56 protein-coding genes (1 of these 56 only partly in view) are annotated in these 55,347 nt (G+C 72.7%); 35 read left to right on the forward strand and 21 right to left on the reverse strand.

Annotation, left to right across the window (positions count from 1 at the left end; genetic code table 11):
• Positions 1-129: 129 nt before the first annotated feature.
• Positions 130-1,152, forward strand: coding sequence for a WD40/YVTN/BNR-like repeat-containing protein (locus tag ACWED2_RS12895; RefSeq protein WP_449690627.1), 1,023 nt, complete (start codon positions 130-132; stop codon positions 1,150-1,152).
• Here ACWED2_RS12895 and ACWED2_RS12900 read toward each other — a convergent pair.
• Together ACWED2_RS12900 and ACWED2_RS12905 are read right to left on the reverse strand one after the other, a co-directional pair.
• Positions 1,149-1,847 (reverse strand): SDR family oxidoreductase, encoded by a 699-nt coding sequence (locus ACWED2_RS12900; RefSeq protein ID WP_449690628.1) that lies wholly within the window; start codon positions 1,845-1,847, stop codon positions 1,149-1,151. The two genes, ACWED2_RS12895 and ACWED2_RS12900, sit on opposite strands and share 4 nt — an antisense overlap.
• 10 nt (positions 1,848-1,857) lie before the next feature.
• Complete coding sequence (locus ACWED2_RS12905) at positions 1,858-2,808, reverse strand: NADP-dependent oxidoreductase (protein WP_449690629.1); 951 nt, start codon at positions 2,806-2,808, stop codon at positions 1,858-1,860.
• Between the two features lie 91 nt (positions 2,809-2,899).
• On the opposite strand from ACWED2_RS12905, the gene ACWED2_RS12910 reads away from it, so the two are divergent.
• The 7 genes from ACWED2_RS12910 (at position 2,900) to ACWED2_RS12940 (ending at position 7,801) form a co-directional block, all read left to right on the forward strand.
• Complete coding sequence (locus tag ACWED2_RS12910) at positions 2,900-3,331, forward strand: winged helix-turn-helix transcriptional regulator (protein ID WP_449690630.1); 432 nt, start codon at positions 2,900-2,902, stop codon at positions 3,329-3,331.
• 10 nt (positions 3,332-3,341) lie between these two features.
• Complete coding sequence (locus ACWED2_RS12915) at positions 3,342-4,325, forward strand: helix-turn-helix transcriptional regulator (protein ID WP_449690631.1); 984 nt, start codon at positions 3,342-3,344, stop codon at positions 4,323-4,325.
• Positions 4,322-5,302 carry a helix-turn-helix transcriptional regulator gene (locus ACWED2_RS12920; protein WP_449690632.1) on the forward strand — a complete coding sequence of 327 codons (981 nt, stop codon included), beginning with the start codon at positions 4,322-4,324 and terminating at the stop codon, positions 5,300-5,302. Before ACWED2_RS12915 ends, ACWED2_RS12920 begins: the two co-directional genes overlap by 4 nt.
• 9 nt (positions 5,303-5,311) lie before the next feature.
• Complete coding sequence (locus tag ACWED2_RS12925) at positions 5,312-5,524, forward strand: bacteriophage holin (RefSeq protein ID WP_449690633.1); 213 nt, start codon at positions 5,312-5,314, stop codon at positions 5,522-5,524.
• 31 nt (positions 5,525-5,555) lie between these two features.
• Positions 5,556-5,861, forward strand: coding sequence for a Sec-independent protein translocase subunit TatA (tatA, locus tag ACWED2_RS12930; protein ID WP_449690634.1), 306 nt, complete (start codon positions 5,556-5,558; stop codon positions 5,859-5,861).
• An 87-nt stretch (positions 5,862-5,948) separates the two neighbouring features.
• A complete protein-coding gene (gene tatC, locus ACWED2_RS12935) occupies positions 5,949-6,920 on the forward strand; it encodes a twin-arginine translocase subunit TatC (RefSeq protein WP_449690635.1) in 972 nt (323 codons plus the stop codon).
• Positions 6,920-7,801 carry a diacylglycerol/lipid kinase family protein gene (locus tag ACWED2_RS12940; RefSeq protein ID WP_449690636.1) on the forward strand — a complete coding sequence of 294 codons (882 nt, stop codon included), beginning with the start codon at positions 6,920-6,922 and terminating at the stop codon, positions 7,799-7,801. The genes tatC and ACWED2_RS12940 overlap by 1 nt, the downstream gene beginning before the upstream one ends.
• On the opposite strand, the gene ACWED2_RS12945 is transcribed toward ACWED2_RS12940, so the two are convergent.
• A complete protein-coding gene (locus ACWED2_RS12945) occupies positions 7,798-8,373 on the reverse strand; it encodes a hypothetical protein (protein ID WP_449690637.1) in 576 nt (191 codons plus the stop codon). The two genes, ACWED2_RS12940 and ACWED2_RS12945, sit on opposite strands and share 4 nt — an antisense overlap.
• Positions 8,374-8,495: 122 nt before the next feature.
• Here ACWED2_RS12945 and ACWED2_RS12950 point away from each other — a divergent pair, with 122 nt between their 5' ends.
• The 4 genes from ACWED2_RS12950 to ACWED2_RS12965 all read left to right on the forward strand — a co-directional run bounded on the left by ACWED2_RS12950 (position 8,496) and on the right by ACWED2_RS12965 (position 14,740).
• Complete coding sequence (locus ACWED2_RS12950) at positions 8,496-11,327, forward strand: DEAD/DEAH box helicase (RefSeq protein ID WP_449690638.1); 2,832 nt, start codon at positions 8,496-8,498, stop codon at positions 11,325-11,327.
• 159 nt (positions 11,328-11,486) lie between these two features.
• On the forward strand, positions 11,487-12,188 hold the full coding sequence (locus ACWED2_RS12955) for a DUF4333 domain-containing protein (protein WP_449690639.1): 702 nt from the start codon (positions 11,487-11,489) through the stop codon (positions 12,186-12,188).
• 69 nt (positions 12,189-12,257) lie between these two features.
• The gene (locus ACWED2_RS12960; RefSeq protein ID WP_449690640.1) at positions 12,258-13,460 is read left to right on the forward strand and encodes a GNAT family N-acetyltransferase; all 1,203 of its coding nucleotides are present in this window, start codon (positions 12,258-12,260) and stop codon (positions 13,458-13,460) included.
• A gap of 65 nt (positions 13,461-13,525) precedes the next feature.
• Complete coding sequence (locus ACWED2_RS12965) at positions 13,526-14,740, forward strand: GNAT family N-acetyltransferase (protein WP_449690641.1); 1,215 nt, start codon at positions 13,526-13,528, stop codon at positions 14,738-14,740.
• Here the strand turns inward: ACWED2_RS12965 and ACWED2_RS12970 are convergent.
• Positions 14,737-15,681, reverse strand: a complete 945-nt coding sequence (locus ACWED2_RS12970; protein WP_449690642.1) for a 5'-3' exonuclease — start codon at positions 15,679-15,681, stop codon at positions 14,737-14,739. The genes ACWED2_RS12965 and ACWED2_RS12970 overlap by 4 nt on opposite strands.
• A gap of 598 nt (positions 15,682-16,279) precedes the next feature.
• On the opposite strand from ACWED2_RS12970, the gene ACWED2_RS12975 reads away from it, so the two are divergent.
• Genes ACWED2_RS12975 through ACWED2_RS12990 form a run of 4 tightly spaced genes read left to right on the forward strand, consistent with a single transcriptional unit; the run spans position 16,280 to position 18,435 of the window.
• Positions 16,280-17,422, forward strand: a complete 1,143-nt coding sequence (locus tag ACWED2_RS12975; protein ID WP_449690643.1) for a M24 family metallopeptidase — start codon at positions 16,280-16,282, stop codon at positions 17,420-17,422.
• Positions 17,419-17,874 carry an Lrp/AsnC family transcriptional regulator gene (locus ACWED2_RS12980; RefSeq protein WP_043786019.1) on the forward strand — a complete coding sequence of 152 codons (456 nt, stop codon included), beginning with the start codon at positions 17,419-17,421 and terminating at the stop codon, positions 17,872-17,874. Before ACWED2_RS12975 ends, ACWED2_RS12980 begins: the two co-directional genes overlap by 4 nt.
• A 50-nt stretch (positions 17,875-17,924) precedes the next feature.
• Positions 17,925-18,149, forward strand: a complete 225-nt coding sequence (locus ACWED2_RS12985) for a hypothetical protein (RefSeq protein WP_091311498.1) — start codon at positions 17,925-17,927, stop codon at positions 18,147-18,149.
• The gene (locus tag ACWED2_RS12990) at positions 18,136-18,435 is read left to right on the forward strand and encodes a hypothetical protein (protein WP_449690644.1); all 300 of its coding nucleotides are present in this window, start codon (positions 18,136-18,138) and stop codon (positions 18,433-18,435) included. Before ACWED2_RS12985 ends, ACWED2_RS12990 begins: the two co-directional genes overlap by 14 nt.
• A gap of 136 nt (positions 18,436-18,571) precedes the next feature.
• On the opposite strand, the gene ACWED2_RS12995 is transcribed toward ACWED2_RS12990, so the two are convergent.
• Both ACWED2_RS12995 and ACWED2_RS13000 read right to left on the reverse strand, forming a co-directional pair.
• Positions 18,572-19,651, reverse strand: a complete 1,080-nt coding sequence (locus ACWED2_RS12995) for a GDSL-type esterase/lipase family protein (RefSeq protein ID WP_449690645.1) — start codon at positions 19,649-19,651, stop codon at positions 18,572-18,574.
• A 43-nt stretch (positions 19,652-19,694) separates the two neighbouring features.
• Positions 19,695-20,327: a TetR/AcrR family transcriptional regulator gene (locus tag ACWED2_RS13000; RefSeq protein WP_449690646.1), complete on the reverse strand. Its 633-nt coding sequence runs from the start codon at positions 20,325-20,327 to the stop codon at positions 19,695-19,697.
• 62 nt (positions 20,328-20,389) lie between these two features.
• Between ACWED2_RS13000 and ACWED2_RS13005 the strand changes: the two genes are divergently transcribed.
• Positions 20,390-21,019, forward strand: a complete 630-nt coding sequence (locus ACWED2_RS13005) for an FMN-dependent NADH-azoreductase (RefSeq protein WP_449690647.1) — start codon at positions 20,390-20,392, stop codon at positions 21,017-21,019.
• Between the two features lie 79 nt (positions 21,020-21,098).
• Here ACWED2_RS13005 and ACWED2_RS13010 read toward each other — a convergent pair whose 3' ends face one another.
• The gene (locus tag ACWED2_RS13010) at positions 21,099-22,001 is read right to left on the reverse strand and encodes a LysR substrate-binding domain-containing protein (RefSeq protein ID WP_449690648.1); all 903 of its coding nucleotides are present in this window, start codon (positions 21,999-22,001) and stop codon (positions 21,099-21,101) included.
• A 99-nt stretch (positions 22,002-22,100) separates the two neighbouring features.
• Here ACWED2_RS13010 and ACWED2_RS13015 point away from each other — a divergent pair, with 99 nt between their 5' ends.
• On the forward strand, positions 22,101-22,946 hold the full coding sequence (locus ACWED2_RS13015) for an oxidoreductase (RefSeq protein WP_449690649.1): 846 nt from the start codon (positions 22,101-22,103) through the stop codon (positions 22,944-22,946).
• On the opposite strand, the gene ACWED2_RS13020 is transcribed toward ACWED2_RS13015, so the two are convergent.
• Complete coding sequence (locus ACWED2_RS13020) at positions 22,943-23,290, reverse strand: VOC family protein (protein WP_449690650.1); 348 nt, start codon at positions 23,288-23,290, stop codon at positions 22,943-22,945. The genes ACWED2_RS13015 and ACWED2_RS13020 overlap by 4 nt on opposite strands.
• Before the next feature lie 148 nt (positions 23,291-23,438).
• On the opposite strand from ACWED2_RS13020, the gene ACWED2_RS13025 reads away from it, so the two are divergent.
• The gene (locus ACWED2_RS13025) at positions 23,439-24,617 is read left to right on the forward strand and encodes an FAD-dependent monooxygenase (protein ID WP_449690651.1); all 1,179 of its coding nucleotides are present in this window, start codon (positions 23,439-23,441) and stop codon (positions 24,615-24,617) included.
• Here the strand turns inward: ACWED2_RS13025 and ACWED2_RS13030 are convergent.
• From ACWED2_RS13030 to ACWED2_RS13040, 3 genes are read right to left on the reverse strand one after another with little or no spacing between them, the layout of a single operon-like run.
• On the reverse strand, positions 24,598-25,266 hold the full coding sequence (locus tag ACWED2_RS13030; protein WP_449690652.1) for an ABC transporter ATP-binding protein: 669 nt from the start codon (positions 25,264-25,266) through the stop codon (positions 24,598-24,600). The genes ACWED2_RS13025 and ACWED2_RS13030 overlap by 20 nt on opposite strands.
• Positions 25,263-25,955: an ABC transporter ATP-binding protein gene (locus ACWED2_RS13035; protein WP_449690653.1), complete on the reverse strand. Its 693-nt coding sequence runs from the start codon at positions 25,953-25,955 to the stop codon at positions 25,263-25,265. Before ACWED2_RS13035 ends, ACWED2_RS13030 begins: the two co-directional genes overlap by 4 nt.
• Positions 25,948-28,533: an FtsX-like permease family protein gene (locus ACWED2_RS13040; protein ID WP_449690654.1), complete on the reverse strand. Its 2,586-nt coding sequence runs from the start codon at positions 28,531-28,533 to the stop codon at positions 25,948-25,950. The genes ACWED2_RS13035 and ACWED2_RS13040 overlap by 8 nt, the downstream gene beginning before the upstream one ends.
• Before the next feature lie 282 nt (positions 28,534-28,815).
• Here ACWED2_RS13040 and ACWED2_RS13045 point away from each other — a divergent pair, with 282 nt between their 5' ends.
• Both ACWED2_RS13045 and ACWED2_RS13050 read left to right on the forward strand, forming a co-directional pair.
• A complete protein-coding gene (locus ACWED2_RS13045; protein ID WP_449690655.1) occupies positions 28,816-29,349 on the forward strand; it encodes a carboxymuconolactone decarboxylase family protein in 534 nt (177 codons plus the stop codon).
• Between the two features lie 292 nt (positions 29,350-29,641).
• Positions 29,642-29,797, forward strand: coding sequence for a hypothetical protein (locus ACWED2_RS13050; RefSeq protein ID WP_449690656.1), 156 nt, complete (start codon positions 29,642-29,644; stop codon positions 29,795-29,797).
• A gap of 28 nt (positions 29,798-29,825) precedes the next feature.
• On the opposite strand, the gene ACWED2_RS13055 is transcribed toward ACWED2_RS13050, so the two are convergent.
• The 5 genes from ACWED2_RS13055 to ACWED2_RS13075 all read right to left on the reverse strand — a co-directional run bounded on the left by ACWED2_RS13055 (position 29,826) and on the right by ACWED2_RS13075 (position 34,461).
• Entirely contained in the window at positions 29,826-30,761 is a 936-nt protein-coding gene (locus ACWED2_RS13055; protein WP_449690657.1) for a quinone oxidoreductase family protein, read from the reverse strand.
• Positions 30,762-30,767: 6 nt separating this feature from the next.
• Positions 30,768-31,628, reverse strand: coding sequence for a dioxygenase family protein (locus tag ACWED2_RS13060; protein WP_449690658.1), 861 nt, complete (start codon positions 31,626-31,628; stop codon positions 30,768-30,770).
• An 11-nt stretch (positions 31,629-31,639) separates the two neighbouring features.
• Positions 31,640-32,434, reverse strand: a complete 795-nt coding sequence (locus ACWED2_RS13065) for a citryl-CoA lyase (protein WP_449690659.1) — start codon at positions 32,432-32,434, stop codon at positions 31,640-31,642.
• Complete coding sequence (locus tag ACWED2_RS13070; RefSeq protein WP_449690660.1) at positions 32,427-33,584, reverse strand: CaiB/BaiF CoA transferase family protein; 1,158 nt, start codon at positions 33,582-33,584, stop codon at positions 32,427-32,429. Before ACWED2_RS13070 ends, ACWED2_RS13065 begins: the two co-directional genes overlap by 8 nt.
• A 67-nt stretch (positions 33,585-33,651) precedes the next feature.
• Positions 33,652-34,461 (reverse strand): IclR family transcriptional regulator domain-containing protein, encoded by an 810-nt coding sequence (locus ACWED2_RS13075; RefSeq protein ID WP_449690661.1) that lies wholly within the window; start codon positions 34,459-34,461, stop codon positions 33,652-33,654.
• A gap of 140 nt (positions 34,462-34,601) precedes the next feature.
• On the opposite strand from ACWED2_RS13075, the gene ACWED2_RS13080 reads away from it, so the two are divergent.
• Both ACWED2_RS13080 and ACWED2_RS13085 read left to right on the forward strand, forming a co-directional pair.
• Positions 34,602-36,020 (forward strand): amidohydrolase family protein, encoded by a 1,419-nt coding sequence (locus tag ACWED2_RS13080; protein WP_449690662.1) that lies wholly within the window; start codon positions 34,602-34,604, stop codon positions 36,018-36,020.
• A gap of 16 nt (positions 36,021-36,036) precedes the next feature.
• The gene (locus ACWED2_RS13085) at positions 36,037-36,540 is read left to right on the forward strand and encodes a hypothetical protein (protein WP_449690663.1); all 504 of its coding nucleotides are present in this window, start codon (positions 36,037-36,039) and stop codon (positions 36,538-36,540) included.
• A 10-nt stretch (positions 36,541-36,550) separates the two neighbouring features.
• On the opposite strand, the gene ACWED2_RS13090 is transcribed toward ACWED2_RS13085, so the two are convergent.
• The gene (locus tag ACWED2_RS13090; protein WP_449690664.1) at positions 36,551-38,038 is read right to left on the reverse strand and encodes a right-handed parallel beta-helix repeat-containing protein; all 1,488 of its coding nucleotides are present in this window, start codon (positions 38,036-38,038) and stop codon (positions 36,551-36,553) included.
• Positions 38,039-38,628: 590 nt separating this feature from the next.
• Between ACWED2_RS13090 and ACWED2_RS13095 the strand changes: the two genes are divergently transcribed.
• Entirely contained in the window at positions 38,629-39,450 is an 822-nt protein-coding gene (locus ACWED2_RS13095) for a hypothetical protein (RefSeq protein WP_449690665.1), read from the forward strand.
• A gap of 60 nt (positions 39,451-39,510) precedes the next feature.
• On the opposite strand, the gene ACWED2_RS13100 is transcribed toward ACWED2_RS13095, so the two are convergent.
• On the reverse strand, positions 39,511-39,969 hold the full coding sequence (locus tag ACWED2_RS13100; RefSeq protein WP_449690666.1) for a hypothetical protein: 459 nt from the start codon (positions 39,967-39,969) through the stop codon (positions 39,511-39,513).
• A gap of 73 nt (positions 39,970-40,042) precedes the next feature.
• Positions 40,043-40,486, reverse strand: a complete 444-nt coding sequence (locus tag ACWED2_RS13105) for an N-acetyltransferase family protein (protein ID WP_449690667.1) — start codon at positions 40,484-40,486, stop codon at positions 40,043-40,045.
• 119 nt (positions 40,487-40,605) lie between these two features.
• Here ACWED2_RS13105 and ACWED2_RS13110 point away from each other — a divergent pair, with 119 nt between their 5' ends.
• The 3 genes from ACWED2_RS13110 (at position 40,606) to ACWED2_RS13120 (ending at position 44,103) form a co-directional block, all read left to right on the forward strand.
• On the forward strand, positions 40,606-41,265 hold the full coding sequence (locus ACWED2_RS13110; protein ID WP_449690668.1) for a DUF4255 domain-containing protein: 660 nt from the start codon (positions 40,606-40,608) through the stop codon (positions 41,263-41,265).
• The gene (locus ACWED2_RS13115) at positions 41,262-43,247 is read left to right on the forward strand and encodes an ATP-binding protein (RefSeq protein WP_449690669.1); all 1,986 of its coding nucleotides are present in this window, start codon (positions 41,262-41,264) and stop codon (positions 43,245-43,247) included. Before ACWED2_RS13110 ends, ACWED2_RS13115 begins: the two co-directional genes overlap by 4 nt.
• Before the next feature lie 103 nt (positions 43,248-43,350).
• Positions 43,351-44,103, forward strand: coding sequence for an eCIS core domain-containing protein (locus ACWED2_RS13120; RefSeq protein WP_449690670.1), 753 nt, complete (start codon positions 43,351-43,353; stop codon positions 44,101-44,103).
• A gap of 35 nt (positions 44,104-44,138) precedes the next feature.
• Here ACWED2_RS13120 and ACWED2_RS13125 read toward each other — a convergent pair whose 3' ends face one another.
• Both ACWED2_RS13125 and ACWED2_RS13130 read right to left on the reverse strand, forming a co-directional pair.
• Positions 44,139-44,558 carry a hypothetical protein gene (locus ACWED2_RS13125; protein WP_449690671.1) on the reverse strand — a complete coding sequence of 140 codons (420 nt, stop codon included), beginning with the start codon at positions 44,556-44,558 and terminating at the stop codon, positions 44,139-44,141.
• 91 nt (positions 44,559-44,649) lie between these two features.
• Entirely contained in the window at positions 44,650-48,084 is a 3,435-nt protein-coding gene (locus ACWED2_RS13130) for a phage tail protein (RefSeq protein ID WP_449690672.1), read from the reverse strand.
• A 191-nt stretch (positions 48,085-48,275) separates the two neighbouring features.
• Between ACWED2_RS13130 and ACWED2_RS13135 the strand changes: the two genes are divergently transcribed.
• The 8 genes in view from ACWED2_RS13135 to ACWED2_RS13170 are tightly spaced (at most 19 nt apart) and all read left to right on the forward strand, a layout consistent with a single transcriptional unit that may run on beyond the window.
• A complete protein-coding gene (locus tag ACWED2_RS13135) occupies positions 48,276-49,829 on the forward strand; it encodes a phage tail sheath family protein (RefSeq protein ID WP_449690673.1) in 1,554 nt (517 codons plus the stop codon).
• Positions 49,830-49,848: 19 nt separating this feature from the next.
• Positions 49,849-50,292 (forward strand): phage tail protein, encoded by a 444-nt coding sequence (locus ACWED2_RS13140; protein WP_091311556.1) that lies wholly within the window; start codon positions 49,849-49,851, stop codon positions 50,290-50,292.
• Between the two features lie 4 nt (positions 50,293-50,296).
• On the forward strand, positions 50,297-50,746 hold the full coding sequence (locus ACWED2_RS13145; RefSeq protein ID WP_449690674.1) for a hypothetical protein: 450 nt from the start codon (positions 50,297-50,299) through the stop codon (positions 50,744-50,746).
• The gene (locus ACWED2_RS13150) at positions 50,743-50,901 is read left to right on the forward strand and encodes a DUF6760 family protein (RefSeq protein WP_003098516.1); all 159 of its coding nucleotides are present in this window, start codon (positions 50,743-50,745) and stop codon (positions 50,899-50,901) included. The genes ACWED2_RS13145 and ACWED2_RS13150 overlap by 4 nt, the downstream gene beginning before the upstream one ends.
• 6 nt (positions 50,902-50,907) lie before the next feature.
• Positions 50,908-54,036, forward strand: coding sequence for a hypothetical protein (locus ACWED2_RS13155; protein WP_449690675.1), 3,129 nt, complete (start codon positions 50,908-50,910; stop codon positions 54,034-54,036).
• Positions 54,037-54,047: 11 nt separating this feature from the next.
• Positions 54,048-54,494 (forward strand): phage tail protein, encoded by a 447-nt coding sequence (locus ACWED2_RS13160; RefSeq protein WP_003098522.1) that lies wholly within the window; start codon positions 54,048-54,050, stop codon positions 54,492-54,494.
• A 3-nt stretch (positions 54,495-54,497) separates the two neighbouring features.
• A complete protein-coding gene (locus tag ACWED2_RS13165) occupies positions 54,498-55,262 on the forward strand; it encodes a CIS tube protein (protein WP_449690676.1) in 765 nt (254 codons plus the stop codon).
• On the forward strand, positions 55,255-55,347 hold the beginning of the coding sequence (locus ACWED2_RS13170) for a VgrG-related protein (RefSeq protein ID WP_449690677.1). The gene runs 1,731 nt beyond the window's last position; the window shows 93 of its 1,824 coding nt (coding positions 1-93); it begins with the start codon at positions 55,255-55,257; its stop codon lies beyond the right edge, outside the window. Before ACWED2_RS13165 ends, ACWED2_RS13170 begins: the two co-directional genes overlap by 8 nt.

A 55,347-nucleotide genomic window follows, 5' to 3' on the forward strand; every position in this document is an offset into this window, starting at 1 on the left:
GTGCCTCGAGCGTGTGAAAACCATAATCAGATCCCTGACCCCCGCCCCGCGGGGGGCCAGGCCCGCGCCGGACGTCCCCCGCGGCGTTCCCGACGAAAGTCGCGCGGCGGGTGCGGCAAGATCGCGGGCATGCGTGTCGTGCTGCTGGTGCTCGCCCTGCTGGTTTCGCTCGCGGTCCCGGCTTCGGCGGGGGAGCGCCCGCTCGCGTGGAAGCTGAAACCCACCGGCGTCACCGCGCAGTTCCGCGGCCTGTCCGCGGTCAGCGCCCGGGTCGCGTGGGTGAGCGGCACGCAGGGCACCGTCCTGCGCACGGTCGACGGCGGGGCCACCTGGAAGCCCGTGGGCCCGCCGGGGACCGAGACGCTGCAGTTCCGCGACATCGAGGCCTTCGACGCCGAGCACGCCGTGACCCTTTCCATCGGGCCAGGCGCGGACTCCCGCGTCTACCGGACCGACGACGGCGGCGCGCACTGGCGCCAGACGTTCCAGAACACCGACGCGGCCGCGTTCTACGACTGCCTCGCCTTCTTCGACCCCTGGCGCGGCCTGGCGATGAGCGACCCGGTCGACGGCCGGTTCCGGGTGCAGGCCACCTTCGACGGCGGCCGCAGCTGGCGGCCGGTGCCCGACAGCGGCTTCCCGCCCGCGCTGCCCGGCGAGGCCGGGTTCGCGGCCAGCGGCCAGTGCATCACCACGGCGGGGCCGTTCGACGCCTGGCTCGCGACGGGTGGCGGCGCGACCGCCCGCGTCCTGCACTCCGGCGACGGCGGCCGGCATTGGACGGCGTCGGACACGCCGTTGCCGAGCAGCCCGTCGGCGGGCGTGTTCGCGCTGGCCTTCCGCTCGCCGTCCCAGGGCGTCGCGATCGGCGGCGACTTCGCGAACCCGACGGCGCCCGGCCCGGCCGTGGCGCTCACCCGCGACCGCGGCCGCACCTGGACGACCCCGGCGCAGTACCCGGCCGGCTACCGCTCCGGCCTGGCCTGGCGCGGTGGCACGGTGCTGGCGGTCGGCCCGGGCGGCAGCGACTACAGCCCGGACGGCGGACGGCACTGGACCTCGTTCGACACGGGCAGCTTCGACAGCGTGGACTGCGCCGGGGCCGCCTGCTGGGCCAGCGGCGCCCAAGGCCGGGTGGCGCGCCTGGGCTAGAGGACCTGGCCGGTGGGCCGGACCAGGATCTCGTTGACGTCGACCGTGGGCGGCTGCTGCAGGGCGTAGAGCACCGCGCGGGCGATGTCGTCCGGCTCCAGCTTCGGCTTCGTGCGCTGCTCGTCGCTGAGGATGTCGGTGTCGGTGATGCCCGGGTTGATCAGCGTGACCCGCACCCCGGTGCCGACGGCCTCCTCGCGGATCGCGCCCGCCATGCCGGTGACGGCCCACTTCGTCGCGGAGTAGAGGCTCGCGTTGCGGATGTAGCGGCCGGCCACCGAGCCGGTGATGAGCAGGTGGCCGGAGGTGTCCTTGAGCGCGGGGAGGACGGCCCGGGCAGTGTAGGCGGCGCCCAGGACGTTCGTGCGGACCATGGGCTCCCACGCCGTGGGGTCGGGGTCGTCGTCGCCGAAGAACGAGGTCCCGACCCCGATCCCGGCGTTGGCGAAGGCGGCGTCGAGCCGTCCGAACTTCTCGACGGTCTCGGCAACGGCCCCGGAGATGCCCGGCCAGTCGGCGACATCGGCGGCGAGGGCGATGGCCCGGTCTTCGCCGAGTTCGGCGGCCAGGGCGGCGACGGACTCGGCCTTGCGGGCGACGAGGGCGACCTTGAACCCGGAGGCGGCGGCCAGGCGTGCGGTGGCGGCGCCCAGACCGCGGGAGGCGCCGGTGACGAGGAGAACGCGATCATCCATGCCCTCCAGGCTAGGGAGTCAGCACGAGCCGGCCACGCAGCCCGCCCGCGGCGAGCCGCTCGTGCGCGTCGGCCGCGCGGGCGAGGGGCAGCACGCCGGCCACGCGCGGCGGGAGGCTCCGGGCCAGCTCGGCGAGCCGCTCGCCGTCCGCGCGGATCCAGACGTGCCGCACGCGGATCCCGCGCAGGGGGATCGGGGCGGCGCCCGCGGCGAAGGCCACGAACTCGCCGCCGCCGCGAACCGCGTCGAGGGCGTCCAGGCCGAGGAGGGCGGTGTCGAGCGCCGCGTCCACCCCGCCCGGGACCACCGCGCGCACCCGGTCGCCCAGCGCCGGGCCGCGGGGCACGAACTCGTCCGCGCCGAACGCCCGGACCTGCGCTTCGTCGGCTTCGGAGGCCGCCGCCACGACCCGCAGCTTCCGGGCGTGCGCCAGGGCCACGGCGTACCCGCCGACCGCGCCCGCCGCCCCGGTCACCAGCACGGTGCCCGCGGTCTCCACCGGATCCAGGGCCTGGGCGGCGGTCAGCGCGTTCAACGGCAGGGTGGCGGCTTCGACCGGCGACACGCCCGGCGGCGCCGGGGCTATGGCCGAGGCGTCCAGCACGATCTGCTCGGCATAGGCGCCGAGCGGCGTGGCGATCCGGTCGCGCAGACCGATCACTGCATCGCCCACCCGGAACCGGGCGCGCTCGCCGGCTCCGGCCGGCGCCTCCGCGCGGCCCGCGTCCTCGCCGATCGCCTCGATCTCGCCGGCGACGTCCCAGCCCAGGCCGAGCACCTCCCGCGGCGGGATCACCCCGGCCTCGGTCAGCGCGCCACTGCGGGTCGCCAGGTCCACCGGGTTCACCGCGGCCGCCGCCACCCGGATCCGCACCTGCCCCGGACCCGGTTCCGGCACCGGGACCTCGGCGAACTCCAGCACTTCCGGTCCGCCGAACCGGCGGATCACCATCGCACGCATCCGAACCTCCTTCCCCGCGAACGTAGGGGGAGTTACTCTCCATCGGGAAGTACGCACTCGCAGGTGCCTACCCGACGAGGAGGTTCGCCCGGTGTCCACGCGCACGGCGGAACAGCGGCGGCACGCCGAAAAGGCCGCCTACGACGCCTACCTGGCCGCGTGCCCGACCCGGAAGCTGCTCGACGAGATCGCCGGCAAGTGGGTCAGCCTGATCCTGGTCGCTCTCGGTGACGGGCCGCAGCGCTACAGCGACCTTTCGCGGCGCATCGCCGGGGTCAGCCAGAAGATGCTCACCCAGACCCTGCGGGTGCTCGAGCGGGACGGTCTCGTCACCCGCGAGGTCACCCCGGCGGTCCCCGTCCGCGTCGACTATTCCCTTACGCCGCTGGGGGAATCGCTGCGGGCGCTGATGGCCGGGTTCAAGGACTGGGCCGAGGCCAACTTCGAAGCCGTCGACGCGGCCCGTGCCGATTACGACGCGCGCACCCCGGACCTCACGATCGGGCCGGGCGGCGCGGGCTAGGCTCTACCGGGTGTCCACCGCACGCGCCGAACGGCTGGTCAATCTGGTGCTGGCCCTGTTGTCCACCCGGCAGTACCTCACTGCCGAGAAGATCCGCGGCATCGTGCCCGGGTACGGCGACGCGACCAGCGACGACGCCTACTTCCGGATGTTCGAACGGGACAAGACCGAGCTGCGCGAACTCGGCATCCCCCTGGAGACCGGCCGCAACGGCGCGTTCGACGCCATCGAGGGCTACCGCATCGCCCGCCGCGACTACGAACTCGGCGAGATCGACCTCGCCCCCGACGAAGCCGCCGCCGTCGCGCTGGCCTCGCGGCTGTGGGACTCCCCGGAGCTGACCGGCCAGGCGCAGGGCGCGCTCGTGAAGCTGCGCGCCGCCGGCCTCGAGGTCGACGACCAGGCGCCCACCGTGGTCGAGCCGCGTGTGCGCGCCGAACCGGCGTTCGGGCCGCTGCTGGCCGCGGTCCAGAACGGCCAGGCCGTGCGCTTCGAATACCGCCGCAGCGGCTCCCCGGAACGGATCATGCGCACCCTGGAACCCTGGGGCGTGGTGTCGTGGCGGGCCCGCTGGTACGTCGTCGGGCACGACCGCGACCGCGGCGCCACCCGCTGCTTCCGGCTCTCCCGCGTCACCGGGCAGGTCCGCACCGCCGGCAAGCCCGGCGAGGTCCGCCGCCCCGAGGGGGTCAACCTGCTCAAGCTCGTCACGGCCACGGTCGACAGCGAGCCGGCGCCGGTCACCACCGCCCGGGTCTGGGTCGCCGACGGCCGCGCGGCCGGGGTCCGCCGCCGCGGCACCGTGGTCGGCCGTGCCACGGTCGACGGCGAAGAGGGCGACCTCGTGGAGATCGGCCTGCTCTACCCGGAGTCCGCCGCCGACTGGATCAGCGCGCAGGGCCCGGACGTCGTCGTGTTCGAACCCGACGTGCTGGCCAAGAGCGTCCAGGACCGGCTGGAAGCCGTCGTCGCCCGGCAGGGGAGCGCGCGGTGAGCGGGTCCACCGACCGGATGCCGCGGCTGCTCGCGCTCGTGCCGTACCTGCTGGCGCGCCCGGGCATCCGCATCGACGACGCGGCGCAGGACTTCGACGTCAGCCCGAAGCAGCTGCGCAAGGACCTCGAGCTGCTCTGGATGTGCGGGCTGCCCGGCTACGGCCCCGGCGACCTGATCGACCTGTCCTTCGAGGGCAACACGATCGTGGTCACCCACGACGCCGGGATGAGCCGCCCGCTGCGCCTGACCGGCGGCGAGGCGACCGCGCTGCTGGTGGCGCTGCGGGCGCTGGCCGAGACGCCGGGCGTGGTCGACGGCGACGCCGTCCGCCGCTCCATCGCCAAGATCGAGGCCGCCGCCGGGCAGGCCCAGCCGGCCGGCGTGGTCGTCGGCGGGGGAGTGCGCGAGGGCAAGAAGACCGCGCGGACCCGCGAGGAGGTCGCCCGGGCGCTGCAGGGCGGGCGCGCGCTGCGGATCCGCTACTACACCGCCTCGAAGGACCAGATCACCGAGCGCACGGTCGACCCGATGCGGCTGCTGATCGTCCAGGCGGTCGGCTACCTCGAGGCCTGGTGCCGCCGCGCCGAGGGCGTCCGGCTGTTCCGGCTCGACCGGATCGACGAGCTGACCGTCCTCGACGAGCCGTCGCGGCCACCCGCGCACGCCCACCCCACCGACATCTCCGACGGTGTCTTTCGCGAGCGTCCCGACCAACGGGAGGCCGTCCTGGTCCTCGACCCGGACGCACGCTGGGTAGCCGAGTACTACCCGTGCGAGGAGCTCGACGAGCTCGACGGCGGCCGGCTGCGGATCCGGATGCGCTACGCCGACCAGTCGTGGATGGTGCGCCTCGTGCTGGGCCTGGGCGGGGAAGCGCTGGTGGAGAGCCCGGCCGACCTCGCGTCCGACGTCGGTCGCCGGGCCGCCGACGCCGTGGCCCGAGCCCGTCACCTTCCGTCAACCTGCGACCACTAGGCTGACGGCGTGCCGTACCTGCCCACCGCCGTGCTCATCGCACTCGGCCTCGTCGTCCTCGTGGTCCTGCTGGTGCGGACCGTCAAGGTCTTGCGTGCCTTCCGGCAAACCACAAGCATGGTGGTGACGAACACCCAGGACCGGGCGGGGCTCGTCCGTGCCCGGGCGGCGGGGTTGCGCGTCGCGTTCGCGCAGCGCCGCCACAAAGCGGAAAACCAGTAACATCCCTACCAGACGCAGATAGGAGGCCACCATGCTGAACGGATTGCAGCCGTGGCATTTGATCATCTTGGTGCTCGTCGTCGTGCTGCTGTTCGGGGCCAAGAGGCTTCCCGACGCGGCCCGGTCCATCGGCAAGTCCATGAAGATCTTCAAGGCCGAGACCAAGGACCTCACCGGCGAGAAGGCCGCGGCGCACGAAGACGCCGAGCCCGCCGAGACGAAGCAGCTCCCGGCCACGCCCGCTTCGACCGACCAGCAGGTCGCCGACCTGCAGCGTCAGCTCGACGAGCTGAAGAAGCAGCAGGCGGCCGAGCAGCCGCAGAAGAACGTCAGCTGAGCCGCTCCGGCCCCACCCGGTCCCCCGTCCACGGAGCGCGCCGAACCCGGCGCGCTCCGGCGGACTCCGACGAGAACGGAACAACCCGTGGCGGAATCCGCCTCCGGAAACGGTGACAGCCGCCGGTCGAAGCGGCGCAAGCGCAGCCGTCGCACCAACCCCGACGGCACGATGACGCTCATCGAGCACATCTACGAGTTCCGCCGCCGCCTCGGCTTCGCCCTGCTCGCGGTGGTGGTCGGCGGGATCTTCGGGTTCATCTGGTTCGGCACCAACATCGGGCCGATCCCGTCGCTCGGCGACCTCGTCAAGGACCCGTACTGCGCCATCCCGCCGAGCCGGCGGCTCGACAGCGCCGAAGGGTGCCGGCTGCTGCAGACCGTGCCGTTCGAAGCGTTCATGACGCAGCTGAAGGTCGGCATCGCGGCCGGGGCCGTGCTGCTCTCGCCGGCCTGGCTGTACCAGCTCTGGGCGTTCATCGCGCCCGGCCTGTACAGCAAGGAGCGCAAGTACGCGCTGACCTTCGTCGCGTTCGCGTCGGTGCTGTTCGCCGCGGGCGCCGTGCTCGCCTACATCCTCTTCCCGCACGCCCTGCAGCTGCTGATGGGCTTCGGGCAGGACGCGTTCGTCACCGCGCTGACCGCGGACAAGTACATCTCGTTCCTGCTGTCGCTGCTGATCATCTTCGGCATCAGCTTCGAGCTCCCGCTGCTGGTGGTGATGCTCAACCGCGTCGGCGTGGTCAAGTACGTGCAGCTGAAGAAGTGGCGCCGCGGCATCGTGTTCGCGCTGTTCGTCTTCGCCGCCTTCGCCACCCCGGGCTCCGACCCGTTCTCCATGCTCGGCCTCGCCGGCGCGCTCACCGTGCTGTTCGAGATCGCCGTGCAGATGGCCCGCTTCCACGACCGCAAGCTCGAGAAGGCCCGCGGGGACGAGGGCTGGGATCAGCTCGCCGACGACGAAGCCGCGCCGTTCGACTACACGCCGAGCACCATCGACGACGAGCCGTCCGCCCCGACCGCCTCCGGTGGCCGCTCGAGCACCGACGACGTCACCTAGTGGGGCTCCACGCCGCGCTCGCCGTGCACCCGGCCTCGGGGCACGGCGCCGCCGCCCGGATCGCGGACACCGTCGCCGAGCGGCTGCGCGCCGCCGTGGACCGGCTCGACGTCCTGGTCGCCAACTCCGTCGAGGAGTCCCGCGCGCTGATGCGGTCGTCGCACGCGGCCGGGCTGGACGTCCTGATCGTGCTCGGCGGCGACGGCGCCGCGCACCAGGGTGTCCAGTTCTGCGCGAACAACGACGTCGCGCTCGGCCTGGTCCCGGCCGGCACCGGCAACGACTTCGCCCGCGCCCTCGGCGTTCCCGGCGAGCCGCTCCCGGCGGTCGACGCGCTGGTCGCGGCCCTGGGCTCGGGCGCCCGCCGCCGGATCGACCTCGGCCGCGCGGGCGACGCCTGGTTCGCCACGGTGCTGTGCGCGGGCTTCGACGCGAGCGTCAACGAACGAGCCAACCGGATGCGCTGGCCATCCGGCCCGCGCCGCTACGACCTGGCGATCCTGGCCGAGCTGGCCTCGTTCCGGTCCCGCCCGGTGGTCGTCGACACCGGCACGGGCCGCCTGGAGCTCGAAGCGACCCTGGTGGCGATCGGCAACACCCGCTTCTACGGCGGCGGCGTCCCGATCTGCCCGACGGCCGATCCCGAGGACGGCGTCTTCGACGTCACGATCATCGGCCACACCACCCGCCGCGGCCTGATCCGCATGCTCCCGGGCCTGCGCACGGGCAACCACGTGACCCACCCGGCGGTCCGCACGCTGCGCGCCCGCGCGGTGACCTTGGCCGGCAACACCTGGCCGGCCTACGCGGACGGGGAACCGCAGGGCACGGTCCCGATGACGGCCACCTGCGTTCCCGGTGCCCTCACCGTCCTGGCCTAACGGTCGTAGCCGCCCGCTCGGGCCACCAGGTGCCGGAAGTGCGCCGGCGTCAGCAAGCGGCCCGAGTCGGTGAAGTAGACGCCGCCGCAGCGGTGGCAGAACCAGCCCTGCTCCCACACCTGCCGCGCCGCCGGGACCCCGCGCCGCTGCCTCCGGTGCGCCCGCACCCGGCGCACGTACAGCCAGACCAGCACCCCGGCCGCGACGTAGACGCACACCGACGGCAGCGAGATCAACGCGACACCCAGCACCTTCGACGCCACCCCGCCCGGCGGCGGATCGCCCACCGCCGAGAACGGCAGCAGGAGGAAACAGCTGCCCACCACGGCCAGCACGATCGCGGCCGCCAGCAGGCCGCCGCCCCGGCGTGGGGGAGGGAAGGGGTCGAGCGCGCGGGCGACCGCGGTCACCGACACGCCGCTCACCTGGCTGCTCGTGACGACGACGCCGGCACCGGCCGGCACCGCGACCACCGGCCCCTGGCCGCGGTGGAACGAGTGGCCGCCCTGGTACGCCGCGGGCACGTGCTGCACCTGGTCCAGCAGGCCACAGCTCGGGCACGGTCCGGTCATGCCCGCTCCGACGCGCCCGGAGCCGCACCGGTTCCGCGGTCCCTCCCGGTGTATAACGACCTATACCGCGGGTCGATGCACGCAACGTGCGGACTGTCGGTGGGGTGTGAAACCCTGACGAGGTGGCCAGTAGCCCTTCTCCGTCCCCGGCCGAGGCCTATGCGGCCTCCGCGCGCCGCGGGAAGTACGCCCAGCTGACGCGCTTCGCCGCGGAGGTGTCCTTCGAGTTCGACCAGTTTCAGATCCGGGGGTGCGAGGCCCTCGAAGACGGCCACGGCGTGCTGGTCTGCGCGCCCACCGGCGCGGGCAAGACCGTGGTCGGCGAGTTCGCCGTGCACCTGGCGCTCGCCGAGGGCCGCAAGTGCTTCTACACGACGCCCATCAAGGCGCTGTCGAACCAGAAGTACGCCGACCTCGTCGCCCGCTACGGCACCGACGCCGTCGGCCTGCTGACCGGGGACACTTCGATCAACGGCAACGCGCAGGTGGTGGTGATGACCACCGAGGTGCTGCGCAACATGCTCTACGCCGGCTCGTCCACGATCACCGACCTCGGTTACGTCGTGATGGACGAGGTCCACTACCTCGCCGACCGGTTCCGGGGCGCGGTGTGGGAAGAGGTGATCCTGCACCTGCCGGAGTACGTCCGCGTGGTGGGGCTGTCGGCGACGGTCAGCAACGCCGAGGAGTTCGGCGAGTGGCTGGTGGAGGTCCGGGGCGACACGACGGTCGTCGTCGACGAGCACCGGCCGGTGCCGCTCTGGCAGCACATGCTGGTGGGGAACCGGCTGCTCGACCTGTTCGCCGGCGACGACGTGCACGCGCCGAACGCCGAGCTGCGGATCAACCCGACCCTGCTGCGGCGGACCGAGGAGATCGGCCGCCAGTACGCGCCGGCCGGGTTCCGGGGGCCGCGGGGCCGGCGGGGCGCGCCGCCGCGGATGCCGCGGTTCCGGCCGCCGTCGCGGGTCGACGTGGTCGAGCAGCTGGACCGGGCCGGGTTGCTGCCGGCGATCGTGTTCATCTTTTCGCGCGCCGGTTGTGACGCGGCGGTGGCGCAGTGCGTCCGGTCGGGCCTGCGGCTGAACGGACCCGGCGAAGTCGAGGAGATCCGGCGGGTCATCGAGGAGCGCACCGCGGACCTGCCCGAGGGCGACCTGGGCGTGCTGGGTTACTGGGAGTGGCGGGAGGCCCTGGAGCGCGGGATCGCCGGGCACCACGCGGGGCTGCTGCCGGCGTTCAAGGAGACCGTCGAGGAGCTGTTCGTCCGCGGGCTGGTGAAGGTCGTGTTCGCGACCGAGACCCTGGCGCTGGGGATCAACATGCCGGCGCGCACGGTCGTGCTCGAGCGGCTGGTGAAGTACAACGGCGAGGCGCACGTCGATCTGACGCCGGGGGAGTACACGCAGCTCACCGGGCGGGCCGGGCGGCGCGGCATCGACGTGGAGGGGCACGCGGTCGTCGCGTGGCAGCCGGGGGTGGACCCGAAGCAGGTGGCCGGGCTGGCCTCGACGCGGACCTATCCGCTGCGGTCGTCGTTCCGGCCGGGCTACAACATGGCGGTCAACCTGGTGGCGCAGGTCGGTGCGGCCGAGGCGCGGGAGCTGCTGGAGCAGTCGTTCGCGCAGTTCCAGGCCGACCGGTCGGTGGTGGGGACCGCGCGCCGGATCGAGCGGAACAAGGAGGCCCTGAAGGGGTACACGGCCGCGGTGACCGGCGATTTCGACGAGATGCTGGAGTACGTCGAGCTGCGGGCGAAGATTTCGGCGCGGGAGAAGGCGTTGTCGCGGCAGAGCACCGCGGCGCGGCGGGCCGGCACGGCGGAGTCGTTGGAGAAGCTGCGCAAGGGTGACGTCATCGCGGTGCCGGCGGGGCGGCGGGCCGGGCTGGCCGTGGTGGTCGATCCGGGGCTGGACCCGATCCGGGAGCCGCGTCCGGTGGTGGTGACCGAGGACCGGTGGTCGGGGCCGTTGTCGGTGGCGGACTTCCCGTCGCCGGTGGAGGCGCTGGGGCGGATCAGGCTGCCCAAGCACGTCGAGCTGCGGTCGCCGCGGACGCGCCGGGACATCGCCTCGACGCTGCGGAACTCGGGGATTTCGTTGCCGGGGCGGCAGAAGCGGGGTTCGGGGGCGAACGAGGACGGGGAGCTGGCGGCGTTGCGGCGGGCGCTGCGGGCGCACCCGTGTCACGGGCTGGCCGAGCGGGAGGCGAACCTGCGCTGGGTCGAGCGGTACCAGCGACTGGCCGCCGAGACGCAGCAGCTGGAGCGGAAGGTCGCGGCGACGACGCACTCGCTGGCGCGGGCGTTCGACCGGATTTTGGCCTTGCTGGGTGAGCGGGGCTATTTGGCAGTGGCGCGAAGCGCCTCCGTTGAGGGTGGTGGCGGGGGCATGGATGGATTGGGGCCGGAGTCGGCCGGGGACGGGGAAGACCGCGTCACCGAGGACGGGCGGCGGCTGACGCGGCTCTACAGCGAGTCGGATCTGCTGGCCGCGGAGTGCATCCGGCACGGGGTGTGGCGGAAGCTCAACGCGGCCGAGCTGGCCGCGGTCGTGTCGACGCTGGTGTTCGAGGCTCGCCGGGACACCGCGGGGGAGCCGCGGCTGCCGGGCGGGGCGGTGCCCGAGGCGTGGCAGGAGACGGCGCGGCTGTGGGTGGAGCTGACCGAGGACGAGCGGCGGCACCGGCTCGACCGGACCCGGGAGCCCGACGCCGGGTTCGCGTGGCCGGTTTACCGCTGGGCTCGTGGCGAATCCCTGGAGAAGGTCCTCACCGCGGCCGAGGCGAACGGTCAGGAGCTGTCGGCCGGTGACTTCGTGCGCTGGTCGCGGCAGGTGATCGACCTGCTCGACCAGGTCCGGGACGTGCTGGGCAAGGCGGATCCGGTGGGGGCGACGGCGGCCGAGGCGGTGAAGGCGCTCCGCCGCGGAGTCGTGGCCGCGGGGGCGGCGTGAACTCGGTGTCAGCCCAGCTCGGCGGCCGGGTGACCGGTGAGCGTGGACACGTGTGCTCGGGTCCGACCTGTGGTTGGATCGCCTGCGACACCGTGTATGCGCGGCTTGCCGGTGTTTCGGGGTGGACAGCGAGATGAATGAAGCAGGCGGAGGCAGACGATGAGCACGCCGTATGGCGGCAACGACCCACAGCAGCCCCAGTACGGGCAGCAGCCGGGCGGCGCGTACCCGCCGAGCGGCTCGCAGGAACAGCCGCAGTGGGGGCAGCCGCAGCAGCCTTCTTACGACCCGAACCAGCAGCAGCAATGGGGCCAGCCGCAGCAGCCCCAGCAGTGGGGGCAGCAGCCGGGCGGGTACACCCCGCCGCAGCAGCCGCAGTGGGGCCAGCAGCCGCCGCCCTACGGGCAGCAGCCCGGTGGTGGGTACCCGCAGAGCGGGCCGCAGGCGCAGCCGCAGTACGGGCAGCAGCCGGGTGGCCAGTACGACTACGGCCAGCAGTTCCCCGGCACGGCCGCGCCGGAGGCGGAGAAGCCGGCGAAGTCGAAGAAGGGCCTGCTGATCGGCGTGGTCGCGGCGATCGTGGTCGTCGCCGCGTTCCTGGTGCTCGGGTTCGTCGCGCCCGGGTTCCTGAAGACGCAGGTCTTCAACAACACCCAGATGCAGACCGACGTGCAGAAGCTGCTGACCGAGACCTACAAGATCGACGGCGTCACCGGTGTCACCTGCCCCGCCGAGCAGAAGGTGGAGGACGGGGCGAAGTTCGAGTGCACCGCCACCATCGCCGGGAAGCCGCAGCAGGTGCCGATCACGGTGAAGGGCACCGGCGGCAACTACGAGGTTTCCCCGCCCGTCGCCAAGTAGCGTGCCCGAGGCCCGGCCGCCGGCGTATTCCGGTGGCCGGGCCTCGGCGTTTCCGGAGATGATCCGGGCATGAGCGACTTCGAGATCCGGACGCTGGACGACGGCGAACACCGGGCGGCCAGCGAGCTGTTCCGCGCGACCATGCACTTCCCGCCGTCCGACGATGCCGAATGGGTGTACGCGGCGCGCTACTACCAGCCCGGGGGCACGCTCGGGGCGTTCGACCCGGAACTCGTCGGGACCGCGCGGTCCTTCGACGCCGAGCTGACCGTGCCCGGCGGGGCGCGGCTGCCGATGGTGGGGGTCACTTCGGTGGGGGTCCGGGCCGATCGCACCCGGCGCGGCATCCTGCGTGCGCTGTTGACGACGCAGCTGGAGGACTTCGCCGCGCGCGGCGTGGTGTTCGCGAACCTGCTGGCGTCGGAGGCGGGGATCTACGGCAGGTTCGGGTACGGGCTGGCGACGCGCGCCCGCACCTACAGCGTCGACCGGCACCGGGCCCGGGTGCGGCCGGACGCCCCGGTGGGCGGTGAGCTGGAGCTGCTGGACCTCGACCGGGCGCTCGAGGTCTGTCCCGGCGTGTACGAGGGGCTCGAGCAGCGGCCGGGGATGATGACCCGGCCCGAGGTGCTGTGGCGGCTCTACGAGATGCAGCTGCGGCGGCACGCGACGCCGGCGAAGGCGGTCGTGCACCACGGCCCCGGCGGGCCGGACGGGTTCGCGATCTACCACGTCGGCGGCGCGATGGCCCCGCCGTGGACGAAGAGCCTGGAGGTCGACGACCTGTTCGCCGGCTCGCCGGCGGCGTTCGCCGGGTTGTGGCGGTTCCTGCTCGGCGTGGACCTGGTGGACCGGGTCGTCGCCGAATCGCGGCCGCTGGACGAGCCGATCGAGCTGCTGCTCGCCGACCACCGCCGGGGCAACGTCGACCACGTCGGGGACGAGCACTGGATCCGGCTGGTCGACGTCCCGCGGGCACTGGCCGCGCGGGAGTACGGGCACGCCGAGCCGGTGGTCGTCGAGGTGACCGATCCGCTGCTGCCGGGCAACAGCGGCAGCTACCTGATCACCCCGGACGGCGCCGAGCGCACGGACCGGCCGGCGGGGCTGCGCCTGGACGTCACCACGCTGGCGATGGTCTACCTGGGCACCTGGCGGGCTTCGGCGCTGGCCGAGGTGGGGCGGATCGAGGTCCGCGACCCGGCTGCGCCGCCGGCGGCGGACCTGCTGTTCGGCACCCGGGTGGCGGCCTGGAGCGGCAGCCACTTCTGAGCGGCGTGGCCGGGTGACCGGAAAACGGCGTGCCAGGCCCGGCGGCGGGCGGCAGGATCGGGGAGATGACCGCCTTCGACGTCCGTCCGATCACCGAGGAAGAGCGGCGCAGCACGTTCGACGTGCTGCGCCGCGCGTTGCACACCCAGCGCGTCACCGACGAGCGCTGGGCCCGGGTCGGGGAATCCTGGCCGGCCGCGCACAAGTTCGGCGCGTTCGAGGGCGGGAGCCCGATCGGGATCGTCAGTGCTTTCGACACCGAGATCGCCGTCCCGGGCGGGCGGACGCTGCCGGTGGCCGCGGTGGAGGGCGTCGGCGTCCGCGCCGACCGGACCCGCCGCGGGGTGCTGAGCGCGATGATGGCCGTGCAGCTGGCCGACTTCGCCGGGCGGGGTTTGCCGCTGGCCGTCCTGCACGCCAGCGAGCCCACCATCTACGGGCGGTTCGGCTACGGGTCGGCGGCGCTGGGCAAGACCCTGCGGGTGGAGCGGCCGGCGGCCCGGCTGCACGAGCGCGTGGCGGCCGGTGGGGACGTCCGGCTGCTCTCGCCGGAGGAGGCGGTGAAGGAGATTCCCGGGCTGTACCGGCGGATCGGGCTGCACCGGCCGGGCATGATCGCGCGTCCGCAGCTGTGGTGGCCGATCTCGCACAACCGGCCGGTGAGCGAGGGCGAGTTTCTCGTCGTGGTCCACAGTGGACCGGATGGTGACGACGGTTTCGCCGTGTACGGCACGATCGGCCGCCGGGTCTTCGAGGCACCCGACCGCGGGGCCGCGCTGGAGGTCCACGACCTGCACGCCGCCGGCCCGGAGGCGCGGGCCGCGCTCTGGCGGTACCTGCTGTCGGTGGACCTGGTCTCGGAGGTGCGCGCCCGCCACCGCCCGGTCGACGAGCCGCTCGCCCTGATGCTCACCGATCACCGCCACGCGGCGACCGCCGCCGTCGAGGACGACCTGTGGCTGCGGCCGGTCGACGTCGAGGCCGCGCTCGCCGCCCGCACCTACCGCGCGGCCGGCCCGGTGGTGCTCGCGGTGACCGACCGGCAGCTGCCGGCCAACACCGGGCACTACGAAGTCGGCCCGGACGGCGCCCGCCGCACCGGCGCCGCCGCGGACCTGGCCCTCGACGTCGACACCCTCGGCATGCTCTACCTCGGGCAGTGGCGGGCGACGACCCTGGCGGAGGCGGGCCGCATCGCCGCCGCTGACCCGGCGGCGCTCGGGCGGGCCGACGAGCTGTTCACCACCACGGCCGCGCCGTGGTGCGGCACCCACTTCTAGGCGCCGGGCAGGGCCTTGAGCAGCCGTTCGACGGAGTTGCCGAGGTTCCACCGTTCGGCCAGCTCGGCGACCCGCTCGGGGTCGGCGGGTGTCGCGGGGACGGTGTCGGGGCGGGACTGCTCGACCGGCGCGTCGACCGCCACCCGGACCACGGTCGGGGCGACGGCGAGGTAGTCCGCCGCTTCCTTCAGCCGCAGCCGCGTCTTGAGCGGGAGCGCGGAGTCGCCGGCCTCGCTCGCCTTCACGAGGGCTTCGAGTGAGCCGAACTGCGTGATCAGCTTCGCGGCGGTCTTCTCGCCGATGCCGGCGACGCCGGGCAGCCCGTCGGACGGGTCGCCGCGCAGGGCGGCCATGTCCGCGTAGGCCGGTCCGGCGGTTTCGCGCGGCAGGCTGTAGCGCTCGGCGATCTCGGCGGGCCCCAGCACCTCGGCCTTGGCCCAGCCCTTGCCGACGTAGATGACCGAGGCGGGCGTGGGCTCGGTGCGCACGAGCTGGAAGAGGTCCCGGTCGCCGGTGATCACTTCGACGGGGTCGGCCTTCTCCCGGGTCGCCAGCGCGCCGATGACGTCGTCGGCCTCGTAGCCGGCGGCTTCGGCGGTGGCGAACCCGAACGCTTCGAGCAGGTCGAGGATGATCGGCACCTGCGGGGTGAGCGTGTCGGGCACCTCTTCGACGTCCGGGCCGCTGCCGGTCTCCTCGGCCACCCGGTGCGCCTTGTAGCTGGGCAGCAGGTCGGTGCGGAACTTCGGCCGCCAGTCGGCGTCCAGGCAGCAGACGAGCCGCGCCGGGCGCCGGTCGGTGAGAATCCGCGCGATCGTGTCGGCGAACCCGCGCACGGCGTTGACCTGCGTCCCGTCGGCGGCGCGCATCGAGTCGGGCAGGGCGAAGAAGGAGCGGAAGTACAGGCTCGCGGAGTCGAGCAGGGCAAGGGATCCGGTCACCCGCACAGCCTGCCATGACCGGGGCCCGCAGGAGGGGCAGGCCACGCGGCGCGGTTGCCGGGGAGTGCGGTCCGGGCTCGCCACGAAGACCGTGGTTGACCGGGGCCGGCCTTCCGTGGCACCCGGAATTGTCGGTGGTGGCCGGTAGCGTGGAAAACGGGGGGCGCCCCCGCGGGCGAGGGCGGCTTTCGACGGCTGCTGGGCTGGACGGGAACTGGTCTGGGGTGCCCCGCGGGCCGGGGCGGCTCCCCGGCGGCTGCTGGGGTTGAACCGTGGCTGGTCCGGGGCGCGCAGGGGCCGGGCGGTTCCCGGCGGGCCCTGGGCTGAACTGGTCCAGGGTGGGCGGGCCAAGGCGGCTTCCCGGCGCCCCGCTGGTCCAAGCCGCCCTCGCGGGCGAGGGCGGCTCCCGGCTGCTGGGGCTGAACCGGACCTGGGCCGGGGCGCCCGGGCCAGGGCGGCTCCCCGGCGCCCGCTGGAACTGATCCGGGCCGCCCGCGGGCCAGGGCGGCTCCGGGTCGGGGGAGCTGGGTCACCCGGCCCGGCATGTCGCGGCCCCGGGCGCGGTCCCCTCGCCCGCCGCCCCACTAGGCTCGGCCTCATGTCGCGCCGATCCCTTCACACGCCCGCTCCCGATGCCGCCGCCCTCCGGGCGCGGCTGGACCGTGCCCGCGCTGCCGCGGCCGCCGCGGGCACCGATGCCCTGCTGATCGCGCCCGGCTCCGACCTGCGGTACCTGCTCGGGCAGGCCGGCGGCTCGTTCGAGCGGCTCACCACCCTCGTCGTCCCCGCCGACGGCACCCCCGCGCTCGTCGTGCCGAAGCTCGAGGCGCCCGGGTACGCCGATGTCCCCACCGACGAACTCGGCGTCGAGCTGCTGACCTGGGTCGACGGCGACGACCCGTACAAGCTCGTCTCGGACCGGCTCGGCAAGCCCGGCCGGGTCGCCGTCAGCGACTTCACCCCCGCGCTGCACGTCCTCGCGCTGCGGGCCGCGCTCGGGGACGCCGAGCAGACCCTCGCCGGGCCGGTCGTGCGGGAGCTGCGGATGCGCAAGGACGCCGCCGAGATCGCGTCGCTGCGCGAGGCCGGCGCGGCGATCGACCGGGTGCACGCCCGCGTCCACGAGTGGCTGCGGCCGGGCCGCACCGAGGCCGAGGTCGGCGCCGACATCGCCGCGGCCATCGTCGAGGAGGGGCACGTCCAGGCGGACTTCGTGATCGTCGGCTCCGGCCCGAACGGGGCCAGCCCGCACCACGACGTCTCCGAGCGCGTCATCGAGAAGGGCGATGTCGTGGTCGTCGACATCGGCGGCCCGCTGCCGGCCGGCTACAACTCCGACTCCACCCGCACCTACGCCGTCGGCGAGCCGCGGGACGCCGACGTGGCCGAGACCTACGCGGTGCTGCAGCGGGCCCAGGCCGCCGCGGTGGCCGCGGTCAAGCCGGGTGTCACCGCCGAGGCCGTCGACGCCGCCGCGCGGACCGTCATCGCCGAGGCGGGCTTCGGCGAGTACTTCATCCACCGCACCGGGCACGGCATCGGCCTGGACGTGCACGAGGAGCCGTACATCATCGCCGGCAACGCGCTGCCGCTGGAGCCGGGCATGGCCTTCAGCGTCGAGCCCGGCATCTACCAGCCGGGCCGGTGGGGCGCCCGGATCGAAGACATCGTGATCGTCACCGCCGACGGCGTCGAGCCGGTCAACAACCAGCCGCACGAGCTCGTCGTGCTGGACGCATGACCACCGGCGGCCTGGAGCCGCTGGACCAGTCGATCGTCCAGGAGCTCGCGGCGGACGGCCGGCGCAGCTTCACCGACCTCGCCGAACGCGTCGGGCTGTCGGTGTCGGCGGTGCACCAGCGGGTGCGCCGCCTCGAGCAGCGCGGGGTCATCCTCGGCTACACCGCCCGGCTCGACGGCGAGCAGATCGGCCTGCCGCTGACGGCACTGATCTCGCTGACGCCGAACGACCCGGCGGCCCCCGACGACTACCCGCAGCGGATCCAGCACATCAAGGAGATCGAGTCGTGCTACTCGGTGGCCGGCGACGAGTCCTACATCCTGCTGGTGCGCGTCCAGTCGCCGCTGGCGCTGGAAGACCTGCTGCGGCGGATCCGGGAGGCGGCGAAGGTGTCGACCCGCACGACGGTGGTGCTCTCCACGCCGTTCGAGGGGCGTTCGCCCACGTTCTGACCCCGGCGCCACGCTGGTGTCAGGACATGGGCGCTGGTACGGTAAAAGGTATGGCAACACGTAAGGTCACTCTTTCGCTGGACAGCGGCGCGCTGGAATTCGCCGAACGAGCCGCGAAAGCCCACGGAATCTCGGTCTCGTCCTGGCTGTCGAAGGCGGCCAGGCGCGAGGCGGTGCGCACGGGATACACCCCGCAGAAGCCGGAACCGGCCGCCGCGGAATCGGACGAGGCCGAGCGCAGCGCGGCGGAAAAGGATCTGCGTGCGCAGGGGTGAAGTCTGGACGTACCACCCCCCGACCGATCCGGCCCGGCAGCGCACGGTGGTGCTGCTGTCCTCGGACGGGGTGAACGAGTCCGAGCGCCCCTGGCTGCTCGGCACCGAACTGCTCGACCGCGACCCGATGGACATCCTCGGCGTGGCGATCGACGCCCGCTACTGGGTGTCGACACTCAACCTCACCCGGCTCTACCGCCCGTGGTTCGACGAGCGCCTCGCCGAAATCGACCAGGACGTCCAGGAGCGCATCGACATCGCGTTGCGGGCCGCGCTCGACCTCTGAGCTCCGCGGCCGGACGTACCCGGCCGGTCGGCTGACGTACCTGGAGGGTCGGTTCGCGTACCTGGAGGGTCGGCTCACGGTCCGACCGTCCAGGTACGCAGGCCGACCCCCGGGGTACGCGAACCGGCTTTCCGGGTCAGCGGGCCACGACCTCCGGGACCGCGTGGAGCTTGCCGTCCGCGCCGGCCAGGCAGGAGGCGTTGCCGTCCTTGGCCGCGATGAACTCCGTCAGGCAGTTGGCGATCGCCGCGTGGCCCGCGGCGTTGGGGTGGAACGATTCCTGGAGGGCGTGCCCGGCGCGGTCGGCCTGGCCGAGGTCGGCCAGCTGGAGCGTCAGCCGGGTGAACCACTCCGTCGCCGGGTTGGCGCCGCCGCTGCAGGCCTCGTGCTTGACGCCCGCCTTGGCCAGGTCGAGGAAGCGCGCCCCGGTCTGTGCGGCGGCCGCCTTCAGGCCCGACGACAGCACGCCGATGCCGGTCTGGGCGATCCAGCGCAGGTCTTCGGTGCGGAACGGGCAGCCGTCGAGGCTGCGCAGGTTCTCCGGCAGGTCCGGGCCGATCGGCGCCGCGTAGGACTGCAGGATCAGCTGGTAGTCCGCGGGGACGTAGCCGGCGGAAGCCAGCACGGCCTTCACGTCCGAGACCGCCTTGGCGACCTTCGGCACCATCGCGTCCACTTTGGACTGCCAGGTCTGCTTCAGCGCGGTGCTGCACGGCGGGCCGCCGGGGTCGAACCACGCCTTGAAGCAGTCGTTGACCTGGTTGGAGAACTTCGGCTCGTCGTTCGCGCCGACCGCGATCACCACCGCCGCCACCCGGTGATCCTTCACCAGCGCGGCCAGCTGCTGCGCCTGCGAGCCCTCGGTCCACTGCTTCACGTCGCCGAGCGCGACCTGCTCGGCGGGCGCGCCGGAACAGCCGAGGTTGACGTGCGCGGTGATGCCCGGGGTGGCGATCTTCTCGACGAAGGCGTTGGGGGAGCGGTGGCACCAGTTGCCGCCCTGGCCGTTGGTGGTGGCCGTGTACTGGCCGGCGCCTTCGCCGGAGACGGTGCTGTCGCCCATCGCGACGACGGTGAGCGGGCCGGTGCCCGGCGGGCCCTGCCGCGGCTGCGGCTGCCCGGGCTTGCTTTCGGAGCCGAAGAAGACGAAGAACCCGGCCAGCAGGGCCACACACGCGAGGACGAGGGCTCCCCAGTACCACCGAAGACGTCGCATCGCCGTCGATTCTACGGACCGGCCGATCGGCGGACACGGTGCGTCACCGCAGCCAGCTCCGCGCCAGCCGGACGAGCGACTGGGCCAGCGTCGCCGGGCTGATCCGCCGGTCCCGCCGCCAGTGCCGGACCTGCTCGGCGGAAAGGGCCGCGAGGAGGACGTCCGCGGCGAGCTCGGCGTCGGCCGCGCCGCCGGCCTCGAGCAGGTGCCGGCAGTGCTGCCGCCACAGCGCGTGCGCGCCGGTGCGGAACCGGGCGCCGGGTGTGGCGGTCTCGGAAAGCAGGACGAGGTCCAGCTGCCGGTCGAGGAGTTCGAGGTAGGCCTGGACGAACGCGCCGAGGCGGTCCGCGGGCTCCGCGCCGGGGCCCAGGGGTGGCGGGCCGGTGAGGATCCGCTCCTGGAGTTCGTGTTCCCGCTGGTCGAGCAGGGCCATGGCGAGGCCGCCCTTGTCGCCGAACCGGCGGTAGAGCGTGCCCTTGCCGACGCCGGCGGCGCCCGCGACGTCGTCCATGGTGACCGCCTCGACGCCACGTTCGGCGAAGAGCTTCTCGGCGGCTTCGAGCACGCGGATCCGGTTGCGGGCGGCGTCGGCCCGCTCGCGGACGGGCGCGCCGAGGACCGGCAGCTCGGCGGGCGTTGACGAAGCGGACTGCGGTCCGCTACGGTTCGAGGACATAAGCGGACTCTAGTCCGATTCTTCGTCCGGCGAAAGCCGGCCTTCGATCGAGGAGCATCGCCATGCCCGATCTGCTGCACATTTCCGCGTCCCCACGAGGCGAAGCGTCCCAGTCGCTGCGTCTGGCAGCTACTTTCCTGGACACCTACCGCAGCCTCCACCCGGGCGCCGACATCGACGAGTGGGACCTCTGGGACGGCTCGCTGCCCGCCTTCGGCCCGGCCGCGGCCGGCGCCAAGATGACCGTCTTCGGCGGCGGCACCCCGCAGGGCGAGGAAGCCGCGGCCTGGGCCGCGGCGCGGGCGGCGTTCGACCGGTTCGACGCCGCCGACCGGATCCTGTTCAGCGTGCCGATGTGGAACTCCGGCGTGCCGTACGCCCTCAAGCAGTTCGTCGACGTCGTGTCCCAGCCCGGCTGGATCTTCGGCGTCGACCCGGCCACCGGCTACCGGCACCTGCTCGAAGGCCGCGGGAAGCGGGCCGCGGTGATCTACACCAGCGCGGTGTGGGCGCCGGGACTCGGCCCCGAGTTCGGTGCGGACTTCCAGGCGCCGTTCTTCACCGGCTGGCTCAACTGGACCGGCATCGACGACGTCACCGAGATCCGCTTCCACCCGACCCTCACCGGGGATGCCGAAGAGGCCGGCCGGATCGCCCACGAGGCCGCCCGCGACACCGCCAAGACGTTCTGAACCCGGGCGGAGGACCGACACCGGCGACGATTTCACGGCCGAGGCGCCTCGGCCGCCACCGGGCGGCCGCGTCGCCCGCTCAGCCCGCCTGGGTCAGGTCCGTGGCCGCCGCCAGGTCGGCCGCGACCTCGGCGACCGCCCGCACCGCGGGGTTGTCGCCGCCCGGCAGCCACACCAGCTCCGTGCGGGCGACATCGCCGTCCAGCGGTACGAACGCCACACCGCTGCGGCGCAGGCTGTGCGACGTCCGGGTCAGCCGGGTCACCCCGACGCCGGCCGCGACCAGTCCCAGCAGGCCCTGCACGGTCCCGGCCCGCTGCACCACCCGCGGAGTGAAGCCGGCCGCGGCGAAGTCTTCGTCGTAGCTGCGGTGCCACGGTTCCCAGGCGGCGCGCGGGGTCAGCACCCACGGTTCGGCCGCCAGGTCGGCCAGCTTCAGCGACGCCCGCCCGGCCAGCGGGTGCTCCGCCGGCAGCACCGCGCACACCTCTTCGGTCAGCAGCGTCCGGGACGCGAGGTCGCCGACCAGCGGCGGCCGGGTGAACGCCAGGTCGAACCGGCCCTCGCGCAGGCCCTCGACCAGCTCGGCGATCGACGCCTCGGCCGTCGTCACCGTCAGCCCCGGCAGCCGTTCCCGCACCGCGCGCACCACCGGCGGCAGCAGGTAGTTCGCCGTCGTGGCGAGGAAGACGAGCCGGACGTCGCCGATCTCGCCGCGGGCCGCCCGCCCCAGCGTCGCGACGGCTTCCTCGGCGCGGGCCAGCACCGCGCGCGCCTCGGGCAGGAAGAGCCGGCCGACGGCGGTGAGCCGCGTCCCGCGGGCGTCGCGGTCGAACAGCCGCACGCCGAGAGCCCGCTCCAGCACGCTGATCTGCTGGGACAGCGACTGCTGCGCGAGGTGCAGCCCGGCCGCGGCGCGGGTGAAGCCGGCTGCCTCGGCGACGGCGACGAAGTAGCGGAGCTGCCGCAACTCGGGGGTCACAGGCTCCGACTGTAGCCGCGGCAGGACATCGGTGTTGGCGGCCGGGCCGGGCTCGTCCCCAGGATGGGAACGGAGAAGAGCACTGGGAGGACACCGAAAATGACGAACCCCGACGGCCGCGTCTGGCTGATCACCGGCTGCTCCGCCGGCTTCGGCCGGGAGATCGCGCTGGCCGCACTGGCCGCGGGCGACCGCGTGCTGGCCACCGCCCGCCGGCCGGAAACCCTGACCGGACTGCAGGAACGCGGCGGCGACCGGCTCCGGACCGCGGCACTGGACGTCACCGACGCCGGGCAAGTCGACGCGGCGGTGAAGGCCGCGCTCGAGGCGTTCGGCCGGATCGACGTCGTGGTCAACAACGCCGGCAACGGCTCGGTCGGCGCGGTGGAAGAGCTCACCCTGGACGAGCTGCGCGCGCTGATGGAGGTGATGTTCTTCGGCGCGGTCGCGGTCACCAAGGCGGTGCTGCCGCACCTGCGCGCGCAGGGCAGCGGCACGGTCGTGCAGATCAGTTCGATGGGCGGGCAGCTGTCCCCGCCCGGTTACGGCGCCTACTGCGCGGCGAAGTTCGCGCTGGAAGGCATTTCGGAGGCGCTGGCCGCGGAGGTGGCCCCGTTCGGGGTCAAGGTGCTGATCGTCGAGCCGGGCGCGTTCCGCACCGAGTTCGGCGGCGGCCGCATGCACCGCTCCCGCACGATCGACGCCTACGCGGTGTCGACCGGCGGGACGCGCGCGGCGGTCGAGAACATGGACGGCACCCAGCCCGGCGACCCGGCCAAGGCCGCCGCGGCGATCGTCCGCGCGGTCGGCAGCGCCGACGCCCCGCTGCGGCTCGCGCTGGGCGCGGACGCCGTCGAGGCGATCCGCGCCCACCACGAGGCCGTCGCGGCCGACCTCGCCGCCTGGGAAGAGGTCAGCCGGGCCACCGCGCTCGATCCGGCTTAGGCGTCCTGCAGCAGGCCGAGGACGTTGCCGTCGGCGTCGGTGAAGGTCGCCACCAGGCGCCCGTTGCCGACGTCCTTCGGCTCGTCCTTGACCGTCCCGCCCGCCTTGGTGACTTCGGCGAGCTTCGCCTCGATGTCGCCGACGTGCCAGTAGGTCACCGGGCCGGTCATACCCTGCCGCGCGCCGTTCGGCACCAGCCCGATGTGCTGGCCCTCGACGTCGTAGCCGACGTAGTAGGGGGCGTCGGCCTGCGGCTCGATGCCCAGCAGGGCGGTGTAGACGGCCTTGGCGGCGGCCAGGTCGGTGACGGGGTGCAGGACGGTCTTGATCCCCTGGGTGCTCATCTTCGGTGCTCCTGAAGTCGTGGTCTGCGGTACGTCGTGAACGCTATGGCCGGGACGCTGACCAGCGCTTCTCGATTCCTGATCGGTTGGCGCGGCCACCGCCGCTACACTCCGGACCGGCATCGGAACGGACGTTGGGGGGACCGCGATGAGCGGGAACAGGGTGCTGGTGGCCGGGGCGAGCATCGCGGGGCCCGCGCTGGCCCACTGGCTGCGGCGGCGGGGCGCCGAAGTGACCGTCGTGGAACGCGCCCCCGGGCTGCGGCCCGGCGGCCAGGCGGTGGACGCGCGCGGAGTGGCCAAGGAGGTCATCCGGCTGATGGGGCTGGAGACGCCGGTGCGCGCCGCCCGCACCGAGACCGCCGGCGCCCACACCGTCGACGCCGACGGGACCGTGCTGCAGACCTTCAGCGCGGAGGACGACGGTGGCGACGGGTTCATCGCGGACATCGAGATCCTGCGCGGAGACCTGTCGCAGGTGATCTACGACGACACCCGCGAAGACGTCGAGTACGTCTTCGGCGACCGGATCGCCGAGCTCACCCAGGACGCGGACGGGGTGGACGTCACCTTCGCGAGCGGCGGCCGGCGGCGCTTCGACCTGGTGATCGGGGCCGACGGGCTGCACTCGGCGCTGCGCGCGACGGTCTTCGGGCCGCGCGAGCGGTTCGTGCGCCACCTCGGGCTGGTGCTGGCCTTCTACAGCGTGCCCAACGAGTTCGGCATCGACCGCTGGATGATCGACTACCAGCACGAGGGCCGCTCCGCCGGCCTGCGGCCGCTCAAGGACCCCACCCGCGCGATGGCGATGCTCTCCTTCCCGTCGGACGGCTTCGACGTCGACCACCGCGACATCGAGGCGCAGAAGAACCTGCTGCGCGAGCGGATGGCCGGCCTGGGCTGGCGGACCGCGGACATCCTCGCCCACCTGGACGACACGCCGGACTTCTACCTCGACCAGGTCGCCCAGGTGGTGATGGACCGCTGGTCGTCCGGGCGCGTGGGGCTGATCGGCGACGCGGCGTTCTGTTCGTCGCCGATGTCCGGTGGCGGCACCGGGCTGGCCCTGGTCGGCGCCTACCTGCTGGCGGGCGAGCTGGCCGCCGCCGGGTGGGACCCGGAGGCCGGGTTCGCGGCCTACGAGACGCTGATGCGGCCGTACGTCGAGGCCAACCAGGAGATCGGCCGGCTGCACGTGCAGAGCCGCGAGGCCGACGCGGACGCCGAGCCCGACATGGAGGCGCTCATGCCGCTGATCGAACGCGCGATCAACGGTGTCGAGCTGCCGGATTACGCCGAGGTGCCGCTCAGTCCAGCAGCGCGGTGAGCACCCCGTCGAGCAGACGGACGCGGCGGTCGGCGATGCGGTGGACCTCCTCGTCGTGGGTGGCCACGATCACCGCCGCGCCCTCCGCCGCGCACTGGCGAAGGAGCCGCAGCACCCGGGGCGTCGAACCGGCGTCCAGGTGCGCGGTCGGCTCGTCGGTCAGCAGCACCCGCGGCCGGCCGGCGACCGCGCGGGCCAGCGCCACCCGCTGCTGCTGCCCGAACGACACCTCCAGGGGGTAGCGGTCGCCGAGCTCGCCGATGCCCAGCTCGTCCAGCAGGCCGGCGACCCGCTCGGCGATCGCCTTCGGAGCCGGGCGCGGGATGTCCGAGCGCAGCCGCAGCGGCAGGGCGACGTTCTCGGCGATCGTCAGCTCGTTGGCCAGCCCCAGCGCCTGCGGCAGCACCGCGCACGTGTGCCACGGCGGCGCGCCGTTGATCGGGACGCCGTCGAGCAGCACGCAGCCGGAGTCGGGGGAGTCGAACCCGCACAGCAGCGCCAGCAGCGCGCTCTTGCCCGATCCCGACCGGCCCGACACCGTCACCAGCTCGCCGGCACCGACGCGCAGTTCCAGCCCGCGCAGCACCTCGATGTCGCCGCTCGGGTGGGCGAAACTGCGGCGCAGCCCGACCGCTTCCACGAGTGTCATGCCGGTGGCTCCCGTTCTTCGACGCCCTCGAGCGTGCCCTTGTGCAGCCGGGCCACCCGCGCGCCGAGGTCGATCAGGCGTTCGTCGTGCGAGGCGACCAGGACCGCGAAGTCCTGGTCCACCAGGTACTGCAGGGTGTCCAGCACCAGGTCGGCCGACGCCTCGTCCAGCTGTGACGTCGGCTCGTCGGCCAGGATCACCGTCGAGCGGGCGGCCAGCACGCACCCGAAGGCCAGCCGCTGCTGCTGCCCGCCCGAGAGCGCGGCGATCTTCCAGCCGCCGGTGCCGTGCAGGCCCAGCTGCCCGAGGATGTCCTCGGCATTGCACTCGGTCCCGGCGGCTTCGGCCGCGGCGTGCAGGTTCTCGGCCACGCTCAGGTAGGCCAGCAGGTTGTCGGCCGGGTTCTGGAACACCAGCCCCAGGTGGTGGCGCCGCAGCGCCCGCCGCTCGCGGTGCTTGAGCGTGCGGACGTCGGCGCCCTGGAACGTCAGCGTGCCGCGCGCGGGCTGCTCGAACAGCCCCAGCACCCGCAGCAGCGTCGACTTCCCCGACCCGGACGGCCCCGCGAGCACGGTCATCCCGCGCGCGGGCACGTCGAGGCTGACGTCGTCGACGCCGGTGACGACCCCGGCGGGCGTCGGGTAGTCGACGCCGATGCCGCGCAGGGAAAAGATGGGCTTCTCAGGCACGGATCAGCTCCGCGGTCCGGGCGGTGCGCACCGAGCGCACCGCGATCCAGCCGGCCAGCGCGACCACCGCCACGCCGATCACGACGACGGTCAGCACGAACGGCAGCGGATCCGGCAGCTCCGAGCGCGGCGCGAGGAACGTCGCCGGATCGAACCGCGGCACCGACAGGCCCGCCACCGAAACCCCGCACACCACCCCGACGACGATCGCCAGCCCGCTCAGCGCCCCCAGCTCCATGAGGTGACTGGCCAGCAGCGTCCGCGGCCGCATGCCCATCCGCAGCACCAGTGCCCCGGCCAGGGCGTTCTGCCGCCGCCGGACCTCGACCGCCACCAGCAGCGCCAGCACCGCCACCACCCCGAGCACCGCGCCCAGCAGCGCCACGAACGAGAACGTCCACGACACCACGAAGAACGGCAGACCGTCCAAAGCGGACTCCCGGCTGATCCGGTTCGGGATGAACACCCCGGCCGCCCGCAGCGCGGTGGTGGCCTCCGCCATCGGCGCGGTCGTCAGCACGCTCCACTTCGGAATGCCGTCCAGCTGCGCGTGGCTGAGCACCGTGCGCGAGACGACGTACCCGGGGGAGGTGCCGATCATCGGGAACACCGGCAGGTCACCGGCGACGACGGCGTCGGGCAGGTCGTCGGGCAGCTTCGCGTTCTGCTTGGCCGTGTGCCCGACCCGGATCACCGGCGTGCCGCGCGGGTCCGGCCGGGAGATCCGCTCGAGCAGCCCGCCCAGGTCGTCGCCGGGGACGTGCTCCACCGCGGCGCCGCGGGCGAACGTCGCCGGGTCGACCACCAGCACCACGCTGCCGGTCCCGGTCAGCTCGCCGACCACCGTGCTGGTCCCCGCCAGCGCCGCGGGCATCGGGACTTGGCCCATTCCGATCGGGCTGTCGGTGTCGAGCCGGGCGTTGCTGCCGACGAAGATCGCCGACTTGGTGTCGAGGGCCGCTTCCTGGCCGTTGGCGATGCCGATGCCGGTGGCCAGCGTGCCGATGGCGAGGGTGCCGATGACGAGGACCCCGGTCACCGGGGCGCGGGCGCCGGCCAGCCGCCGGATCGCCAGCTGCAGCGCCGGGCGCGACCAGAACCGGGCCCGGTGCGAGGCGTGCAGCGCCAGCCACGCCAGCCGCGCGGTCAGCAGCCCGACCGTCAGCACCACGAACACCGGGTAGGTCAGGGCCAGCGGATCCACCTGCGGCAGGGGATTGCCCAGCCGCGACGTCGTGCCGTAGTGCGCCAGGCGCGTCCAGCCCAGCCAAGCCATGCCCGCCGTCGCCAGCTCCCACGGGAAGTACGCCAGCAGCCGCACTTGCCTGCCACGGCCGCGGCGCACCCGGCCCAGCTCGAACTCCCGGTGCACCCGCACCGCGACGACCAGCGCCAGCAGCGCCAGCGACACCGCCAGGGTCCCGGCGGCGACGCCGATGGCGCGCAGCTCGGCCGCGGGGTCCGGCGCACCGGGTGGGCCGTACACCCCGAGCAGCAGCCGCGCCGCGACCGCGCCCGCCGTCCCGCCGAGCAGGATCGGCAGGCCCAGCTCCGCGACGGCGAGCCCGCCGAGTGCCGCCGGGCCGCTGCCGCGCGCCGAGAGCAACCGCAGCTGCGCGTGCCGCCGCTGGTACCACTGCAGGGCGACGGTGCCGAGGCCGGCGCAGCCGACCAGGACGCTGATCAGCGCCAGCGGCAGGATCGAGACGAACACGTTGTCCTGCGCCTGGGTGGCGATCTGCACCGAGCGCTGGAACGTCGGGACGTCGGCGGCGATCAGCGAGCCGAGGCCCTGGGCGGTCAGGTCGGCGCGGACGTCGGCGACGAGGTCCTTCGAGCGCTGCAGCAGGTCCTCGGCCGCGCTGAGCGTCGTCGGCGCCGGCTCGTAGAAGGAGACGTGGAAGTACTGGATCGTGGGCAGGCCGATCGCCTTGATCGCGTCGTCGAAGGTCTTGCGGTCGGTGGCGAAGACGATCGAGTCGATCGGGTCGTTGACCAGCCGGTCGATGACGGCCCCGGACTGCTGGGAGCACCACCACCGCGGCGGCGGGTCGAGCAGGTCGCGGTAGATGCCGGTGATCGGCGGCAGCGGCACGCCCTGCAGGCTCGGCTTCGTGCCGACGCCGATGTGCTCGGCGTCGGCCACCACGTTGCCCAGCCACAGCCCCGGCGCCCGCGTGCCCTGCTGCGGCGTCAGGTTGTCCAGGCCCACCTGGTCGCGGTAGCCGAGGCGGATCTTGTAGTGCGGGTCGCCGTTGAACTCCGTGCCCCGCAGCACGGTCGTGAACTGGCCGACGACGGGGGCCCCGAACCCGTGCGCGGCGGCGTGCCGCTGGATCGCGCCGGTCACCGCGGGGATGTCCTTGACCGGCATGTTGCCCTTGCCGAAAATCGGGCCGTAGCTGTCCGGGCAGGTGATGCCCGTCTGGTACCGCACCGTCGCGCCGCCGGCCGCGGACGCCTGCAGCACCGCGGCGGTGCCGAGGAAACACGCCAGGAGCGAGGTCACGGCCGCGACGATCAGCGTCAGCGGGCTGGAGAGGGCGGCCTTCGGCGCCGCCCGCCACGGCTTGGTCACTCTGCGTTGTCCATTCTTCCCCCAGATCACCCGCATGGCCCAGGACGCTACCGGCCACCTCACAGGGTTGGAACGTTTTTGTCATGATCGTTGCTCACCCGGTGTGTTCGCGCCCGGTGGCGATTGGTCTGATCCACTGCTGAAAGCGTTCCGCGCCGCCGACGACTTCGCGATCTTCTGAGGCGTTCGGCGGCGTCCGGTTGGGCAACACGGAGGTTGGCCGGGCCGCCGCCACCCGAAAGACTGCGCGTGGACGATCTCCCACCCCGCCAGGAGGCACCCATGCCGCACATCCCGCTCGACCCGCAGCTGCCCGGCATCCGGTCGCTGATGGCCTACCGGCCCGAGACCGCCGTCCCGCTCAACGCGTTGGCGCAGACCCTCCTGCGCGGCCCGAGCAGCCTGACCGTCGGCGAGCGCGAACTGATCGCGGCCGTGGTCTCGAACGGCAACGAGTGCCGCTTCTGCCACGGCAGCCACGCCGCCGCCGCGGCCGAAACCCTCGACGGTGGCCGGGCGGTGGTCGACGCGGCCTGCGCGGGCGTCGACGACGCGCCGGTCGGGGCGAAGCTCAAGGCCCTGCTGCGGATCGCCCTCGCGACCCGCGAGTCGGGCCGCGCGGTGACGTCCGAGCTGATCGAGGCGGCCCGCGCGGAAGGCGCCACCGACGTCGAACTGCACGACACGGTCCTCATCGCCGCGGCGTTCTGCATGTACAACCGCTACGTCGACGGCCTCGCCACGGTGGCCCCGGACGACCCGGCCGCCTACGAGGTGATGGGCAAGATGCTGGCCGCGGAGGGCTACGGCCGCTGACGACGGTTCGCGACGCGCCTCGGGGACTGGCGGCCGTCGGCTGGAAGCGCTGCGACCGGCACGTCGGCCACAACCCTCCCGTCGATCGCGGCAACCCGGCGTGGGCCGGGCAGTTCCCCGCCGCTCTCTGCCAGAACCTCACCCTGACGCGGTGATCGCTCGCCGCGCTCGCACGACCACTGTGCGCGGCCGATCCGCGCGGCGTCACCCCGGTCGGCGGTGGATTCCGGGGAACGGAAGCGGTTTGGAAGCCGGATCGCGCAGAATGCGGGGGAACGCGAAGGAGCCCACGATGAAACGTGCTTTAGCTGCCGCTCTGCTCACCGCGGCCGCGCTCGCCGTGCTCGCCCCCGCGGCGTCCGCGACGAGCGATCCGAACCCGGTCGGCGGGGTGGGAGGCGGTCCCTACATCGGCGATGTGCCGAAGCCCGGCCCTGGGGGCCGGTGACCACCGGGGTCACCGCCGGAAGCCCGCGCTAGGGCACCAGTACGACTCGGCCCGGGCGGCGCCACGCCCGGGCCGCGTCCTGCAGCGGGACGCGCTCGTACTCGACGGTCAGCGCCCCGGCCGTCGCCTGGGCCACCACCGTCAGCAGCGCGTCACGGCGCTCGTCGGCGGTGAGCTCGTTGTTCGTGTAGCCGAGGATCCGCAGCGACCGGCTGCGCAACACGGCCGAGGGGACCGCGAACTCCGCACCGGCCGCGCTGCCGAGGTTGACCAGCCGCCCGCCCGGGCGCAGGGTGCGCAGCGCCGCCGCGGCGGGGAGCCCGCACACCGGGTCCAGCACCAGGTCGACCGGACCGGCCACCGCGGAAAGCCGCCGTGCGAGCCCTTCGACGTCTTCGCCTTCCTCGAGCCGGACCGTGCCGTCCGCGCCGAGCCGGCGGGCCCGCTCCAGCGCGGCCTCCGACCGCGCGCACGCCACCACCCGCCCGGCCCCGGCCACCCGCGCCAGCTGGACGGCCGACTGCCCGACCACCCCGCCCGCGCCGAGCACCAGCACGGTCTCACCCGCGGCAAGTTCTCCCTTGCCCGTCAGGCACATCCACGCCGCGACCGCCGACAGCCCGAGCGCCGCGACGAGCGCGTGATCGGCCTCCTCCGGCAGGACGACCACATCGCCGGACGCGGCCACGGCACACTCGGCCATGCTGCCGTCCCCGGGCCGCATGCCCGCCGCCGTGGCGAACCAGACCGGCGTCCCGGCCGACACCCCGACGCCCTGGACGCCCGGCACATAGGGCGTGACGGGCACGCCGAAGTAGGACGTGCCGGACGCGCACAGCAGGTCGAGCGGGGTGATCGGCGCCGCCGTCACCCGCACGGCGACCGCGCCGGGCCCGGGTGACGGCTCGGCCCGGTCGGCCACCACCGGGGGCCGCCCGGCCGTCCGGATCTCAGCCGCGCGCACCGGCCGTCACACCGGCTGCAGGACGAAGTCGTACCGCGCCTCGAGCCACGGCGTGGCCGATTCCCCGCCGTCCGGCGTCGGCCCGGGCTCCCGCGGCTCGAAGGCGACCACCAGCTCCTGCTTCGTGCCGAAGACGACGTCGCTGTCCAGGTACTGCGCGCCCTCCTGGAACAGGTGCGTGATCAGCGGCTCGTACCCGGCGGCGTTGATCAGGAAGTGCACGTGGGCGGGCCGGAAGTGGCTGATGTCCGTGCCGCGGATCAGCTCGCCGACCGGGCCGTCCATCGGGATCGAGTACCCCTTCGGCGCGATGGTCCGCACGCAGTAGGTCCCGTCGGCGCGGCTGGTGTACTTCGCGCGCAGGCGGGCCTCGTCGATGTCCGGGATCTGCGATTCGTACGCGCCTTCCTCGTCGGCCTGCCAGACGTCCAGGACCGCGCCGGTGACGGGGAAGCCGTCCAGGCCGCGGACCGCACCGGTGATGTAGAGCGGCGTGCCGGGCAGGCCGTCGGACATGTCGCCGCCGAACTCCTTCTCCGGCGAGCCGTCGATGTGGAACGGGCCGAGCACGGTGGCCGGGGTCGCCTTGGCGTCGAAGGCGTGGTTCATCTGCACCACCAGCATGCTCAGGCCGAGCACGTCGGAGGCGAGGATGAACTCCTCGCGCTTCTCGTCGCTGATCTGGCCGGTCTCGGTCAGCCACCGCATCGCGGCCATCCACTCGGGCTCGCTCAGCCGCACTTCGCGGGCGAAGGCGTGCAGGTGGCGCACGAGCGCGGCCATCACCTCCGCCGTCCGCGGGTCGTGCGCGCTCGCCCAGCGCTGCGCGGCGAGCTCGGTGATGTTGTCCTCGGTGACCAGCTGCATCGGCGTTCCTCTCACGCGTGCGGATCCGGCGGGACCGACCGGTTGTTCGAGTCGACGGACAGGAAGATGTCGTTGGCGACGGGCCGGCGCAGCTCCTCGGCCAGCTGGCCGATCAGCCCGGCGGTCCGGGCCAGCAGCGCGAACCCGCGCAGCAGTTCCAGCGGCAGCCCGAGGTCGGCGAGCGCGGCGCCGCAGACGCCGGCGCCGTTGAGCGGCAGCGTCTTGCCCAGCACCCGCGGGTGCACCCGGCCGATCGCGGCGAACAGCTCCAGGTGCGGGCCGCGCAGGCCTTCCTCGTCGGCGATGGCGAACAGCCGCGGGGTGCGCGGGTCGCCGTCCTTGTGCACGTGGTGTCCGAGCCCGGGCACGAACTTCTTCTCCGCGCGGGCTTTTTCGACGGTTTCGAGCGCGAGCGCGTCCCAGCCGGCCTGGTCGGTGGGCCGCTCGCCCGCTTCGACGAGGACCTCGTGCAGGAACCGGCCGCAGTCCTCGGTGACGCCGAGGAAGCGCGACCCGCCGCCCAGCAGCCCGGCGGCCAGCGCGCCCTGGACCGAATCCGGCGCGGACAGGTAGGTCAGCCGGGTGACGATCGCGGTGGGGGTGAAGCCGTGGTCGGCCAGCGCGGCCAGCACCGCCTCGAAGACCCTCGTTTCCCCTTTGGACGGACGACGTTGCGTCGCCAGCCGGAAGGCGAGCTCGCCGAACCCGACCGTGCCCATCACGTCTTCCGCCAGGTCCTGTCCGAGCAGCGTGATCTTGTCCCTTGTGGACGCCCCGAGAGCGGTTTCGTAGACCGGGTCAGCCATCGGCGGGCTCCGTCAGCCACGCCCGCAGTTCCACACCGTGCTCGTCGAGCTCCGGCGGCGGCAGCCGGTAACCGGCCGGCGTCGCGGAGAACCGGATGGGGTGGCGGGTCGTCGGGACCGCGCGGTCGCCTTCGCCGACCTCGACGATCGGGTCCAGCCCGAAGCGTTCGGCCATCGCGAACCCGCCGTCGATCGTGTTGATCGGTCCACACGGGACACCGACTTTCGTCAGCGCGTCGAACCAGTCCACCGCACTGCGTTTCAGCAGCCGCTCGACCAGGATCGGCCGCAGCTCCTCGCGGTTCTTCGTGCGGTCGGCGTTGCGGGCGAACCGCGGGTCGTCCGGGACGCCGGGCAGGTCGAGGACCTCGCACAGCCGGCGGAACTGGCCGTCGTTGGCCGCGGCGACGATCAGATCGGCGTCGGCCGTCGGCAGCGGCTCGTAGGGGAAGACGCTGGGGTGGGCGTTGCCCATCCGGTAGGGCACCACGCCGCCGGCGGCGTAGGCCGAGCTGTGGTTGACCAGCCCGGTCAGCGCCGAGGACAGCAGGTTGACCTCGACGTGCTGGCCCTCGCCGGTCGCGTCGCGGTGGCGCAACGCGGCCAGGATGCCGATCACCGCGTGGTTGCCCGCCATGACGTCGAACACCGAGATGCCGGCCCGGTACGGCGGGCCGTCCGGGTCGCCGGTCAGGCTCATCAGGCCCGAGATCGCCTGCACCATCAGGTCGTAGCCGGGCACGTGCGCGCCTTCGCCCGCCCCGAAGCCGCTGATCGACGCGTAGACGCTGCCGGGGTTGGCCCGGCGGACCGCGGCGTAGTCCAGGCCGTACTTGGCCAGCCCGCCGGGCTTGAAGTTCTCGATCAGCACGTCCGCGCGGGCCGCCAGCTCGCGGGCGACGACGGCGTCGGCCTCGTCGCGCAGGTCGAGCGCGATGGACCGCTTCCCGCGGTTGACGCCGAGGTAGTAGGTCGAGACGTCCCCGCGCACCGGCGGCATCCACGTGCGCGTCTCGTCACCCTGCGGGCCCTCGACCTTGACGACGTCGGCGCCCATGTCCGCCAGCAGCATCGTGGCGTACGGGCCGGCCAGCACCCGGGAGAAGTCCGCGACCAGCAGCCCGGACAGCGGACCGGGGGGTGAATCCACGCCATGCCTCCACTCGTGTCCGTCTGACGGACTAGTGTCCGCAGTCTGCTCCCGAGCGCGGCGGCGGTCAAGGGACCGCGGGGACGGTGACGTGCGGGACGCTGTCCAGCCGAGCGAAGTCCGCGCTGATCTCGCCGGCGGTCTGCAGCAGCAGCGGCAGGTGGTGGTCGAGCAGCTTCTCCACCGGCGTCTCGGCGGCGTGGCAGTTGACATTGACGCCGGCGATCACCCGCCCGGACCCGTCGCGCAGCGGCGCGGCCACCGAACGGATGCCCAGCGCGAGCTGCTCGTCGGTCAGTGCCCAGCCGCGGGCGCGGACCTCGCGCAGTTCGGCGTCGCGCTCGGCGCGGTCCGGCTGCCAGCGCGGCACCAGCCCCGACCGGGTCGGCTCGGCCAGCACCGCCTCCAGCTCGTCCGGCGGCAGGGCGGCGAGCTGCACCTTGCCCAGCGACGTGGGCAGCGCCGGGAACCGGGTGCCGATCTGCACGCTCAGGCCGACGATCTTCGGCACCGAGACCCGGGCGACGTAGACGATGTCCGAACCGTCGAGCTGGGCGATCGAACACGACTCGTTCGTGCGCGCGACCAGCCGTTCCAGGTGCGGCCGGGCGACGTCCCACAGGCCTGTCGAGCGCACGTAGGCCACGCCGAGGTCGAGCACCCGTGGCGTCAAGGAGTAGTCACGGCCGTCGGTGCGGACATAGCCGAGCTCTTCGAGGGTGAGCAGGATCCGGCGGGCGGTCGGGCGGGCCAGGCTGGTGGCCGAGGCGACTTCGGCCAGCGTCATCGCCCGCCGGCCGGGGCGGAACGCCGTGATCACCTCGAGCCCGCGCGCCAGCGCCTCGATGAAATCGGGACCCGTTCCCTCGCGTGGCATGCGCCACCTCCCTCTCCGATGGTGCCCACCCGCAGCGTAACCGCGGGGATTGACACCGGCGCGGCGCTGGACGAAAGTGGCGGCACCCGTCGAGTGTCCGCGCAGCGGACAAGTGTACGCAGTCGGCAATGGAGGCAGTCATGTCCGGATCGATCGTCCTGCGGGCTGGCACGGTGCTGACCCTCGACGACGCGCGCCGCGTCCTGCCCGGCGAAGACGTCCTGGTCGACGGCGACCGCATCGCCGCGATCGGGCCCGCGCTGGACGTCCCGCCGGGCACGACCGAGGTCGACGCCTCCGGTGGCGTCGTGATGCCGGGGATGATCGACACCCACCGGCACCTGTGGCAGACCGCCATGCGCGGCTACGGCGCCGACTGGACACTGACCCAGTACTTCGTCTGGTACTACCTCGAATGGGGCAAGGTGTTCCGCCCCGAGGACATCTACGCGGGCAACCTGCTCGGCGCGTGGGAAGCCCTGGAAGCCGGCGTCACGACCACCGTCGACTGGTCCCACGGCCTGCAGACCACCGGGCACGCCGACGCCGCGGCCGACGCGCTCGAAGCCGTCCCCGGCCGGTTCGTGCTGGCCTACGGCAACATCCAGGACGCCCCGGCGAACTGGACGGCCACGCCGGAGTTCCGCGACTTCGTCGCGCGGCGCGCCGGCGGCGGCCTCGAAGGCTTCCAGCTCGCCTTCGACGTCACCGGCGATCCCGCGTTCCCCGAGAAGCCCGCGTTCGAAGTCGCCCGCGAACTCGGCGTGCCGGTGACCACGCACGCCGGCGTGTGGGGCGCGACCGGCGACGACGGCATCCGGCTGATGCACGACCACGGGTTCATGACCCCCGAGACGATCTACGTCCACGGCGCGTCGCTGTCGGCGGACTCCTACCACCGCATCGCCGCCACCGGCGGGTCGGTGTCGGTCTCGACCGAAAGCGAGCAGAGCGCCGGCCAGGGCTACCCGCCCACCTGGGCGCTGCGCCAGTACGGCATCCCGGTGTCGCTGTCGATGGACACCTCGGTGTGGTGGAGCGGCGACCTGTTTTCGGCCATGCGCGCCACGCTGGGCGCCGACCGGTCCCGCGAGCACCTGGAGGCCCACGCCAAGGGCGAAACGGTGACGCACGCGGCGCTGCGCGCGGAGCAGGTCGTGGAGTGGGCCACCCGCGGCGGCGCCGCCGCGTTGGGCCGCTCGGACCTGGGCAGCCTCGAGGTCGGCAAGAGGGCCGACGTCGTGCTGCTGAAGAACGACCACTCGCCGGTGTCGTTCCCGCTGCTGAACCCGTACGGCCACGTGGCGTTCCAGGCCCAGCGCGCCGACGTGCACACCGTGCTGGTCGGCGGCCGGGTGGTCAAGCGCGACGGCAAGCTGGTCGGCGTCGACCTGCCCGCGGTCCGGCGGCGCGTCGAGGACACGGTGGAGTACCTGCGGGCGCAGCTGGGGGAGGAGGCGTGGCGGCAGGGGATGAACCCCGACGTCCCGGAGACCAAGGTCCTGGACAACCCGTACACCTACACCGACTACCAGAGCGACCGCACCCACGGCGGCTGAGCTACCGTTCCGCTCCGTGGTCCAGGTCTTCGTCCAGCCCGCCTACGGCACCGCGGACGCCCGCCGCTACGGCGCGGAGTCCCTCGAAAAGACCGTGGCCTTCCGCGAGTCGGCCGACCTGCTCGATCCCGCGGACCTGGCCCGCCTGGACGCGCTGCACCCGGGCGGGCGGGCCCGGTTCTGGGGTGCCAAGGACAAGTACGACCGCCGGATGGACACCGTGACCACCGGCGACGTCGTGCTCTTCACCGGCGGCAAGCACGTCCGCGCCACGGCCGAGGTCGGGCACGGGTTCCGCAACCCCGCGTTCGCCCGCCGTCTCTGGCGGCCCGACCCGGGGAAGTGCCTGTTCAGCAACGTCTACAGCCTGCGCCGCTACCGCCGCGTGGACCTGCCGTACGAGGCGATCTGGGCGCTGCCCGGCTTCAACCCCGGCGACAACTTCATGGGCCTGCGGTTCCTGGACGAAGCGAAGTCCGCCGCGGTGCTGGGCCTGCTCGCCGCCGTTTCGGAGCGCTGAGGGCGCATGCTCAGCAATGCGGCATCACGTCGTCGAAGGACGCGCAGTTGTCCTGGTCCCACGGGGTCGACTGCCACTGCTCGGCCGTCAGGATCCGGGACGTGTCGCCCGCCACGAACTTCCAGGGCCCGTAGTAGGAGTTGCTGAACCAGTAGTTGCCCTGGTCGTGCGTGATGGCGTCCTGGACGACCTTGCCCTGGTACGGCGACCAGGACGGGTACGTCCCCCAGTTGGACAGCAGCGCCATCTTGCCGCAGGAGCCGTTCGTGCAGCCGACGCGGGCCGGGTCGAAGCGGAACGTGTTGTCGTGCACCTCGACCAGCTGGGTCTTCCACCGGCAGTCGTCGTACAGCGGCGGGGACGCGATCCCGGGCGCCGAACACTGCGTGCGGTCGGCGACGAGCTTGGTGCAGGTGTTGATCGAGGTGTTGGCCGGGCTGTTGCAGAACCGGTCGGCGTTCTCCCAGGCGGTGATGCCGGACCAGTTGTCCTCGAAGGTGTTGTCGTAGATGTCGATGAGGTGCGTGCGGGCCGGCACCCGGGGCTCGCCGCCGGACTCGGACAGGTAGACGCTCGCCACCGGGAAGTTGTCGCCTTTGTCGGCGCGGCGCTTGCCCGCGACCAGGCTGTTGCGCCGCAGGACGTTGTCGCGGAAGACGAGGTTGTAGCTGATCTCGTAGAACAGCGCCTCGGCGTCGTTGTCCTCGATGAGGTTGTTCTCGATCAGGAAGTCGTTGTTGTCGGTGTCGGCCCAGAGCCCGGCGCCGTGGTTGTGGTGGATCCAGTTCCCGCGGACGTCGGCCTTGTCGACCACCCAGAACTTGATTCCGCCGCTGCACCCGCAGCCGGGGTTGCGCGTTTCCCAGTCGTCGGTGTTGTTGCCCGAGATTTCGTTGCCCTCGACGATCAGCGCGGTGATCGTGCTGTCCGACCGGTAGGCGTTCATGCCGTACTGGCCGTTGTTGCGCAGGCAGCTGTGCCGCACCTCCTGGCGCGCGCCCGCCATGATTCCCGCGCCTTTGTTGTTCTGCACGGTGGTGTTTTCGATGATCCAATGCTCGCCGGAATCGTGGTTGACCACGCCCTGGTCCTGCGGGGCGACGAAGTTCTGGACGGTGAGCCCGCGGATGACGACGTTCTTCGCCTGCTGGGTGAAGGCCGCGCGGTTGATGCCCTGCCCGTCGAGCACCGCGCCGGGAGCGCCGAGGTAGACGTCGCCGTCCTTGGGGATGACCTGCCCGAACGGGTCCGCGGCCAGCAGGTGCGTGCCCGCGGGCAACCAGAACGTCGTCCCCGGTGGCGACTCCTGCGACTTGCGGTACAGGTCGCCGGGCACCGCGGCGTCCACGGTGACCGCACCCGCGGGAGCGGTGGTGTTGACCAATGGCTGGTGATCGCACACCGGCCCGGGTGTCACCGCGGCCGCGGCCGCCGGTCCGGGCGGCACGACGAACGCGGCCAGCAGAACAACAGCCAGAATGGAGCTCATCGGCGACATGGGGGAAACCTACGCAATTGACTGCGCAACGGCGTGGTCCGATCGAGTCCATTCATGTGCTTTTCGGGTGTACCAGGTAACGAAAAATACAGTGATTACTCCACGACTGTGAATACCGTGGGAACAATAGGTGGACGGTTCTGTTATCGTGGTGCGGCGTGGGTTTACACCCGGATTTCAGTGCGGGGGCGGGCTCGGAGCGGTGCGGCGCGGGTGGGCCACCTGCCGCGGTCCGCGCGGCCGGGCGGCCGAGCGCCGCTGCGGGCGACCGGCGGACGGCGACCGGGCCCGCCGCCGCGCCGGCCCCGGACCACGGTTTTATCCGTTAAACGGAGAACTACCTGAGCGAGTGATTTCGCGGCGATCATTACGGTCACTTCCGCGGCGGCGAACTAGGCTGGTTCGACCCCATTCCGGATCTGTCCTCCACCTGGCGGTTCCCGCGCACCGATCGGGTATTTGCGCAGGTCAAGGCCGCATCGTAGGTCTGTTGTGGCGGTAACGTCACCTTTCGGACAGAACTTCTGCCCCGGCGTCCGGGCCCCGAATGAAACCCGGTTGCCGCACTCAGGAAGGAACCCCGAGAAATCATGTCCACATTGCGACGACTGGCTGTCGCCGGCGCTTTCGCGCTGCCGCTTTCCCTCGTCATCGCCGGGCCGGCGACGGCGCACCCGCTCGACTGGCCGCACGACTCGTGGAGCGCCGAGAGCTCCAGCAGCTGGGCCGGCATCGGCGGCGCGGGCACGACCGACACCGACGAAGGCGCGACCTGGTGGGGACACCACTGGTCGGAGCAGGACTCCGCGGTGGCCGGCATCGGCGGCGCGTACGTGACGCACAGCGGCGAGTCCGGCGACGACCACGGCTGGCACCACCCCGGGCACGACGGCTGGAACGACGGGGACGACGAGGACTGCGACGACTACGACACCAGCGACCACGACAGCGACTACGACGGCGACTACGACGGCGACGCCGGGCACGCGGTCGTGCACCACGCCGTGAGCCACCCGGACCCGGTGGACCAGGAGCCGGCCGGCTACGTCGTGCACCCGGTGTACGACGCTGCCGACGACGACGATGATGACGCCGACGACGTGGGCTACTACGCCGAGCAGCACTCGGCGGGGGTGGCCGGCGCGACCTCGGCCCACGTGGTGAGCCACGCGGGCGAGCACCACGCCACGTACGAGGCGGAGAAGCTGACGGCCGGCCCGCACGGCGCATCGTCGGAGGGTGCGCACGCGGTGGCCGTGCCGGACTACGCGGGCTACCACGCCTGGTACACCGCGGCCGGCGTGGGCGGGGCCGCGGCGCACTCGGTCACGGCGGTCGCCGACGCCACGGACGACGACGACGTCTGGGCCGACCACGACGCGGACAGCGACTCCGACTACGACGACGACTGACCGCCGCCGTCCAAGCCGCGGCTGAGCGAGCCGGGTCCGCACCGCGCGGACCCGGCTCGCTCAGCAGGGCGCGTCCGCGGCCGGGGTGAACTCCAGCCGGAGCGAGTCGGTGCGCGGCAGTACCAGGGCGGTCCCGTCGGCCTTGTGCCACTGCACGGGGAGCAGGAAGTACTGGCCGCCGGACTGCAGGACCAGCTTCAGCCCGGTGTACCGGTAGCGGTAGGCGGTGTCGGGGTTGCGACACTGCGTTTCCCGGACCCCGGGTGCGGTGAGGTTCAGGCTCTTCGCGCTGTACAGAACGGTCTCCGGCGGCGTGGCCAGAGCGGCTTCGATCTGGATGGCCCGCCCGATGCCGACCGAGGCGGAGTAGTCGGCCACGGCCCAAAAGAGTCCCACGCTGACCAGTGCGAACGCCGCCACCCACTCGGCGGTCGCCACCGCGGCCGGCAGTTGTGGGCTGCCGCAGCCGGCCACCAGCAGGGCCAGGGCCGGCCCGATCGGGCCGGGAATCCGACGCATGGGTGCCTCTGTTTCTCCCACTCCCCGAAGCAGTAGTCGCCCGGCCCGGGAGCCGGTTACAAGATCGGCGGCTTCAATCGAGGTACACGCGGTAGCCCTGGGCCACGGCGCGGAACCCCAGCGATTCGTAGAACGCGTGCGCCGCTTCGCGCCCGGACCGGGACAGCAGCTGGACCTTGTAGCACCCCGCTCGCCGTGCCGCGGCGAACGCCGCCTCCATCAGGGCGGCACCCACGCCCGACCGCCGGTGTCCGGTGGCGACCACGACGTTCTCGACCAGCATGAACGGCCGGGCTCCCCGGGTGAGGTTCGGCAGCGTCGCGCAGTCCGCCGTTCCGATCACCGCGCCGCCGCACTCGGCGACGAGGATCACCCGGCCGGACTGGGCCTGGACGGCCCGCCAAGCGGCCGCCGCCGCCTGCGCGGACGGGGGCGGGTCGTCCGGGTGCAGCTCCCGGAACAGGGCGAGCAGGGCCGGAACGTCCGCCTCGCGAGCGGGCCTGGTCGTGATCGTCATACCGGCCACTCTGCCCTTACGGGCAGCCGGGCGTACCCGAAGGTTTGCCGCTGCGTGGCTGGCCGGGCCGGGTTCTCGCGATCATCGTGGAGGCACCGCCAGTGCGAGGAGGTCCGCCGGTGATCCACGAGGTCGACGAGGCGCTGCGCCGGCTGGTGAAGGACGAGGCGCTGCGGGGCAGCGAGGTCGACGTCGCCTTCGACGCGCCCACCAAGGACTGGGCCGCCCGGCGGAACGCTCCGACGGTGAACATCTACCTCTACGACGTGCGCGAGGACATGCGGCGCCGGTCGCGGGGGCTGCTCAACGAGTACGACCAGCGCGGGGAGGTCGCCGCGCGGCACCTGCCGCCCAAGCACGTCAAGCTGTCCTACCTGGTCACCGCGTGGACCCAGCGCCCCGAAGACGAGCACCGGGTGCTGTCGGACCTGCTGCTCGGCCTCCTGAGCCACGAGGCCGTGCCGGCCGAGGTGCTCACCGGGTCGCTGGCCGAGATGGGACTGCCGGTGCCGATGACCGTCGCGCTGCCGCCACCGGAAGACCGCGCGTTCGCCGACGTGTGGACCGCGCTGGGCGGCGAACTCAAGCCGTCACTGGACGTCGTCGTGTCCGCCCCGATCCACAGCGGACGCGTCTACCCGGCCGGGCCGCCCGCCAAGGAAGGCCTCAAGCTCGACTCCGGCGGCGGCGAGCTCATCGGGCACCACGTGTCCGCGGCCGGGGCCGTCGAAGGGCAGCGCCGGGTCGCGATGGCCCGTACCCACCGGAAGCCCCGGTGAGCCTGGAGTACCTGTTCGAGCGGCTGGCCCGGCTCGAACAGCGCATCCGCGACGCCGTCGACAGCCGTCGCGCGGCCGACCCGAACCCCGACGACCCGTTCCGCGGCCTCTACCTGTCCAACGAGACGATCGACGCGCTCCTGGAAGGGCTCCGCGAGCCCTTCACCCCGTTCACCGACTCGGCCCCGGACGGCCGGCTGCGCCCGCTCGCCGAACGCGCGGAGCTCACCGGCGTCGACGTCGAACTGCTGCTGGTCGCGCTCGCCCCCGACCTGGACAGCCGGTTCGAGCAGTTCTACGGCTACCTCAACGACGACGTGACCCGCCGCCGCGCCAGCGCCGGGCTGGCGCTGCGCCTGTGCGGGATCCCCGAGGCGTCAGCCGCCGGCCGCGCCCGGCTCGACGCCGACTCGCCGCTGGTCACCTGCGGCCTGCTCGCCGTCGGCGAGGACGAACGGCCGTTCCTCTCGCGCACCCTGCGGGTCCCCGACCGGGTGGTCAACCACCTGCTCGGCGACGACCGGCTCGCGCCCGAGCTCGCCGGCTGCGCGCACCTGGGCACCGAGCTCGTCGACGTGCCGGGCCGGGAGCGGCTCGCCCGCGCGCTCCACGGCGGGGTCAAGCTGGTCTACCTGAAGGAACAGCCCGGTGGCGGCGCCGAAGAGCTCGGCGTCGGTGCGCTGGCCGCGGCCGGCTACCCGGCGCTGGTGGTGGACGCGGCGCGCTGGCAGGCCGAGCCCGGCCGCGCCGAGCTCACCGCGTCGCTGCGGCGGGAGGCGTTGCTGCGCGGCGCCGGGATCGTGCTGGGCCCGGTGGAGGACCCGCGGCTGGAGGAGCTGGCGCACCCGGCGATCCCGCTGGTGGCGCACGGCACCGGCGCCTGGGACCCGCGCTGGAGCGCGACGCCGCCGTTGCAGCTCGACGCGCTGCCGCTCTCCGGCGCCGACCGCGCGGAGCTCTGGCGCAGCCGCCTCGACGGCCGGCTCGCCCCGGGCGTCGACCCGGGCGAAGCGACCGCGCACTTCGTGCTGGGGCCCGGGCAGATCGCCCGCGCGGCGAAGGCGGCATCGGTGACCGCGCTGGCCGACGACGGGCTGGTCCGCATCGACCACGTCCGCGCGGGCGCGCGCAGCCAGAACGCCGCCGGCCTGCAACGGCTCGCGCGGCGGATCGAACCGGTCGTCGGCTGGGCCGACCTGGTGCTGCCGGCGGGGGTGCTGTCGCTGCTGGACGAGCTCGCGGCGCGGGCGCGCTACCGCGACCAGGTGCTCGACGACTGGCGGATGCGCCCGGGCGGCGGGCGCGGCCGGGGCGTGACCGGCCTCTTCGCGGGGGATTCGGGTACCGGCAAGACGATGTCCGCCGAGGTCATCGCGGCGTCGCTCGGACTGGACCTCTACACCGTGAACCTGGCGACCGTGGTCGACAAGTACGTCGGCGAGACGGAGAAGAACCTGGAGCGGATCTTCACCGAGGCGTCCGGGGTCAACGGCGTCCTGCTCTTCGACGAGGCGGACGCGATCTTCGGCAAGCGGTCGGAGGTCCGCGACGCGCACGACCGGTACGCCAACATCGAAAGCGCGTACCTGCTGCAGCGGATGGAGACGTTCGACGGGATCGCGGTGCTGGCGACGAACCTGCGGGCGAACCTCGACGAGGCGTTCACGCGCCGGCTCGACGTGATCGTGGACTTCCCGCTGCCGGACGTCGAGCTGCGCCACCGGCTGTGGGACCGCTGCCTGGGCACCCGGATGCCCCGGGGCGCGGACCTGGACCTGGGGTTCCTCGCGGAGGCGTTCGAGCTGGCGGGCGGCCACATTCGCTCGGCCGCGGTCACCGGCGCGTACCTGGCGGCCGAGGCGGGCCGCCCGGTGGGGATGGGCGACCTGGTCGGCGCGGTCGCGCGCGAGTACCGCAAGCTGGGCCGGCTCTGCCTCGACCGCGAGTTCGGGCCCTACCTGGCGATGGTGACGGACGGCTGAGCTGCCCGTAGGGGCAGCGTTCGCTGCCCGTCCGGACGCGCACCGCAGTCTGGCGTTCGCCTCGCCGACGGGGCAAGCTTTACGGGCGGCGGAGGGAGCGAACATGCGCGGGCACAGTCACGAAAACGACCTCGACCCGACCCTGCGGCCGAAGGGCGACCGCATCGACCGGGAGGACCACGACCTCCTCGGCCGGGCGGCGGCGGCCGGCCGCACGGACGTCCTGGGGCCGGCGGGCATGCTGGGCCTGCAGCGAGCGGTGGGCAACGCGGGCACGGCGTCCCTGGTCGAGGAGGAGCGCTCACCGGTCCACGACGTGGTCGGTTCGGGCGGCGGCGCGCCGCTGGACACGGCGACGCGGGCGGACATGGAGTCCCGCTTCGGGGCGGATTTCTCCGATGTGCGGGTGCACACCGACGGGGCCGCGCACGACTCGGCCAAGTCGGTGAACGCGCAGGCTTACACGGTGGGTTCGAACATCGTTTTCCAGCGCGACAAGTACGACCCGTCGTCGGATACCGGCAAGCACATGCTGGCGCACGAGCTGACGCACGTGGTGCAGCAGCGCAGCGGCCCGGTGGACGGGACGGACACCGGCGGCGGGGTGAAGGTCTCGGATCCGTCGGACCGGTTCGAGCGCGAAGCCGTGGCGAACGCGGACCGGCTGATGTCGACGCCGGCGCCCGCACCGGCCGGGCCCGCGGTGCAGCGGTGCGAGGACGGTGGGCACGACGAGCCCGTGCAGCGGATGACCATCCAGCGCGAAGAAGAAGCTCCCGCCGCCGAAGAGGGCGAAGAGGAGAAGATGGCGCAGACGTACGTGCAGCGTGAGGAAGAGACCGAAGAAGAGGCCTGATGGCGGGCGGCGGCCGAACCGCCACCCGCCGAACGTCACGCCACGCCGGTGTCCCAGGCGTCGGCCGCGGTGTTTTCGCCCCAGTACTCGTTCACGTGGACCGTGACCGCGTATCCGTCCGCGAAGAAGTTCTCGTGGGTGGACACGCACTTGCCGTCGTTGGACGGGTCGAAGGTGAAGGTCCACGAGGCACCGTAGGGCCCGCCGGACGGGACACCGCGAATGGTGGCGGCGATGCCACGGCCGTCCGTCTTGTTGTCGCACACGGTGATCTTCTCTTCGGAGGGATAGCCTGCCAGGTCGGCGTCGAAGAAGACCGCGCCACTCTTGCCGACCGTGTACAGCCACCCGACGTTCTTGGGCGGCAGCTCCGCCTGTGCCTGGGCACCGGCACCGAGCACGCCGGCCGTCACCGCCGCCGCCAGGACCCCCGACCGTCTCGCCCACCGCTTCATCGATCCTCCACTCGTTCGTGCCGCAACCAGGATCGGAACGGTGTCGCACGTCGCTTGTGGATGCCTTGCAGCACGGTGGCACCGGCCGGGGTCACTCCTTCCCGTCGGGTCCGGTGAAGCCCGGGATCTCCACGTCCTTGCGGTACCGCTCGGCCGCGCCCGTGTCGGCGTCCTTGGACCCCTTCTTGCTGTTGCAGGACCCGCACAGGACCTCGAGATTCCCCGGATCCGCGTAGAACTGCGAGCGGTCGCTCTGGCCTTTCGCCCGGCCCTGGGCGTTCCAGTGCCCGGCCACGGACTTCCGGTGGTCCAGCGCGTAGTTGTCGGCGTTGTTCGGCTTGACGCGGGCGGCGACGTGCGGGGCGATGCCGAGGAACGGGACACCCGGGCAGGTGAACGTCACCCCGTCCGGCCGCATCACCGCGGCGATCTTGGCGGCGTCGTGGCCGCTGTACTTGTGGGAGCCGCCGTAGAAGACCGCGCGGACGTCGTGGTACTCGGGCCGCAGCGTCTTGCCGTCGATCGTGTACTGCGTCTGGTCCGCGCCGCCTTCGGCCGGGGCGAGTTCGGGGCCGCCGTTCGGGGTGTTGGCCAGGAACTTGAGCACCGGGAACGTCGGCCGCCCTTCGGAGCTCCTGCTCCGGCCGCCGGCGTTGCGTTCCAGTTCGTACTGCAGCGTCACCCAGCCGTCCGCGCGGACGTCGGTGACCTTGGCGACGCGGTTGGTGGACTTCACGACGAACCGCTTGCCGAGGTAGACCTTCGCTTCGTCGACGGGCGCCATCGGGCCGAGGGGGAGTTCGCCGGTGTCGTCGGTCGGGTTGATCTCCAGGTGGGTCTTGAACTTGCCGGTGCTCCCCGGCACCAGCGCGATCTTGGTGAGCTGGTAGGTGTCCTTGATCTTCGGCAGTGCCGCTTCGACGGTGTGCTGGGTGGCGTTCGGCTTGCGCATCTCCGCGTCGGCCGCCTGCTTGGCCTGGGCGAGCGCCTGCTGCTTCTGGGTGGCGCTGCGCGGGTCCGGTACCCCGCTGTCCTTCTTGCCCTTGAGCTTCGACCAGACCTTCTTGCCCGCCTTGACGATCGTCCCGACGACCGAGTCGATCACCTTGCCCACCGGGGCCTGGACCTTCTCCAGCACCGACTTGATCTTCTCCGAAATCCCGCCCAGCCCCAGCAGGCTGGCCAGGAACCCGAGCACCATCGGCAGCGCCTTCGCCAGGGTTCGTTCGATCAGCCCGGCGACTGCCCCGGCCCCGCCGCGGGCGATCGACTCCACCGAGTCCAGTACCGAATCCACGAACTCCTTGATCTGCGCGGCCTTGTCCACGAAGAACATGACGATGTCGTAGATCGCCTTGCAGGCCTTGATGAACGCCGCCGCCGGGTTGAGCATCGAGATGATCCAGGTGATGCCGGCCTTGACGATCTTCTCGATCACGAATTCCTTGATCCGGCCGAGCACCATTTCCTTGAGGTCGCCCAGCTTCTGGACGATCCAGCGCCACAGGCCCGGCACGCCCTCGGTGATCAGGACCTTGACCACGTCGAGGGTCTGCTCCAGCTTCGCCAGCACGGGTTCCGGGATGAACCGCAGGATCCGCGCGCGGACGCTCGCCCAGGTCAGGCCCAGCAGCGACAGCACCATCTTCAGGATGCCCTTGGCGTCCAGCGCCTCCGGGATCTCGATGCCCGCGCTCGCGAGGTTGCCCAGCAGCCACCCCTTCAGGCCCTGCTTGAGGTGCTCGACGATGTTCGCGCCGAAGTTCATCACCCCGGTCTTGACCGCGTTGACCAGGTTCCCGAGGAACTCGATCGGCTTCGCGATGATCAACCCGACCGCGTTCGCGGCCCGCGACAGCACGCCGAGGAGCATGTCCTTCAGCTTGAGGATCGTCTCGATCGCGCCGCCGACGGCCTCCTTCGCCTTGCTCCACAGGCCCTTGTTCTCCGCCTGCAGTGCCTTGATCTCTTCGTCGACGGCGGTGCGGGCCTCGGTGTACTTCTGGGCCAGGTCCTCGACGAGCGCGTCCTGCTTCTCGTCGACGGACTTCTCGAGGTCGTCGAACTGGCCGCCGAACTCCTTCGCCGCCTCGCCCGCGATCTTGCGCAGCGCGGGCGACTGGGACGCCACCTTCTGCTGGACGCGGGTGCGGCCGTCCGCGATCAGCTGTTTCGCCTCTCCCAGCTTCTGACCGACGAAGTCCGCGATGTCGCCGATGACACCCTGCATCTTCGACTCGTAGACCTTCTTGGCCTCGAGGAAGAGGTTGTTCGCTTCGGCCGGCAGGTCGGCGAACAGGTCGTACGCCCAGCGCGCCGCGCCGGTGATGCCGTCGTAGCGCTCGTCCTTGTAGCGTTTCATCCGCGCCTGGTGGTCGGCGGTGAACGCGGCCTTGGCCTGCGCCTCGCCCGCCTCGAACTTCTTCGCCACCTGGTCGTCGAGCGCGCCGAGCACGCCCTCGACCTTCGTCTTGGTCTCGTCGAAGATCGCCTTGATCTCGCCGGTGATCCGCGCGCGGTCCTGCTCGTCCTTCGACTTCGTGGCCGACTTCGCCGCCTGGCCCTTCTGGCCGGCCGACGAGCGCGCGCCCGTCATGCCCGCCATCGCGGCCTGTCCGGATGCCTGGGCCGCGCCGGTGACCGCGGCCAGCTGCCCGGCCTCGGATTCGCGGACCGCGGCCGGTGCCGAAGCCGTGTGCTGCTCGCCTTCCTGCTTTGCGGCCAGCGCGCCGGTGAACTCCGGCTCGTTGGACTCGGCCAGCTGCTGGTCGGTGACGCCCGCCGCGGCCATCGCGCCCTGGGTTTCGCACTGGTCGGCCCGCAGGTCGGTCTGTTCGGGCGGTGCCTTGTCCGGGGTCGCCTTGCGGGCGTCCGGCGGCGCCAGTGCGGGCGGGGCGGGTGCTTCCGGCAGCGGCGTGACCGGCTTTTCCACGGCCCGGCTGGGATCCGGCGGCTCCTTCGTCCGGTCGGTGACGTCCTTGGCCGAGGCGTCCTTGCCGCTGGTGACCTTGCCCAGCACCTCGGTCTTCACCTGGTCCGCCTTGCCGGACGTGGCGAACTTGTCGGCGTCGTCGAGGTTCTTGGGCGCCTGCTTGGCGACCGCGGCGTTCACCGCGGCGATGAAGGCCGCCTTGTCGAAGCCGGCGGGCTTCGCCGCCGCCATCTTGTCGGCCTGGGCGGCTTTGGCCTGCGCGTCCTTGTCGTCGGTGGGCGCCACGGCGGCGTCCTGGGCCCTCTTGACCTCCGCGCCGGCGGGCGGGTGGGCCTTCGCCGTCTTGGCCTTGTCGCCGACGTCCTTCTTCAACGACTGGAACTTCGGGTCGGCCGCGGGGGTGACACCGGGCGGGGCGACCGGGGGAGCGGGACAGGCCTGCCGCTGCAGCGCGACCAGCCGCGACACCGCCGCGTTGCCCGCGGCGGTCTGCAGGCGCAGCAACGCGGGCGGAGCCGTCGGGCGCACCGGACGGGATGGCCGCGCGGGCTGCCCGGACGGCTCCCGCTGCGCCTTGTCCCGCCCAGTTGGCATGGGTTCAACTGTCGGCCCCCTCGGGCCGGTTGCCAACGACCGGACGGGCGGGCGCAACTGCCCGAACGGGCAGTTGCCTTTAAGGGCAGAGATCGGTTCCCGCGGGCCTAGCCGCACGGTCGTTCCGCGGAGAACCCCCTGGCAGCAGCATCGCCGAAGACAAGACTTGTGCGTCGACAAGGGAGGCACGCATGCCCACCTATCTCACGCCGGGGGTGTACGTCGAGGAGATCGAGGCGGGCGCACGGCCGATCGAGGGCGTGGGCACCGCCGTGGCCGCCTTCGTCGGCTTCGCGGCGGACGGTCCCTTCAACACCCCGACGCTGGTGTCCAACTGGGGCCAGTTCACCCAGACCTTCGGCGACTTCATCGAAGGCTGCTACCTGGCCCAGTCGGTCTACGGCTACTTCCTCAACGGGGGCACCAACTGCTACATCGTCCGCATCGGCGGCTCGCGCGCCGCGGACAACGGCTCCGCCCCGAAGCAGATCAGCGCCCACCAGGCCGTCCTCGGCGGCTACCGCTTCGTCGCGAAGGAGCTGCCCGAGGGCAAGCCGGCCGGCGAGATCACCGTCGAGGTGGCCGACCCGACCGGCGACAACCCGGCCGAAGACCGGTTCACCGTGCTGGTCAAGCAGGACGGCAAGGTCGTCGAAACCCACAACGTGACGACCAAGCGCACCAAGGAGAACGTCGTCACCGCGGTGCGGGAGAAGTCGAACCTCATCACCATCGAAGAAGTCGCCACGGGCGGCGCGGTCACCAAGCCCGACAAGGGCACCGCGGTGCTCTCGGCACCGCCGAAGCCGGCCGGCGCACCGCCGGTCCCGGGCCGGGTCGCGGCGAACGACTACGTCGGTGACGTCGCCGACCGGACCGGCTTCGGCGGTCTGGAGGCGATCGACGAGATCACCATGGTCGCGGCGCCGGACCTGATGGCCGCCTACCAGCGCGACCTGATCGACCTCGACACCGTCAAGGCCGTGCAGCTGGCGATGATCGCGCACTGCGAGCTGATGGGCGACCGGATGGCGATCATCGACCCGCCGCCGGCGCTCAACCCCCAGGAAGTCCGCAGCTGGCGGATGGACGCGGCCGGCTACGACTCGAAGTACGCGGCGCTCTACTACCCCTGGGTGCAGGTCCTCGACCCCGCGTCGGGCACCAACACCTACATCCCGCCGAGCGGCCACATGGCCGGCGTGTGGGCCCGCACCGACGCCACCCGCGGTGTCCACAAGGCCCCGGCCAACGAGGTCGTCCGCGGCGCGCTGGCGCTGGAGACGCACCTGACCAAGGCGGAGCAGGAGCTGCTCAACCCGATCGGCGTCAACTGCGTGCGGTCGTTCTCCGGCAAGGGCATCCGGGTCTGGGGCGCGCGGACGCTCTCGAGCGACCCGGCGTGGCGCTACCTGAACGTCCGGCGGCTGTTCAACTACCTCGAGGAGTCGATCCTCAACGGCACCCAGTGGGTCGTGTTCGAGCCGAACGACGACGCGCTGTGGGCGCGGATCCGGCGCACGATCAGCGCGTTCCTGGTGATGGAGTGGCGCAAGGGCGCGTTGTTCGGGCTCACGCCGGACGAGGCCTTCTTCGTCAAGTGCGACCGCGAGACCAACCCGGCCGAGGGCATCGACCTCGGCCAGGTGATCTGCGAAGTCGGCATCGCCCCGGTGAAACCGGCGGAGTTCGTGATCTTCCGGCTGGCCCAGATGTCCGGCGGCACCAGCCTGGTCAACGAGTGAGTGAAGGGACTCCACAGACATGGCACTTCCCGATCTTGACAAGGCGGTAGGCCACTCCTTCGGGCTCGAGATCGACGGCGTCCAGATCAAGCAGATCTCCGAGGTCTCCGGCCTCAAGATGGAGCAGGACGTCATCGAGCTCAAGCAGAACACCGTCGACGGCAAGTACGTCATCAAGAAGCTGCCCGGCCGCCCCAAGGCGGGCGAGGTCACGCTGACCCGCGGCCTCACCGAGGACAACAGCTTCGAGAAGTGGGTCAAGGACGCCCACTTCGGCAAGATGGCGACCGCGCGCAAGGGCGGCGCCATCATCGTCTACGACTACGAGGGCACCGCGCTCAAGCGCTACAAGCTCACCAACGCCTGGCCGAAGAGCCTGGAGATCGGCTCGCTGAAGGCCGGCGACACGAGCGTGCTCACCGAGAAGCTCGTCATCACCTACGAGCAGATGGAAGTCGAGTGAGCCGATGCGCAGGGTGATGGCGTCGGCCCCGGTCGAGGAAGCCCCCGCCGCCACGGCGGGGGAGCCCCGGTCGGAACGGCCGAAGCTGCGGACGGAGTTCGCGTTCGAGCTCCCGCGCGGGTACGTCGACGACGAGGGCAAGGTGCACCACTCCGGGGTGATGCGCCTGGCCACCGCCCGCGACGAGCTGATCCCGCTGCGGGACGACCGGGTGCGCGAGAACTCGGCGTTCCTCACGGTGGTGCTGCTGGCCCGGGTGGTCACCCGGATCGGCGACATCACCGACGTGCACGCGGGGATCATCGAGAACCTGTTCGCCTCCGACCTGGCGTTCCTGCAGGACATGTACCGCCGGGTCAACAGCGAGGGCCACACCAGGGCGGGCGTCGCCTGCCCCGAGTGCGGCCACAGCTTCGTCGTCGACGTCGCCGGTGGCCGCCTGGGGGAATCGTGACGTACGCGGCCGACCGGCTGCACGAGGAAGTCGCGTACGTCGCCTACCACCTGCACTGGTCCCTCGACGACATCCTCGACCTCGAACACCCCGACCGGTTGACCTACGTCGCCGAGATCGCCCGGATCAACACCCGGATGAGCCAGGGACGGTGACGCACGATGTGGTTCCGCAGGAAGGAGCCGAGCCCGTCGCCCGCGCCTGCTCCTGAGCCGGCCGCGCTGCCGGTGACGCGCGCGGAGTGGCGGAGCGTGGCGCCGATCCAGCGCGTGCTGGCCGAGCACCCGCTGGTCAACCCGGTGCAGCGGTTCAGCTCGACGCTGACGTCCTGGCGGAGCCCGGGCTACCTCGAGCCGCTCGGGCACAGCGTGGGCCCGGCGGAGCCCGCCGGCGTCATCGGCGACCTCGTGCGGCCGGCCATGCCGGTGGTGACTCCCGGGCCGGGTCGCACGCCGGTGCAGCGGGTCGCTTCCCCGGCCGGGGAAACCGAACGCGCGGAGCTGCCGCTGGTGCTGCCGGTCGTCGCGGCGGGTCCGGCCGTGCCGCCGTTGACGTCGGCCGGGAGCGCGGTGACCCCGCCGGTGCGGACGCTGCAGGCGATCGCCGAACCGTCCCCTGTGGACACTCCGGCGGCCGCGGACACCCCGGTGGTCCCGCTGGCCGCACCCGAACCCCCGGAGCCCGAACCGGCGCCGGTCGAGCCCGGGCGGCTGGAGCTGCCGCTCGTCCAGCGGACCGAGCAGGCGGTACCGCGGCGGCTGGGGCTCGGCGCGCCGATGCTGCCGGAGCCCGCTCCGTCGCTTCCGGTTTCGCGCCTGGAGGCTTCGCCCGGCATGCCGGCCGGTGCGGCCGCGACGGCGCCGACCGGCTCGCCGCCGATGAACTCCTTCCGCCCGCTGGACACCACGGAGCCGCCCGGGACACCGGGCGGCTCGACGAACGTTTCCGCGCCGCTTCCGGAGCCGGATTCATCCTCTCGAGGCTCGGAACTCCCCGTGGCGTCGACGGCCCGGGAGCCGGGCCTGCCGGTGTCACGGGCGGCCGAGAGTTCGCCGATGCTGCCGGAGTCCTCGCTGCCGGTCTCGCGGGTGGCCGAGAGCTCGGGGCACCCGAGTGCGGCACCAGGGCGGGAGCCGTCGTTGCCGGTCTCCCGGGCGATCGAGAGCCCGGCGCTTCCGGTGGTGTCGGCAGCGGCGGAGCCGCCGGTGGCGTCGCGGGCTGTTGAGAGCCCGGTGGCGCCGACGGTGGCGGAGTCTCCGCTGGTGGTCTCGCGGGCTGTTGAGAGCCCGGTGGCGCCGACGGTGGCGGAGTCTTCGTTGGTGGTCTCACGGGCGGCTGAGACTTCGGCGGTGCCGACGGTGGCGGAGTCTTCGTTGGTGGTCTCACGGGCGGCTGAGACTCCCGTGGCGCCGACGGTGGCGGAGCCTTCGCTGGTGGTCTCGCGGGCGGCTGAGACTCCGGGGGCGTCGACTGCGGCCGAATCTCCGTTAGCGGTCTCGCGAGCGGCCGAAACCCCGGTGGCGGCGGATTCTCGGTCGGTGGTTTCGCGAGCGGGCGAGACGCCAGTGCTGCCGGTAGTGACCGAGTCTCCGGTGGCGGTCTCGCGGGCGGCGGCCGAGACTCCGGAGGCGGCGCAATCTCCGTTGGTGGGCTCAGGGGCGGCCGAGTCGCCGTTGGTCGTCTCGCGGGTGGCTGAGACTCCGGTGGCGCCGGAGGCAGCGGACTCGCCGGTGGCGCCGACCGCGGGGGAGTCGCCGTTGGTGGTCTCTCGGGCGGTCGAGACTCCGGAGGCGCCGGTTGCGGCCGAGTCCCTGGCGGTCGTCTCGCGAGCAGGGGAGACTTCGGCGCTGCCGGTAGCGGCGCAGTCGCCGTTGGCCGGCTCGCGAGCCGCTGAGCACCCGGTGGCGCCGACTGCGGCGGAGTCTCCGATGGTGGTCTCGCGAGCGGTCGAGAGCCCGGTGGCGCCGACCGTGGCGCAACCCCCGCTGCCGGTCCCGGCCGAGTCTTCCCCGACGCCGCAACCGGTCGAGTCCCCGGTCGGCCGCTCACCGCTTCCGGTGGCCAGGGTCGCGGACGAGCCGTTGCCTCCGGCGACGCGAGCGATCGAGACCTCGGCGCTGCCCGTAGCGCAGCGGTCCACGCTGACGGCGGCCGGCTCCTCGGTGCTTCCGGGGCCGATGTCCTCGTCGGCCGCACCTTCCGTTGCGCAGGAGACCATGCCGACGGCGGCCGGGACCACAGTGCTCCAGGTGGCGCAGAGTTCCCCTCTGTCGGCCGGAACCTCGGTGGCCCAGGAGCCGCCGGTGGGTGGGGCCCCGGGGCCGTCGCTTCCGGTGCTGCGGGTGGCCGAAACCCCGGCCGAGCCGGTGGCCCCGGTAGCCGGGCGAGCACCGCTTCCGGTGCTGCGCGCGACGGAGATTCCGGCACTCCCCGCCACGAAAGCGGCACCGGCCGGTGAGGGGGCGCTGCTTCCGGTCGCTCGAGCGGTCGAGGACCCGGCAGCACCTGCGCGGAATGCTCCGCTCCCGGTCGCCGGCACCCTCGAAGGCTCGCCGTCGCTTGCCGCGGTGCCGCTGCTTCCGGTGGCCGACCGGATCCCCGCCGTTCCCGTGGCTTCCTCCGAAGGCGTGTCGCCGCTGCCGGTCGCGCGGGCGGCCGAAGACTCGGCACCGCCGGTGGGCGGAGCCACGCGAGCCGTCGAGACGGCGACACTTCCCGTGTCTCGCGCACTCGAAGGCCCCGCCACGCTCCCGGTCGCGCGAGCGATCGAAGCACCGGCTCTTCCGGCCCTGGGGTCCGTCGACGGTCTGGCGCCGGTGGCGGGCGCCGCCCGGCCGCCGCTTCTGGTCGCACGGGCGATCGAGGCTCCGGGGCTCCCGGTGGCCCGCCCGGCCGGCAGCTCCGAACCCGCGGCGCCGCCTCTCCCGGTCGCGCGGGCGATCGACGGCCCGGCCGGCCGGACCGCCGAAACCCCGGCGCTGCCCGGCGGAACACTCGCGGCTCTCCCGGTCGCGCGGATCGCCGACCACAGCACCAACCACAGCACCGACCACAGCGCCGAGCGGGCCCAACCGGCCACACCGGCCGCACCGCCCACGCCCACCTTCACCACGGTCGTCCAGCGTGATCCGGAACCCGTGTCCGCTCCCGCGCCGGCCGCGGCCCCACCACCACAGCCGGAAACCGACGAGCTCGTCAAGAAGCTGTTCGACCCGCTGCTGCGGCGGCTCAAGACCGAACTCCGTCTCGACCGTGAGCGCCGGGGCGCGCTCACCGACCGCCCGCACTGAAGGAGGAGCCGATGCCGGACACCGAAGAGGCCGTTGCCGTGTGCTACGTCGTCAAGCTGGACGACAAGAACCTCGGCAACCTCGGCGCGTTCTCCAGCTGCGACGGCCTCGGCTGCGAATTCGTCATGGAACAGCGGGAAGAGGGCGGCAACAACGGCATGGTCTGGCAGCTGCCGACCCGCATCAAGTACTCGAACATCAAGCTCTCGCGCCCGGTCACCGAGGCCAGCTCGCAGATCACCAAGTGGTTCGCCAGCCTGGCCAGCGGGATCGAGCGCAAGACCGCCACCATCGAGGCGCGCACCCTCGAAGGCAAGGTGATCGCCAGCTGGGCGCTCGAAGGCGTCGTCCCGGTGCGGTGGAGCGGGCCGCAGCTCTCGCCCGACTCGCCGAAGGTCGCCACCGAGACCCTCGAACTGGCCCACCACGGCTTCCTCAGCCCGGCGAAGAAGGGCTGACCCGTGTCCGCCTCGCCCGTCACCTTCACCTCGGCCGGCTCTCAGTCCACGGCGGCCTACAGTTCCGGCGCGCCCAGCAACCTGCAGCGCGCGGTGCTCAAAGTCCACAAGCCGCCGCAGTCGGGCGGTACCGGGCAGCCGCCCGGGGACCTGATGTTCGACATCGAGTTCCAGTTCAACCCCAAGGAACTCTCGCTGAGCAAGAACGCCAAATGGGGCCGGGACGCCCAGCCCAACGCCAAGAAGAGCGCGCCGCCGCAGTTCAAGGGGTCCGATCCGGCCAAGCTCGCGCTGGAGATGTTCCTCGACGCCACCGACAAGATGAACGACGCCGTCGTCAAGAAGGTCGAGCAGCTGTTCACCTGCTGCGTGGCCACCGAGGACAGCCGCCAGCACAAGAAGCCCTCACCGCCGTGGGTGATCTTCAAGTGGGGCGGGATGACCGGCTTCCCGGCCTACGTCGCCAGCGTCACCGCGAAGTACACGCTGTTCACGCCGTCGGGGACGCCGGTGCGCGCGGTCTGCACGGTCAACCTCGAGGAGATCTCCGGCGAACTGGGCGGCCAGAACCCGACGTCCGGCGCGCTCGCCGCCCGGGACACGCACGTGCTCGTGGCCGGGGACTCCCTGCCCTCGGTGGCGTTCCGCGCCTACGGCGACGCCGCGCGGTGGCGCGACATCGCCGACGCCAACGGCATCGACGACCCGATGCGGCTGCGGCCCGGCACCCGGCTCCTGGTGCCCGCGCTGGAGGAGCTCCATGGCTAACGAGACCTTCACGAACACCCTCATGGTCGAGGTCGAAGGCACCGCGCTGCCCGACGACGTCCGGGTGATGCTCGGCTACGCCTAC

This window comes from Amycolatopsis sp. NPDC005003, assembly GCF_053600695.1.

Coding starts and splice junctions, on each gene's coding strand:
- ACWED2_RS13045 (WP_449690655.1), top strand. CDS start 28,816: ATGCCGCACATCCCGCTCGACCCGCAGCTGCCCGGCATCCGGTCGCTG.
- ACWED2_RS13065 (WP_449690659.1), bottom strand. CDS start 32,434: ATGGCTGACCCGGTCTACGAAACCGCTCTCGGGGCGTCCACAAGGGAC.
- ACWED2_RS13105 (WP_449690667.1), bottom strand. CDS start 40,486: ATGACGATCACGACCAGGCCCGCTCGCGAGGCGGACGTTCCGGCCCTG.
- ACWED2_RS12900 (WP_449690628.1), bottom strand. CDS start 1,847: ATGGATGATCGCGTTCTCCTCGTCACCGGCGCCTCCCGCGGTCTGGGC.
- ACWED2_RS13030 (WP_449690652.1), bottom strand. CDS start 25,266: ATGACACTCGTGGAAGCGGTCGGGCTGCGCCGCAGTTTCGCCCACCCG.
- tatA (WP_449690634.1), top strand. CDS start 5,556: ATGCTGAACGGATTGCAGCCGTGGCATTTGATCATCTTGGTGCTCGTC.
- ACWED2_RS12905 (WP_449690629.1), bottom strand. CDS start 2,808: ATGCGTGCGATGGTGATCCGCCGGTTCGGCGGACCGGAAGTGCTGGAG.
- ACWED2_RS13135 (WP_449690673.1), top strand. CDS start 48,276: ATGCCCACCTATCTCACGCCGGGGGTGTACGTCGAGGAGATCGAGGCG.
- ACWED2_RS13160 (WP_003098522.1), top strand. CDS start 54,048: ATGCCGGACACCGAAGAGGCCGTTGCCGTGTGCTACGTCGTCAAGCTG.
- ACWED2_RS12995 (WP_449690645.1), bottom strand. CDS start 19,651: ATGCGACGTCTTCGGTGGTACTGGGGAGCCCTCGTCCTCGCGTGTGTG.
- ACWED2_RS12965 (WP_449690641.1), top strand. CDS start 13,526: ATGACCGCCTTCGACGTCCGTCCGATCACCGAGGAAGAGCGGCGCAGC.
- ACWED2_RS12895 (WP_449690627.1), top strand. CDS start 130: ATGCGTGTCGTGCTGCTGGTGCTCGCCCTGCTGGTTTCGCTCGCGGTC.
- ACWED2_RS13020 (WP_449690650.1), bottom strand. CDS start 23,290: ATGAGCACCCAGGGGATCAAGACCGTCCTGCACCCCGTCACCGACCTG.
- ACWED2_RS12985 (WP_091311498.1), top strand. CDS start 17,925: ATGGCAACACGTAAGGTCACTCTTTCGCTGGACAGCGGCGCGCTGGAA.
- ACWED2_RS12975 (WP_449690643.1), top strand. CDS start 16,280: ATGTCGCGCCGATCCCTTCACACGCCCGCTCCCGATGCCGCCGCCCTC.
- ACWED2_RS12945 (WP_449690637.1), bottom strand. CDS start 8,373: ATGACCGGACCGTGCCCGAGCTGTGGCCTGCTGGACCAGGTGCAGCAC.
- ACWED2_RS13050 (WP_449690656.1), top strand. CDS start 29,642: ATGAAACGTGCTTTAGCTGCCGCTCTGCTCACCGCGGCCGCGCTCGCC.
- ACWED2_RS13155 (WP_449690675.1), top strand. CDS start 50,908: ATGTGGTTCCGCAGGAAGGAGCCGAGCCCGTCGCCCGCGCCTGCTCCT.
- ACWED2_RS13120 (WP_449690670.1), top strand. CDS start 43,351: ATGCGCGGGCACAGTCACGAAAACGACCTCGACCCGACCCTGCGGCCG.
- ACWED2_RS13095 (WP_449690665.1), top strand. CDS start 38,629: ATGTCCACATTGCGACGACTGGCTGTCGCCGGCGCTTTCGCGCTGCCG.
- ACWED2_RS13015 (WP_449690649.1), top strand. CDS start 22,101: ATGACGAACCCCGACGGCCGCGTCTGGCTGATCACCGGCTGCTCCGCC.
- ACWED2_RS13130 (WP_449690672.1), bottom strand. CDS start 48,084: ATGCCAACTGGGCGGGACAAGGCGCAGCGGGAGCCGTCCGGGCAGCCC.
- ACWED2_RS12955 (WP_449690639.1), top strand. CDS start 11,487: ATGAGCACGCCGTATGGCGGCAACGACCCACAGCAGCCCCAGTACGGG.
- ACWED2_RS13145 (WP_449690674.1), top strand. CDS start 50,297: ATGCGCAGGGTGATGGCGTCGGCCCCGGTCGAGGAAGCCCCCGCCGCC.
- ACWED2_RS13125 (WP_449690671.1), bottom strand. CDS start 44,558: ATGAAGCGGTGGGCGAGACGGTCGGGGGTCCTGGCGGCGGCGGTGACG.
- ACWED2_RS13090 (WP_449690664.1), bottom strand. CDS start 38,038: ATGTCGCCGATGAGCTCCATTCTGGCTGTTGTTCTGCTGGCCGCGTTC.
- ACWED2_RS13075 (WP_449690661.1), bottom strand. CDS start 34,461: ATGCCACGCGAGGGAACGGGTCCCGATTTCATCGAGGCGCTGGCGCGC.
- ACWED2_RS13100 (WP_449690666.1), bottom strand. CDS start 39,969: ATGCGTCGGATTCCCGGCCCGATCGGGCCGGCCCTGGCCCTGCTGGTG.
- ACWED2_RS13025 (WP_449690651.1), top strand. CDS start 23,439: ATGAGCGGGAACAGGGTGCTGGTGGCCGGGGCGAGCATCGCGGGGCCC.
- ACWED2_RS13000 (WP_449690646.1), bottom strand. CDS start 20,327: ATGTCCTCGAACCGTAGCGGACCGCAGTCCGCTTCGTCAACGCCCGCC.
- ACWED2_RS12960 (WP_449690640.1), top strand. CDS start 12,258: ATGAGCGACTTCGAGATCCGGACGCTGGACGACGGCGAACACCGGGCG.
- ACWED2_RS13080 (WP_449690662.1), top strand. CDS start 34,602: ATGTCCGGATCGATCGTCCTGCGGGCTGGCACGGTGCTGACCCTCGAC.
- ACWED2_RS13005 (WP_449690647.1), top strand. CDS start 20,390: ATGCCCGATCTGCTGCACATTTCCGCGTCCCCACGAGGCGAAGCGTCC.
- ACWED2_RS13060 (WP_449690658.1), bottom strand. CDS start 31,628: ATGCAGCTGGTCACCGAGGACAACATCACCGAGCTCGCCGCGCAGCGC.
- ACWED2_RS13140 (WP_091311556.1), top strand. CDS start 49,849: ATGGCACTTCCCGATCTTGACAAGGCGGTAGGCCACTCCTTCGGGCTC.
- ACWED2_RS12980 (WP_043786019.1), top strand. CDS start 17,419: ATGACCACCGGCGGCCTGGAGCCGCTGGACCAGTCGATCGTCCAGGAG.